Source organism: uncultured Odoribacter sp. (assembly GCF_937966165.1).
GTDB lineage: Bacteria > Bacteroidota > Bacteroidia > Bacteroidales > Marinifilaceae > Culturomica.
The window spans coordinates 1-57671 of record NZ_CALCLB010000022.1 but is presented as its reverse complement, the minus strand read 5'-3'; the positions used below and the strand labels follow the sequence as shown (position 1 = coordinate 57671).

At 39.5% G+C, this 57671-nt stretch carries 51 protein-coding genes and 1 tRNA gene (1 of these 52 running past the window's edge); 32 read left to right on the top strand and 20 right to left on the bottom strand.

All coding sequences use genetic code 11. The annotated features are described in order from the left end of the window. Nucleotides 1–454 carry the end of an aspartate carbamoyltransferase gene (pyrB, locus tag Q0465_RS09910; protein WP_298615703.1) on the top strand. Its footprint begins 455 nt before the window's first position, so the window shows 454 of its 909 coding nt (coding positions 456–909); its start codon lies off the left edge, out of view; the stop codon is at nucleotides 452–454. Between the two features lie 59 nt (nucleotides 455–513). Then, nucleotides 514–969 (top strand): aspartate carbamoyltransferase regulatory subunit, encoded by a 456-nt coding sequence (gene pyrI / locus Q0465_RS09905; protein ID WP_298615700.1) that lies wholly within the window; start codon nucleotides 514–516, stop codon nucleotides 967–969. A 67-nt stretch (nucleotides 970–1036) separates the two neighbouring features. Here pyrI and Q0465_RS09900 read toward each other — a convergent pair whose 3' ends face one another. Beyond that, on the bottom strand, nucleotides 1037–2011 hold the full coding sequence (locus Q0465_RS09900; protein WP_298615698.1) for a type I phosphomannose isomerase catalytic subunit: 975 nt from the start codon (nucleotides 2009–2011) through the stop codon (nucleotides 1037–1039). A gap of 121 nt (nucleotides 2012–2132) precedes the next feature. On the opposite strand from Q0465_RS09900, the gene Q0465_RS09895 reads away from it, so the two are divergent. After that, entirely contained in the window at nucleotides 2133–3203 is a 1071-nt protein-coding gene (locus Q0465_RS09895) for a hypothetical protein (protein ID WP_298615695.1), read from the top strand. Here the strand turns inward: Q0465_RS09895 and Q0465_RS09890 are convergent. The 7 genes from Q0465_RS09890 to Q0465_RS09860 form a co-directional block, all read right to left on the bottom strand. Then, nucleotides 3170–3967, bottom strand: a complete 798-nt coding sequence (locus Q0465_RS09890; RefSeq protein ID WP_298615692.1) for an alpha/beta fold hydrolase — start codon at nucleotides 3965–3967, stop codon at nucleotides 3170–3172. The two genes, Q0465_RS09895 and Q0465_RS09890, sit on opposite strands and share 34 nt — an antisense overlap. 45 nt (nucleotides 3968–4012) lie before the next feature. Continuing rightward, nucleotides 4013–4774, bottom strand: a complete 762-nt coding sequence (locus Q0465_RS09885; protein WP_298615691.1) for a succinate dehydrogenase/fumarate reductase iron-sulfur subunit — start codon at nucleotides 4772–4774, stop codon at nucleotides 4013–4015. A gap of 72 nt (nucleotides 4775–4846) precedes the next feature. Then, nucleotides 4847–6787, bottom strand: coding sequence for a fumarate reductase/succinate dehydrogenase flavoprotein subunit (locus tag Q0465_RS09880; RefSeq protein WP_298615689.1), 1941 nt, complete (start codon nucleotides 6785–6787; stop codon nucleotides 4847–4849). Nucleotides 6788–6862: 75 nt separating this feature from the next. Continuing rightward, the gene (locus Q0465_RS09875; protein ID WP_298615687.1) at nucleotides 6863–7546 is read right to left on the bottom strand and encodes a succinate dehydrogenase cytochrome b subunit; all 684 of its coding nucleotides are present in this window, start codon (nucleotides 7544–7546) and stop codon (nucleotides 6863–6865) included. 177 nt (nucleotides 7547–7723) lie between these two features. Beyond that, nucleotides 7724–10735 (bottom strand): glycoside hydrolase family 3 N-terminal domain-containing protein, encoded by a 3012-nt coding sequence (locus Q0465_RS09870; protein ID WP_298615685.1) that lies wholly within the window; start codon nucleotides 10733–10735, stop codon nucleotides 7724–7726. Between the two features lie 245 nt (nucleotides 10736–10980). Continuing rightward, nucleotides 10981–12240: a hypothetical protein gene (locus Q0465_RS09865; protein ID WP_298615683.1), complete on the bottom strand. Its 1260-nt coding sequence runs from the start codon at nucleotides 12238–12240 to the stop codon at nucleotides 10981–10983. A gap of 13 nt (nucleotides 12241–12253) precedes the next feature. Continuing rightward, on the bottom strand, nucleotides 12254–13558 hold the full coding sequence (locus Q0465_RS09860) for a DUF4270 family protein (RefSeq protein WP_298615681.1): 1305 nt from the start codon (nucleotides 13556–13558) through the stop codon (nucleotides 12254–12256). Nucleotides 13559–13771: 213 nt separating this feature from the next. Here Q0465_RS09860 and Q0465_RS09855 point away from each other — a divergent pair, with 213 nt between their 5' ends. Then, nucleotides 13772–14911: a hypothetical protein gene (locus Q0465_RS09855; RefSeq protein WP_298615679.1), complete on the top strand. Its 1140-nt coding sequence runs from the start codon at nucleotides 13772–13774 to the stop codon at nucleotides 14909–14911. A 528-nt stretch (nucleotides 14912–15439) separates the two neighbouring features. Here Q0465_RS09855 and Q0465_RS09850 read toward each other — a convergent pair. Continuing rightward, on the bottom strand, nucleotides 15440–17122 hold the full coding sequence (locus Q0465_RS09850) for a hypothetical protein (RefSeq protein WP_298615677.1): 1683 nt from the start codon (nucleotides 17120–17122) through the stop codon (nucleotides 15440–15442). A gap of 256 nt (nucleotides 17123–17378) precedes the next feature. Between Q0465_RS09850 and Q0465_RS09845 the strand changes: the two genes are divergently transcribed. Then, on the top strand, nucleotides 17379–19352 hold the full coding sequence (locus tag Q0465_RS09845; protein ID WP_298615676.1) for a tetratricopeptide repeat protein: 1974 nt from the start codon (nucleotides 17379–17381) through the stop codon (nucleotides 19350–19352). Nucleotides 19353–19359: 7 nt separating this feature from the next. Here Q0465_RS09845 and Q0465_RS09840 read toward each other — a convergent pair whose 3' ends face one another. Next, a complete protein-coding gene (locus Q0465_RS09840) occupies nucleotides 19360–19782 on the bottom strand; it encodes a hypothetical protein (protein ID WP_298615674.1) in 423 nt (140 codons plus the stop codon). Nucleotides 19783–20018: 236 nt separating this feature from the next. On the opposite strand from Q0465_RS09840, the gene Q0465_RS09835 reads away from it, so the two are divergent. The 3 genes from Q0465_RS09835 to Q0465_RS09825 all read left to right on the top strand — a co-directional run bounded on the left by Q0465_RS09835 (nucleotide 20019) and on the right by Q0465_RS09825 (nucleotide 21730). After that, the gene (locus tag Q0465_RS09835) at nucleotides 20019–20834 is read left to right on the top strand and encodes a metallophosphoesterase (protein ID WP_298615672.1); all 816 of its coding nucleotides are present in this window, start codon (nucleotides 20019–20021) and stop codon (nucleotides 20832–20834) included. After that, nucleotides 20815–21471, top strand: a complete 657-nt coding sequence (locus tag Q0465_RS09830; protein ID WP_298615670.1) for a hypothetical protein — start codon at nucleotides 20815–20817, stop codon at nucleotides 21469–21471. The genes Q0465_RS09835 and Q0465_RS09830 overlap by 20 nt, the downstream gene beginning before the upstream one ends. Before the next feature lie 61 nt (nucleotides 21472–21532). Continuing rightward, nucleotides 21533–21730, top strand: coding sequence for a hypothetical protein (locus Q0465_RS09825; RefSeq protein ID WP_298615668.1), 198 nt, complete (start codon nucleotides 21533–21535; stop codon nucleotides 21728–21730). A gap of 270 nt (nucleotides 21731–22000) precedes the next feature. On the opposite strand, the gene Q0465_RS09820 is transcribed toward Q0465_RS09825, so the two are convergent. Then, a complete protein-coding gene (locus Q0465_RS09820) occupies nucleotides 22001–23188 on the bottom strand; it encodes a 6-phosphofructokinase (protein WP_298615666.1) in 1188 nt (395 codons plus the stop codon). Between the two features lie 164 nt (nucleotides 23189–23352). Between Q0465_RS09820 and Q0465_RS09815 the strand changes: the two genes are divergently transcribed. The 7 genes from Q0465_RS09815 to Q0465_RS09785 all read left to right on the top strand — a co-directional run bounded on the left by Q0465_RS09815 (nucleotide 23353) and on the right by Q0465_RS09785 (nucleotide 29593). Continuing rightward, complete coding sequence (locus Q0465_RS09815) at nucleotides 23353–24483, top strand: glycosyltransferase (protein ID WP_298615664.1); 1131 nt, start codon at nucleotides 23353–23355, stop codon at nucleotides 24481–24483. Continuing rightward, nucleotides 24474–25094, top strand: coding sequence for a sigma-70 family RNA polymerase sigma factor (locus Q0465_RS09810; protein ID WP_298615661.1), 621 nt, complete (start codon nucleotides 24474–24476; stop codon nucleotides 25092–25094). The genes Q0465_RS09815 and Q0465_RS09810 overlap by 10 nt, the downstream gene beginning before the upstream one ends. Then, nucleotides 25081–25746 (top strand): carboxypeptidase-like regulatory domain-containing protein, encoded by a 666-nt coding sequence (locus Q0465_RS09805; protein ID WP_298615659.1) that lies wholly within the window; start codon nucleotides 25081–25083, stop codon nucleotides 25744–25746. Before Q0465_RS09810 ends, Q0465_RS09805 begins: the two co-directional genes overlap by 14 nt. Before the next feature lie 297 nt (nucleotides 25747–26043). Then, nucleotides 26044–26652 carry an OmpH family outer membrane protein gene (locus Q0465_RS09800; RefSeq protein WP_298615656.1) on the top strand — a complete coding sequence of 203 codons (609 nt, stop codon included), beginning with the start codon at nucleotides 26044–26046 and terminating at the stop codon, nucleotides 26650–26652. Between the two features lie 26 nt (nucleotides 26653–26678). After that, a complete protein-coding gene (locus Q0465_RS09795) occupies nucleotides 26679–27908 on the top strand; it encodes a hypothetical protein (protein ID WP_298615654.1) in 1230 nt (409 codons plus the stop codon). A 54-nt stretch (nucleotides 27909–27962) separates the two neighbouring features. Continuing rightward, nucleotides 27963–28346 carry an SRPBCC domain-containing protein gene (locus Q0465_RS09790; protein WP_298615652.1) on the top strand — a complete coding sequence of 128 codons (384 nt, stop codon included), beginning with the start codon at nucleotides 27963–27965 and terminating at the stop codon, nucleotides 28344–28346. Between the two features lie 20 nt (nucleotides 28347–28366). Further along, a complete protein-coding gene (locus tag Q0465_RS09785; protein WP_298615649.1) occupies nucleotides 28367–29593 on the top strand; it encodes a Gfo/Idh/MocA family oxidoreductase in 1227 nt (408 codons plus the stop codon). A 3-nt stretch (nucleotides 29594–29596) separates the two neighbouring features. On the opposite strand, the gene Q0465_RS09780 is transcribed toward Q0465_RS09785, so the two are convergent. Then, a complete protein-coding gene (locus Q0465_RS09780) occupies nucleotides 29597–29809 on the bottom strand; it encodes an RNA-binding S4 domain-containing protein (protein WP_298615646.1) in 213 nt (70 codons plus the stop codon). Nucleotides 29810–30148: 339 nt separating this feature from the next. Between Q0465_RS09780 and Q0465_RS09775 the strand changes: the two genes are divergently transcribed. Next, nucleotides 30149–31528 (top strand): OmpP1/FadL family transporter, encoded by a 1380-nt coding sequence (locus Q0465_RS09775; protein ID WP_298615643.1) that lies wholly within the window; start codon nucleotides 30149–30151, stop codon nucleotides 31526–31528. A 497-nt stretch (nucleotides 31529–32025) separates the two neighbouring features. Then, on the top strand, nucleotides 32026–32796 hold the full coding sequence (locus Q0465_RS09770) for a glycerophosphodiester phosphodiesterase family protein (protein WP_298615641.1): 771 nt from the start codon (nucleotides 32026–32028) through the stop codon (nucleotides 32794–32796). A gap of 112 nt (nucleotides 32797–32908) precedes the next feature. Here Q0465_RS09770 and Q0465_RS09765 read toward each other — a convergent pair whose 3' ends face one another. Then, nucleotides 32909–33316, bottom strand: a complete 408-nt coding sequence (locus tag Q0465_RS09765; RefSeq protein WP_367274307.1) for a DUF6249 domain-containing protein — start codon at nucleotides 33314–33316, stop codon at nucleotides 32909–32911. A gap of 141 nt (nucleotides 33317–33457) precedes the next feature. Between Q0465_RS09765 and Q0465_RS09760 the strand changes: the two genes are divergently transcribed. The 3 genes from Q0465_RS09760 (at nucleotide 33458) to dinB (ending at nucleotide 35630) form a co-directional block, all read left to right on the top strand. Continuing rightward, entirely contained in the window at nucleotides 33458–34009 is a 552-nt protein-coding gene (locus tag Q0465_RS09760) for an RNA polymerase sigma factor (protein WP_298615639.1), read from the top strand. Further along, complete coding sequence (locus Q0465_RS09755) at nucleotides 34006–34386, top strand: hypothetical protein (RefSeq protein WP_298615637.1); 381 nt, start codon at nucleotides 34006–34008, stop codon at nucleotides 34384–34386. Before Q0465_RS09760 ends, Q0465_RS09755 begins: the two co-directional genes overlap by 4 nt. Nucleotides 34387–34550: 164 nt before the next feature. Then, a complete protein-coding gene (gene dinB / locus Q0465_RS09750; protein WP_298615635.1) occupies nucleotides 34551–35630 on the top strand; it encodes a DNA polymerase IV in 1080 nt (359 codons plus the stop codon). Nucleotides 35631–35680: 50 nt separating this feature from the next. Here dinB and bla read toward each other — a convergent pair whose 3' ends face one another. Together bla and Q0465_RS09740 are read right to left on the bottom strand one after the other, a co-directional pair. Beyond that, nucleotides 35681–36577 (bottom strand): class A beta-lactamase, subclass A2, encoded by an 897-nt coding sequence (bla, locus tag Q0465_RS09745; protein ID WP_298615633.1) that lies wholly within the window; start codon nucleotides 36575–36577, stop codon nucleotides 35681–35683. An 86-nt stretch (nucleotides 36578–36663) separates the two neighbouring features. After that, nucleotides 36664–36736 (bottom strand) — tRNA-Phe (locus Q0465_RS09740). 228 nt (nucleotides 36737–36964) lie between these two features. Here Q0465_RS09740 and Q0465_RS09735 point away from each other — a divergent pair. Further along, on the top strand, nucleotides 36965–37279 hold the full coding sequence (locus tag Q0465_RS09735) for an RNA-binding protein (RefSeq protein ID WP_298615631.1): 315 nt from the start codon (nucleotides 36965–36967) through the stop codon (nucleotides 37277–37279). A gap of 32 nt (nucleotides 37280–37311) precedes the next feature. On the opposite strand, the gene Q0465_RS09730 is transcribed toward Q0465_RS09735, so the two are convergent. Both Q0465_RS09730 and thiL read right to left on the bottom strand, forming a co-directional pair. Further along, on the bottom strand, nucleotides 37312–37923 hold the full coding sequence (locus Q0465_RS09730) for a hypothetical protein (RefSeq protein WP_298615630.1): 612 nt from the start codon (nucleotides 37921–37923) through the stop codon (nucleotides 37312–37314). A 36-nt stretch (nucleotides 37924–37959) separates the two neighbouring features. Further along, nucleotides 37960–39015: a thiamine-phosphate kinase gene (thiL, locus tag Q0465_RS09725; protein WP_298615628.1), complete on the bottom strand. Its 1056-nt coding sequence runs from the start codon at nucleotides 39013–39015 to the stop codon at nucleotides 37960–37962. A gap of 304 nt (nucleotides 39016–39319) precedes the next feature. Here thiL and sufB point away from each other — a divergent pair, with 304 nt between their 5' ends. The 9 genes from sufB to feoB all read left to right on the top strand — a co-directional run bounded on the left by sufB (nucleotide 39320) and on the right by feoB (nucleotide 50284). Beyond that, entirely contained in the window at nucleotides 39320–40765 is a 1446-nt protein-coding gene (gene sufB, locus Q0465_RS09720) for a Fe-S cluster assembly protein SufB (RefSeq protein ID WP_298615626.1), read from the top strand. 69 nt (nucleotides 40766–40834) lie between these two features. After that, a complete protein-coding gene (gene sufC / locus Q0465_RS09715; RefSeq protein ID WP_298615624.1) occupies nucleotides 40835–41590 on the top strand; it encodes a Fe-S cluster assembly ATPase SufC in 756 nt (251 codons plus the stop codon). Between the two features lie 54 nt (nucleotides 41591–41644). Further along, nucleotides 41645–43006, top strand: coding sequence for a Fe-S cluster assembly protein SufD (gene sufD / locus Q0465_RS09710; RefSeq protein WP_298615622.1), 1362 nt, complete (start codon nucleotides 41645–41647; stop codon nucleotides 43004–43006). Between the two features lie 76 nt (nucleotides 43007–43082). Then, nucleotides 43083–44303, top strand: coding sequence for an aminotransferase class V-fold PLP-dependent enzyme (locus Q0465_RS09705; RefSeq protein WP_298615620.1), 1221 nt, complete (start codon nucleotides 43083–43085; stop codon nucleotides 44301–44303). A gap of 52 nt (nucleotides 44304–44355) precedes the next feature. Continuing rightward, nucleotides 44356–44778: a SufE family protein gene (locus Q0465_RS09700; protein WP_298615619.1), complete on the top strand. Its 423-nt coding sequence runs from the start codon at nucleotides 44356–44358 to the stop codon at nucleotides 44776–44778. Nucleotides 44779–44807: 29 nt separating this feature from the next. Beyond that, the gene (locus Q0465_RS09695; protein WP_298615617.1) at nucleotides 44808–45122 is read left to right on the top strand and encodes an iron-sulfur cluster assembly protein; all 315 of its coding nucleotides are present in this window, start codon (nucleotides 44808–44810) and stop codon (nucleotides 45120–45122) included. Next, nucleotides 45088–46020, top strand: coding sequence for a tRNA epoxyqueuosine(34) reductase QueG (gene queG, locus Q0465_RS09690; protein ID WP_298615615.1), 933 nt, complete (start codon nucleotides 45088–45090; stop codon nucleotides 46018–46020). Before Q0465_RS09695 ends, queG begins: the two co-directional genes overlap by 35 nt. Before the next feature lie 262 nt (nucleotides 46021–46282). Next, entirely contained in the window at nucleotides 46283–47782 is a 1500-nt protein-coding gene (gene hydG, locus Q0465_RS09685; RefSeq protein ID WP_298615613.1) for a [FeFe] hydrogenase H-cluster radical SAM maturase HydG, read from the top strand. 117 nt (nucleotides 47783–47899) lie between these two features. Then, the gene (feoB, locus tag Q0465_RS09680) at nucleotides 47900–50284 is read left to right on the top strand and encodes a ferrous iron transport protein B (RefSeq protein ID WP_298615611.1); all 2385 of its coding nucleotides are present in this window, start codon (nucleotides 47900–47902) and stop codon (nucleotides 50282–50284) included. Nucleotides 50285–50593: 309 nt separating this feature from the next. On the opposite strand, the gene Q0465_RS09675 is transcribed toward feoB, so the two are convergent. The 3 genes from Q0465_RS09675 to Q0465_RS09665 all read right to left on the bottom strand — a co-directional run bounded on the left by Q0465_RS09675 (nucleotide 50594) and on the right by Q0465_RS09665 (nucleotide 54883). Then, a complete protein-coding gene (locus Q0465_RS09675) occupies nucleotides 50594–51346 on the bottom strand; it encodes a hypothetical protein (RefSeq protein ID WP_298615610.1) in 753 nt (250 codons plus the stop codon). A gap of 101 nt (nucleotides 51347–51447) precedes the next feature. Further along, entirely contained in the window at nucleotides 51448–52830 is a 1383-nt protein-coding gene (locus tag Q0465_RS09670; protein WP_298615608.1) for a transporter substrate-binding domain-containing protein, read from the bottom strand. 100 nt (nucleotides 52831–52930) lie between these two features. Continuing rightward, nucleotides 52931–54883: a putative porin gene (locus tag Q0465_RS09665; protein ID WP_298615606.1), complete on the bottom strand. Its 1953-nt coding sequence runs from the start codon at nucleotides 54881–54883 to the stop codon at nucleotides 52931–52933. A gap of 77 nt (nucleotides 54884–54960) precedes the next feature. Here Q0465_RS09665 and Q0465_RS09660 point away from each other — a divergent pair, with 77 nt between their 5' ends. Continuing rightward, nucleotides 54961–56667, top strand: coding sequence for a glutamine--tRNA ligase/YqeY domain fusion protein (locus Q0465_RS09660; RefSeq protein WP_298615604.1), 1707 nt, complete (start codon nucleotides 54961–54963; stop codon nucleotides 56665–56667). 1 nt (nucleotide 56668) lies between these two features. After that, nucleotides 56669–57547 (top strand): YitT family protein, encoded by an 879-nt coding sequence (locus Q0465_RS09655; protein WP_298615602.1) that lies wholly within the window; start codon nucleotides 56669–56671, stop codon nucleotides 57545–57547. The last annotated feature ends 124 nt before the right edge of the window (nucleotides 57548–57671 follow it).

Below are 57671 nucleotides of genomic sequence, written 5' to 3'. Positions count from 1 at the left end.
TTGTATGGTCGGAGATTTGAAATACGGACGTACGGTACATTCATTGTTACAGGCCATGAGCCATTTTCATCCGACATTTCATTTTGTGGCTCCGGAGTCCTTACAGATGCCGGCGGCTTATAAGTTGAAACTGGAAGAGTTGAACATTCCTTATTACGAACATACTGAATTGGATGAGGTTATTAATCAGGCTGATATTTTATATATGACCCGTGTTCAACGCGAAAGATTTGCTGATCCTTTGGAGTATGAGAAAGTTAAAAATGTATATATACTGAAAAACGCGATGTTGGCCAATGCTAAGGAAAATATGCGTATCCTGCATCCCCTGCCACGGGTCAATGAAATTGACGTAGACGTAGATGAGAATCCGAAGGCTTATTATTTTGAACAGGCCCGTAACGGGGTATTTGCCCGTCAGGCTATTATTACTAAAGCATTAGGATTGAAATAAGTTCTGGAGAAAATTTTGGATCCGGAAAATTAAAGATTTAAATTTTAAATTGATTTACTATGGCTAAAAAGGAATTACAGGTAAGTGCTATTGAAAATGGTACAGTCATCGATCATATCCCCGCAGACAAATTATTTGATGTCATCAATGTACTCGGAATTGCAGACATGGAAAATGCAATGACTTTCGGAACAAATTTACGTAGTGTGAAATTGGGTAAAAAAGCGATTATTAAAATCTGGGATAAATTTCTGGAAGATGCTGAGGTGAATAAACTGGCTTTAGTAGCTCCCTCTGCGAAGATTAATATTATCCGGGATTACGATGTGGTCGAGAAAAAAACGGTAAATGTACCGGAAAAAGTTGAAGGCATTGTTAAGTGTATGAATCCGAAATGTATTACGAATCATGAATATGTACGGACTAAATTTACAGTTGTCAACGATTCTCCCATTATCCTGAAATGTCATTATTGTGAAAAACTGACCGATCAGGAACATATGGAAGTAATTTAAATAAAAGACCGCTATCGGATCAAGTATTCAGATTCTTCCGATAGCGGTTTTTGAAAATAATGTAAATTTAGCCGATATATATTTCTAATATTTCGCTTTCCCGTTCAGGAAGTAAAAAAATATTTTTTAAAGTGGCGGGTATCAATACGGTTTCTCCTTTTTTCATTTTGACGGTTTGGTCGACATTGTATACGACAGAGAATTCTCCTTCCAGGCACATGTAGATCACAAATGAATCGATATCGTAATAATCTTTCTCGATTTCCCGTTCAAATTTTAGGTAATTGGTCGTAAAGTAATTACAGGATACCAATTCTTCAGTATGATTTTCATGTTGGTGGTAATGTACGGCATGTTCTTTTTGTTGTTTGAAACGAATAACATCTGTAGCCAATTCGGTATGCAATTCCCGGAGATTCCCGTTTTTATCCCTTCGGTCGTAGTCGTAAATCCGGTAAGTAATATCCGACGTCTGCTGAATTTCGGCTATAAAACAACCTTTTCCGATAGCGTGTACAGTGCCTGCGGGTATAAAAAAGCAATCTCCTTTTTTGACTTTTTCAATATTCAGCAAATCGGGTAAAGTATTGTCCCGGAGTTTCGTCAGGTATTCGGTTTTATCCGTATCTTTATTAAATCCCAACAATAAGCAGGCTTCGGGACTCGCGTCTACAACATACCACATTTCCGTTTTACCGTAAGCATTATGCCGTTCGCGGGCAACAACATCGTCAGGATGCACCTGGATTGATAAGTTATCACAGGCATCTATATATTTGATTAATAAAGGAAATTCGATTCCAAATTGTTCGTAAATATGGTCTCCCACTAAGTCTCCCATATACACTTCAGTTAATTCTTCCAGGTTGTTTCCGGCAAGGGGACCTTCGCTTACGACAGATATATTTTCCTGGACACCTGATATTTCCCAGCTTTCTCCGATAGAAGACCGGATGTTTTTATCTTGGTTTTTATAAGCTAACTTTTCTCCGCCCCAAAGGGTCTGTTTGAGAATAGGGGTAAATTTTAATGGGTATAACATGTTTTTATATTTATTGTCGTGTATCTATTTTTTCTTTTCTGGCATAAAAATTGTACCTTGCACAAAGATATAGAAATTTAAAAGCTAAAAACGAATAATTAAAAGCTAAAAATTGATGGTTATGAAAATCTTGAAATGGATGTTGGGAATGCTGTGTTTGTGTGGAATGATTTCTTGCAGTGATGATGAGGGACGGGACGATACGATACTAGAGATGCACAGGCTGACGGGGAAATACTGGTATTGTACAAATTGGGCCAACAATAAGGATGGTTATACTACGGATGATTTGCTGGAAATATTGAAGTTCGGAGAAGATGGGAAGCTGTGGAAAATGGATTTTAGTGGAAAAACCGATGCGGTGGCCGGTAGCTGGACAAGTGATAAAAATGAAATTACGTTGACCTATGCAGAAGGGGGAGAAGAAAAATGGAATGTTTTGCATAGTGGGGATGGTTATCTCAATGTAAAGGTGAACAGGGGAGAACGTAATTATACCCTTGAACCCCGTTATTTACAGAACTTGGCTGCTGATGCTTTTTTAATTCAGGAAGTCAGTAAGACAGAAGAGGTCCCCCTGCGGTTGGGAGTGGAAATAACGGGCAGCAATACGGTGAATATTAGAGATGCTGAAGTTATTTTAGCAAAAGACCAGGTCGTGCCCATGGTATATAAAAGCCGCACAAAATCCTGGAATGCCAGGGATGTAATTGAAGCTAGTCGTTTCGGATTGCCGGATACAGAACGTATGGTCGTGTTTTATATAAATGCAGGAGGCAATCCTGTCAAGTTCAGCGACAAAATATATGCCGGAGGAGTGCCGAAAAAGAGTTTTGATGCATTTAAATTGAATGCCATCAATAAAGGACAGACATTAGAGGTGAGTTGGGATGCTTTTTCGGAAACAGGAATTTATTACCGGGTAGAGGTTTTAAACGCGGATATGGATACGTCTAATCCGTATTTTGTGAGTGTTTTATACGCTAATATCAATAGTTTATCGATCACCAAAGATACAAAGACAAATGAGGATCTTCCCAACCGTATGGGAGAATTGAAAAACGGGATGAATTATGTCGTTCGTTTGTCGGCTATTGTTTTAGAACCGGGGATCGACTATAATCATAAATTCAGTTATACTAATCTTCAGTCCGTTACTTACGTAAAAAGGGCATTTGTCTGGGAAGACTGAGAGAGGAAAGCGGAAAAGATTTCTGCGAGCGTTTCGGGTTGCTCAGAATGTATCCAATGGGAAGCACCCTGCACGGTTGTTATCCGGGCTGAGGGGAAATGTTTCTGAATAGAAGCAAAATCTTTTATATAAGGAGAATTTTCGCCTTTTACAAACAGGATCGGATGGGGATAGATCGCTTTTTCCCATGCGGCAGGATGACTGCAGAGGTTTTCCATATTTTGTTCCAGGATAAAGGGATTTGTTTTCCATTCGAAATACTGATTCGTTTTTCTAATGTTTTTCAGGACTAACTGTACTAATTTTTCTTCCGGAAAATGTTGCTGGAGAGAGGAAATGAGTTCTTCCCTTTTGTTGAATTCATTCAGCTTGGCTGACTTCATATAATGCAGTATCTGCTTGTGTTCTTCTGAGAGCTGATAAGTGACCGGAGCGATATCTACGACAATGGCTTTTTGTACAGAAGAAGGGTGGGTAAATAAGAGCTCCATAACAATTTTTCCTCCCATGGAGTGACCGATAATATGAGGGGGGACAGAAAGTTGCAGGCGGGCGATAAATGCTCTGATATCTTCGCTCATGGAGGGGTAAGAATGTTCCGGATGATGTGGAGAACGCCCGTGATTCCGTAAATCCGGAAGAATGACCCGAAAGTGTTCGGCTAATAAAGAAGCTACTGGTAGCCAGTTTTCAGAAGCGCCCCACAAACCGTGTAAAATAAGTAAAGGATACCCTTTCCCTTTTTCCCTGTAAAATAATTGCATTTGCCGAAAAGTAAAGGAAAAAGCCGCCCGGAGGCGGCTTCTTGTTTAGTCTTTTAATTTTGCTTTTAAGAATTCCCGGTTGAGTCGGGCGATGTGTTCGATAGAGATACTCTTCGGACATTCTGCTTCGCAGGCGCCGGTATTGGTACAATTCCCGAAACCGAGCTCATCCATTTTAGCAACCATTGCTTTTGCTCTTCTGGCGGCTTCTATTTTCCCTTGGGGCAATAAAGCCAGTTGGGAAACTTTAGCGGCAACGAAAAGCATAGCGGAGGAGTTTTTACAGGTAGCGGCACAAGCTCCGCAGCCAATACAAGCAGCAGCGTCCATAGCTTCTTCTGCATTGTCGTTGGAGATGGGAATTGCATTTGCATCCGGTACACCTCCTGTATTTACGGAAACATAACCTCCTGCCTGAAGAATTTTATCGTAAGCTTTCCGGTCGACAATAAGGTCTTTTATTACCGGGAAAGCTCCGCAACGCCAGGGTTCGATGGTAATTGTTGCTCCTTCTTTGAAGCGGCGCATATGTAATTGACATGTGGTTACATCATCATCAGGACCGTGTGCACGACCGTCAATAAATAAACTGCAGGTTCCGCAAATACCTTCGCGGCAATCGTGGTCGAAGGCTACCGGTTCTTTATTTTCGCTTACCAGCTGTTCATTCAGAATATCCAGCATTTCCAGAAATGAAGTACCGGTAGAGATATTATGGACTTTATAGGTTTCAAATCCGCCTTTGGATTTGGCATCTTTTTGACGCCATACCTTAAGTGTTAGTTCTTTTAATATTGTATCTGCCATAACGGTTTTCTATTTATGATTTGTGACTGGGACAGCTGCCCGGGGCAGTTCTGTCTTCGTCTGAATCCTCAATTATTTATATGAGCGTTGAGTCAGTTCAACATTCTCGAATACCAGCTCTTCCTTGTGCAATTCCGGAGCTTTATTTTCACCTTTATATTCCCATATGGAAACATATTTATAGTGCTCATCGTCGCGTTTTGCTTCTCCATCGGGTGTGACAGATTCCAGACGGCAATGTCCTCCGCAGGATTCATTCCGGTCGAGAGCATCGTGAGCCATCAGGTCTGCTAATTCGATAAAGTCTGCTACACGGGCTGCTTTTTCCAGTTCATTGTTCATAGCAGAGAATTCACCTACTATACGCAAATCTTTATAGAATTCCGCTTTTAGTTCAGCGATCAACTGGATCGCTTTTTCCAATCCTTTTGCTTCCCGGGCCATACCAATGTAATCCCACATAATATGTCCCAATTGTTTGTGGAAGTGATCCGGTGATTTGGTTCCTTTGATATCGTATAATTTCCGCAGGCGTTCTGTAACATGTTTTTCTGCAGCTTCGAATTCCGGAGTGTTTGTCTGGATCTTCGGAGTCTGAATTTCTTTTGACAGATAATCTCCGATAGTATAAGGAAGGATAAAATACCCGTCTGCTAATCCCTGCATCAAGGCGGAGGCTCCCAAACGGTTGGCTCCGTGGTCCGAGAAGTTGCATTCACCTATGGAGTATAAACCCGGGATGGTTGTCATCAGGTTGTAATCTACCCAAAGTCCGCCCATAGAATAGTGAATAGCCGGATAAATCATCATCGGATTGTGATAAGGATCAACGGCAGTGATCTTTTCATACATCTGGAACAAATTCCCATATCGTTTTTCTATGGTTTCGCGTCCCAATTGTTCAATTGCATATTTGAAGTCCAAGAATACGGCTTTACCCGTGTTATTTACGCCATAACCAGCATCACATCTTTCTTTCGCAGCCCGGGAAGCGACGTCGCGGGGAACGAGGTTACCGAAAGCCGGATAACGGCGTTCCAGGTAAAAGTCGCGGTCTTCGTCTGGTATATCATTGGGGTTTAAAGTTCCGGCTTGCAATTTCTTTGCATCCTCTATTTTTTTAGGAACCCATACCCGTCCGTCATTACGCAGGGATTCTGACATCAGGGTCAGCTTGCTTTGCTGTTCTCCGTGTACCGGAATACAAGTCGGGTGGATTTGTACAAAACAGGGATTTCCAAAGTAAGCTCCTCTTTTATAGGCTTGCCAGGCAGCGCTTCCGTTACATCCCATTGCATTGGTAGAAAGGAAGAATACATTTCCATATCCTCCGGTGGCTAGAACAACGGCGTGTGCTCCGAAACGTTCGATTTTTCCGGTCACCAGGTCACGGGCAATTATTCCTCTGGCTTTCCCTTCAACGACAACGATATCCAGTACTTCGTGACGATTATATACTTTAATTTTCCCTTTTTCGATCTGACGGTTCATGGCAGCATAACATCCTAATAGCAATTGCTGTCCCGTTTGACCGCGGGCATAAAAAGTACGGCTAACCAAGGCTCCTCCGAAAGAACGGTTTGCCAGAAGGCCACCATAATCGCGGGCAAAAGGAACTCCCTGTGCTACACATTGGTCTATGATCGCATTGCTCACTTCAGCCAAACGGTATACATTGGCTTCCCGTGCCCGATAGTCTCCCCCTTTTATCGTTTCATAAAATAATCTGAATACGGAGTCGTTATCATTGGGGTAGTTTTTGGCTGCATTGATACCTCCCTGGGCAGCGATAGAGTGTGCCCGGCGGGGAGAATCCTGATAACAAAAAGCAGTTACATTATATCCGAGTTCAGCAAGACTGGCTGCTGCCGATCCTCCCGCTAATCCGGTACCTACCACGATGATATCCAATTTCTTTTTATTAGCCGGACTGACAACACCGATATGGGCTTTATGGTTTGACCATTTGTCTTTTAACGGTCCGGCAGGTATTTTAGCATCTATTATTGACATAGCGATTAATTTAGAATTTTTGATTTGATTTTTGTCCTCTCACTTGTATAAGCAAGGGGGCTGATTCCAATATGTTTAGTTCCCGAATCCTGCCATAAAATACAGCGGAATAATACTGAAACCTACCGCGATGATGACGGCGAAGATGTAACCCAAACCGCTCAAACGTTTTCTCCAGATATCGTTGGAAAAACCGATAGATTGGAAAGCTGACCAGAATCCGTGTGTCAGGTGAAGGCCTAACAGAATAGCTCCGGCAATGTACAAACCACAATAAACAAGGCTAGATTTAAATAAACTGGAAACCAGTAAATAGGTGTTTTCCATCTCTACTCCGTCGACAACAACAGCTTCGAGATTACCTGTTACTTTGATGTTCCACCAGAAATTGTAAAGGTGAATCACCAGGAACACCAGCACTAACCCCCCTAAAATGTACATGTTGCGGGATGCCCATGTCGCATTCTGGCTTTGATTTCTCTGGGCATACTTAACCGGACGCGCTTTTCGGTTTTGCAAAGTAAGTATACTCGCCCAGATAATGTGAATCAAAAACCCGATTGCCAGGATTGGTTCAACAATTTTAATAACAGGGTTGGTAGCCATAAAATTTGCACCATGATTGAATAATTCTCCGCTGTTATCGAAAATCAGGAATAAATTTAGCGTCAGATGGACGCATAAAAATGCAATCAGGAAAAGTCCAGATAAACTCATAATGACTTTTTTCCCGATGGAGGATGATAAGAAATTACTCATAATTAAGATTATTTATTAATAACTGGTTAAATTCTTTCTTCACATGCAAAAGTATCTTTTTTTCCTGATATTACCAGTAATCAATAAAGAAAAGTTTCCATAATAATAGATGAAATTCTTATTTCTGTATTGTATTATAAATCAGCTATATATATTCCGATTTCAGCCAATTCTGTATTATTGGAGTGGAACAGGTGCCGGCTTACGGATCGCTTTGTAAATAATTTCCTGAATTTTTGTCCGGATACTTTCTTCCGTTAGTTTGGTATTGAATTCATTGGGGTAAGTCCGGTTTGACAAAAATACATAAATAAGCTCATTGGACGGATCGGCCCAGACCATTGTACCTGTAAAACCGGTGTGTCCGAAGCTGCATGCCGGGGCACTTTTACAGGCCGGACTGTTTTTGGTCGTATCGGTTTCCGGTTTATCGAATCCCAGTCCTCTTCGGTTGGTAGGGGGAAAATCGGTTTTTTGCGTAAAAAGCCGTACGGTAGAAGGAGAGAAAAAGCGTTCTCCGCCATAACAACCTTGATTGAGATATATGGCCATGATTTTTGCCAGGTCTTCTGCTGTGGAGAAAAGACCGGCATGCCCGGCTACTCCTCCTAATAGAGCGGCTGTCGGGTCGTGTACATAACCCTTAATCTCTGTTTTACGGTATAATTTGTCCACACTGGAGGGGATAATACGGGATGCGTTAAAGCGTTTGGCGGCCTCAAAGACTGTATTGTAAGCCCCTATTTTCTGGAAAAAATTTTCCCAGCAATAATGGTCCAACGTCTTTCCTGTGAGATTTTCTATGGCTTTTTGAAGGAGTATAAATCCTAAATCACTGTAAATATATTCTTTTTTAGGATTGAGTTCTGAATTCAGGATACAGCAAATGGTTGTGTCCCGGTAAGTTTTGCAAATATATAAGCCGGGTGAAAGAGGTTCGTAATCCGGCAGAGGCTTACGTGAAAGTGTGCTGTCCCGGAAATGATAATTGGGATTGGCATAGAGCCGGTTTTTTAATTTCAGACTGTTTTGCGGAGTCGGCCTCACTGTAAAGAGTTGGCCTGAAAGAGCTTTTTTATCAATGGCGTGAGTAAAAGAGGGGACTATCGGTTTGAGACCGGCAGTATGTGTGAGAACTTCTTTTACTGTAATATTTTTTTTATCGGTTTCCTGTAAGGCGGGATAATAGCGGGCAAGAGGGGCATCTAACTGCAGTATACCTTCGTCGTATAGTTTCATAACAGCCGGTAATGTAGCTGCGATTTTGGTGACAGAGGCCACGTCATAAATATTCGTTGTTTTGTTTGGGGTCTGACGGACATAGGTATGATAGCCGAAGGCTTTATTATAAACGATGTATCCGTTTTTGGCAACCAGTACCTGGCAACCCGGTGTCGCTTTCACCTGAATAGCCCGTTTGCAAAGGGAATCTATCGCTTCTAATTGTCCTGAAGAAAGTCCGCACATTTCCGGAATACTGTAGCCTAAGCGGGTCTTGGGGGTAGAGATGCCGCTGCCGGCAGGATAAGCCGGCGAAATTTCCACTGGTAAACGGCCGTTTACCGGTATGCCCCCGAAGATAGCCTGAGCGGCGTACTGACGCGAATATAAATGATCTTCATAATTGATTAACAGGGCATCTATGGGAAGATCCACATAAGATTTCAATCCGTAAGGAATTCCGGGATGACAGAGAATAATCCTTTTCCCTTTGAGTTGCCCGATAAGCTGGGCAAGACGGGGGGTATATCCAAAATTCCGGGAAGTCAGGTTGGAAGCTTTACTATTGTATAGGATAACACAATTATAAGAAGTCAATTTTTTGACCAATTCATTTATTTCTTCTACAGAAGGTTTTTCACCCGTTTGAAAATGTTCGATTTTTTCATAGTAATCCAGAGTCGTCTGAAAATGATTGAGTTTTTTCCCTCCGAAATTTACACAGGCTAAGCGGAGAGTGTCCAGTCTTTTCAACGGGAGCAGATCCGCTTCGTTTTTTATTAACGTGATGGCCTGTTTGTAAAGTTCTTGTTTTAAAGCGAAATCTTCCGTTGTATTTAAGCGGGACCATAAACTTTCGGTTCGGACTTCCCGGGGACGGGGAGAAACGTATTGGTATTTGGCCAGCAAAATTTTCCGGCATTTTTGGTCGATATCTTCCTGCCGGATCAAACTATCTTTGAGGGCTTGTTTAATGTGGGAGACCGCTTCTTCCAGGTTTTGAGGAAAAAGTAAAACATCATTTCCGGCCATTAAAGCCTCCACTTCTGCTTCTCCTGTTTCCCGCCCCTGCAATACTCCTTTCATATTCAGGGCATCGGTAAAACACAATCCCTGGTAGCTTAGGGAATCCTTCAGGAAGTGCCCGATGATCTGAGGGGAGAGAGAGGCCGGAAGTCCGTTGGTGTCTAAAGCATTTACGTTCAGGTGGGCAATCATCAGTGCCGGAATATGCTGGGAAATCAACTTTTTAAAAGGATAAAGTTCAATCGAATCCAAACGGGCCCGGTTGTGATTTATTGCAGGAAGAGCTTTATGTGAATCCGTGTCTGTATCTCCATGCCCGGGGAAATGCTTCACAACGGGCAATATATGACGGGATAAGGAGCCTTCTACGTACATTTTTGATTTCCGGTATACATTCTCCCGTTCTTCGCCGAAAGAACGCATCCCAATTACCGGATTATTGGGATTGTTATTGATGTCGGCAACCGGAGCAAAATTAATATGTACCCCCATAATCTCACAATGCCGGGCAATACGGGCTCCCAGCAGAAAAATCAACGAATCATCAGCTACAGCTCCGGCAATCAGCATTCGCGGAAATACCATGGCCGTTTGTAACCTCCATCCGATGCCGTGTTCCGCGTCCATTCCGATCCACAAAGGATAGGTTGATTCTTTCTGGAAACGGTTTGTCATTTCTGCCTGCCGTACCGGTTCGCCTTGGAAAAAGATGACCCCTCCGACATGGAACTTTTGAATGAGTTTGCTGAGCTGGTCTTCGTAATCTTTGTCTTTATTGCTATAAGCAGCAATCATAAATAATTGTCCGATTTTTTCCTCTAAAGACATAGATGTAAGCGCCTTGTCCGTCCAGGTTTCGGCTTCGGAAGATTGGGCAAAGGCTGTAGAAAAAGAAAAAAGAAAAGCTAAAACGATTATAAATATTTTGTTTAAACTCATCATGACACTCAATCGACCTCCCTATTGAAAAGCTATGTTTTAATTTTTCTTTTTGATATAAATGTTTTGTCTAAAGAATTCTGATTATCCGGTTTTGATACTTTATGTTTTATGAAAGTTTTCCGCTGGCTGACCGACATGTCTCCGGACCCGATGAAGAGGCCATCTTAAATTTTAGTCTTGTTCCTGAGGAAAACACGAACCGGCGCTTGACGGGAAAAGACTTTGTACCTCTTTCCATGAGTGGACTAATCAATTTTACGTTTCATAAACCATCCTTCTTTGAAAGCGATGTTTATCCGGATTTTTCCGAAATTTTCCCGGATTAATCCGTTTGCTTCCGTACCTCTTACTCCGAAATCAAAGGCAATCCCGAGCAGCAGTTCCCGGTTGGGAATATAAACGGGAATTTGTGTTCCTAAAGTGAAAGCGTAAGTATTGACATTCGTGTGATTTAAACGGATTTGAGAACGTACGGCATAAGTCCCTAAAATATATTTATTCCGTTGCCACCAATATCTGCCGTAACGGGAGGGGAGTAAAGAAACTCCTAAAGAACCTTTGTGGTAATCCTGAAACTCTTGATTTTCTCCAAACTCTTCATAGGCAGACATCCGCTGATAAGTATAATCTCCGGCCAGATTCCACTTGTCTTTGTAATCGTATGAAAATCCTCCGACAATACGGAAAGGATAAGTGATATATCCTCTGTTCAGGAGTTCATTGTCCAGGGTTTGCTGGCCGGAAGTACTGGAGTTGATTTTATAAGCGATAAAAGTACGTTTTCCCCCCAGTTTAGAACCAAAATTCATAGAGGCTCCCAAGGTCAGGTTAGATTTGGCGGATAGAGTAAACATATATTGCAATCCCAGGTTAAAGATAACATCGTGTACTGAGATTTTATTCTGTGTATTGATATAATAACTATCTGTTATTGCAGGAACCAATGTCAATCGCTTTTCCAGATTTCCGAATACAAGAGAAGTATTCAAGCCTACGGATAATTTTCCGAATCTGTAGGCAAAACCTAAATAAAAATCATTTAATCCTCCGCTTCCGGAGACTTGTTGATTATAATATTCGTTTTCACTTCCATTTATCAATTTATAATAGTGGAGATCGTATCCAATGTCCGACCTTTGATTGAAACCGAAAGAAGTGTAGAGATTTTTATAGATACGCAGAGCCATATTCAGGGAAGCGTTTTGGGCTACCCGGTAATTGGTACTTTCCTGATGGGTAGAAATGTTTACAAATTCTCCCGTAATCCCGAATTGGATATAAAAACGATTGCTGTCCAAAGCTGTATAAGAAGCCGGGTTTAAAAAGTTGATATTTGTGGCATCCCGCATGGCTGCAGAAACTCCTCCCATTGCTGTATAAGGCCCGTAATTATCCTGAAGAAGTCCGATTCCATACATGGAATAGGGAGTACCTGTATTATTTTGAGCCAATAGACTGCCTGAAAATAATGCAAAAACAAAAGAGAAAAGGAGCGTTTTTTTCATATTAAAAAAAGCATTATTCATATTTAGCATAGTAAACTTTTAACACCGGTATGCGATCCACCGTTAAACGATTGTAACTTGTCCCCATTCCGTTTACAGGAACACTGACAATGACTTTGTTGTTCTCCAGTGCATTGGGAGTTAAACATAAATTATTGTAATAATCTGTAATGTTAATAACATATTTATTTTTTTCAGGGGTGTTTATATTATAGTATAAAACACCGCTGACGGCATTGCCGGCTGCATCCAGAATAGGGGTGATGACTTTATTTTCCGAATCGGATTGATAAAGATTTATAATAGAAGGTAAACTAAATTCCAGATTAGCATATTGTTCGGGTTGCAATTCGATTTCGGCTTTTACAATTGTTCTGTATTTTTCTCCTGCCGGAGCGATCGGTAATTCCATTTTTATCATAAATCCGGTTAACCCTTGGGTAAGTGTCTGACCGGAAGCTGCATTCCCCCAGGCTGCATCCTGAAAAGATAAATTCTGCATTTGATTGGTAAGCACGCTGTATGGCGTGCCGGCCGCATCATTTGTAATGTGCATAAAGGTATACCGGTTAAATTCCGTACTCTTTGCAAACATATAAGTATAGTTTTTATCGGAATCGTGAAAGTGTAACCGAACGTTTAAACTGTCCGGAAGAGCACTCATTGTAAATACACAACTGTTATTTTTATCGGGAATTAAAGTTAGTCCTTTAAAATAGTTAATGAAAAGAGCATCATTCCGTATTTCTTCCGTATTGTATTTTACCATGTCAAATAACGTACGGCCCAGGTTATCATCCAAGCGGAAATAGAGTTTTTGAAGATTTCGTTTACTGGGTAATAAATCAAAAGTTCCCAGAACCTCCGGGTGATAGGGTACGGTAGAAATATTGTACAACAAATCCGTTTCAGCATCCGGAAGAGGATTTTCTTTTAACTGATGAACATAATAAGTTTGAATTGCTGTCGTATCCCCCCAGATACTTCCCGAATAACTGAAATTAAAAGTGATAGAATCGTAACCGTATGTATTTTTAATTTCGGTACCTCCGTAAGGAACAATTTCAAAATAAGGGGTAACTGTGGTCCTGCCCGTAAAAGGGTCTTTTGCAGATCCCACCATCAAATTCTTCAGCAATGTATAAGATCCTGAAGAGGTGGCAAAGGAGTCTAATTTGACTGTAGACGTTTGTGTAATCGGAAATCGTTCAACTGCAACAAAATCTTCGTCATAAATCAGATCATGTCCGATTGAAGTGACATCATTTGTACACGAACAATAAATTATTACAAAACAAATAAGAATGATATTTTTCATGTTTACGATATTGCATATAATCAAAGGGCGAAGGTAAAATTATTTTCTAAAAATATGATACAGTAAAGGTATTTTAATTTGTTATTACAGGATTTATAAAATTTAGAAACGTAATTTAATAGATTTTTTATTGGATTTGTATATAAATTGTGTAGTTTTGCCCATGTTTTACATGGGAAATAACAAAAAATAAAATTGAAATAGCAAATATTTATGAAAACGGTAAGAAATCTATGTTTTTTGGTTGTTCTAGTGCTATTGGTGGGTGCTTGTCATTCCAATGATGAGAAACGAGGCAACTGGAGAAAAGAACAGTCTTTTGGCGGAGCAGGCCGGATCGGTGCAGTTTGTTTTACAATTGACAATACAGTATATATAGGTACTGGAGTAAATACGAATCAGGTAGAATTGAAGGATTTTTGGGCTTTTAATGAAAATCTCAATTGGAGGGAAGTAGATACGCTGCCGGCAGCAGCTAAAGCCCGTTATGGAGCTGTTGCTTTTTCAGATGGTACTTATGGCTATGTAGGTTTAGGATATGCTGCCAATAACAATCGTTATGGAACTGAACAGCCGGAATATTTTTCTGACTTTTATAGATTTGACCCGAAGGCTTCTCCGGGATCTCAATGGACCAAATTAGGAGATTTTCCTGGAGATCAGCGTCGGTATGCCACCGGTTTTTATGTTCCGAATCCGAATAGTTCCCAGAAAGGAAAAGGATATGTTTGTTTCGGCAGTAACAATGAAGGACGTAATCCGAAAGGATCTTTCAAAGATTGGTGGGAATATGATACAGAAACCGATACCTGGACTCAGATCGGTGTATACGGAGACAAGAGAGAAGGTGCATGCGTAGCTGTAGTTGGCAGTACTGCCTATATCCTTACAGGTGTTGATGATGCCGGAACTTATCCTACGGATGTTATTAAATTTACTCCGTTTTCGGGTGCCGGTTCATGGTGGAGCCTTTTAGATCCTCTAAAAGATTTGGATGGCCGCAGTTATGACAATGATTACGGAATGATACCTAGGGCTTATGCTGTATCTTTTGTTACGGGAGCAGATTCTGAAGCCACTACACGTATACATATTGCTACAGGTTCCCGTCTGAGCTTATTAAGTGACTGCTGGGAATTTAATCCTTATGACCATGAAGAAGGGAGATGGAATGAAGTTTCTAATTTTCCGGCCGGGCAGCTTCGGCAAGCCGGTGTAGGCTTTACGCAGAACGGATTTGGCTGGGTCGCTGTCGGCGGTGCTAATAGTAGCCCGAGTATGAATTTGGCCATGAGAACGACGACTTATTCATTTGAACCTGGAATTGAAAACTGGGATCAGGACGATGACTAATAATTAAAGAAAAAATACCGGATAAATGGAGTTTAATTTTATTAGACTCCATTTTTTATTTCTCCATAGTATAAGTTTCTTTTTTGATTATGAGTTTCCGGGGGACAGATGGTAAGGGGAGGACGAGGAGTAATCAAAGGACGTAGGTGTGAAAGACGAAAGGGGTTATAAACCCTGATGCGGGTAGGGTAAGAAAACAATTATTATTTTCCCGCTTTATTTTATCTGCCGTTTGTTTTGATATATATTCCAGGACGTGGTCAGACTTTCCGGCGATTTTTTTATATCCTACGACTTGTTTAGGTTTTATTTGATTTTTCATTTAATCCTATTTCCGTTTCTTTTTTCCGGTTTATAATTATCGGAGTAGGTGTATACATTTTCGCTTCCCGCTTGAAAATGGCGGACTGCTCTGAAAAGAAAAATGCCTGACTTTTAAGAAAGAAGGACGGTTCCTTTCTGAAAAGTTATCTAAAAGGAAACCCGGGAGAGAAGGCCCGGGTTTTCCTGTTATTATTCCATAAATTTTTACTTTTTACCAAGTTTGTTTTTTAATTTGTCTTTTAGAGAAGACGGATGGGCCTGACCGTATTTTTGTACATTTAAACCCGTTTGCGTTTCGCGGCTAAAACGGTGAGGTACATGGGAAAGAGTTGCTGCTGATTTATTTAATATGGCAGGAGATTGTCCCGCTATAAATGACAAAGGTCCATTATAAGTACATTTGAAATTAATATTTTCAGTAGTGATAAGTTGTATATTAATTTGATAATCGGTTCCATTTTGTGTTACTGTAATGCTACCGGAAGAAAAGTTAATATTGGTTAAATTTCCATCTGCATCCCAGGAGTTAGCCCAGGTATATTCTTCACTGCAGGTACCGAATGCATAAGTATTATTCGGGTCGAAAGTATAAGTACCTGACGGGAAAACGGGATTTTCAGGATCGGTACTTTCGTCACCATAACAATCAATAATTACCCAATTTCCTGCTCCTCCGTCTGTCGGATAATAATTTCCGGTTGCGTCAAGTGTCATCTCGCAATCACCGAATTCTACATAATAATTTCCTCCTGTATAATAGAGCACCTTCAATGCCCGGTCTGCAATGATGTTATATCCACTCGGATTCTCTTTTTTTGCGGTATGAAATCCTTTATTAACTTCCTTTTGATCTCCGTTTGCATCTATTCCAATGAGATACATTACGTAATCTGTATCCGGAGAAAGTTTTTTCCATATAAAATCGTCTGTACCTTCATCACAGCGGTCACCACTGTTCAGAATGTAAGCCCGGAATCCTTCTGCTCCATTTTCTGCTATATACTGTTCGGCAGCTTCTTTTGTGAATAGTGCCTGATAGAAATAGGTGATACCTTGATCGGGAGTGCATATAATGTGAGCGGTTTCAGGTGTAATATCGTTCACTTCAATTGTAATACCGTAAGGAGATGTTGCCGGAGCTTCTGTAATAAATTCGACCATAGAAGTTTGACCGGTGACGTTGCCTTCAGCATCGGTTTCTACGGCTAAAATTACATAAGGTATACCGGCCAGAACTTCCAGCACAGCATTGTCATCCGGATCTATTTCTCCGTCTTTCAGCGTATAAGTTTTTTCGCCGGTCCCATGGTATCCGAAAGCAACCAGGAGTTCCTGTTTTGTCTTTTCAATTTCTGCTTCATCCGTTAAATCTTCCAGGAAGAAGTCGAGTAAATTTTTTTCAACTCCCAAATGAAGGACCGGTGTATTTTCTGCTGTCGTTTTAAGATGATAAGAAAAGTAATTTTTACCTTTTTCCAGTAGGGTGACCAGGTTGGTATAATCTCCTGTCTGTGTTTCTAGCGAAACCACCTCACTCTTCAGTTCTCCGTTCCGGGCTGCTGCATATACTTTGTATTTTGCATTTACTTCCAGGTTTTCGATTATTACCGGCTGATTTTCTGTAGCTGCCTTTATCGTTCCTTCCGAGAAAATTTGGTCGAAAGTGGGAGCTGCAGCATCTGTTTTTGTGAGAAGATAAGCCATGTCTTCAGCATTTTCCGCTATCATGGTAAATGATATCGTTGTGATTGTGGATTCTCCGGCCTGTAAAGCAAGAGTGGGGGGAACAATTTCATTTTTATTGTCGTCATCGCTACAACCCGTAAAGTTAAAGGCTAAAATAGAGATGACCAACAAGTTTACCCAATAATGTAGACCTGATTTCATAATGCTTGATTTTAAAGGTTTATAGTTAATAGCAAATATAAACATAATTTGTTAATACGCAAGTTTTGAGAGTTAAACTTTAAATAAAAGAAAAACAAATACAGGGAAGATTTCATTAACATTTAATAAATTGGGTAAAGAGGTCAATCTTAAATTTGAATTTAATGGGGTAAAAAAAGTGAAAAAAGAAAACTCATCTTTCAGAATTTTCTCTTTTTGTCTATATTTACTGCTTTAAAATAGGTTTGAACACTACATGAAAAATATATTGTGTAAAGGTATCTGGGGAGGTCTTTTGTTGTTACTGACACTAAGTGCGTCTGCGCAGTGGAATACCTATAATATGTTGCAGATGGGAAAAAATGCCATCTATTTTGACGATTATGTAAGTGCAATTGATAATTTTAACAATATTATCCGGGTAAAACCCTATCTTTCGGAACCTTATTTTTTCCGGGGACTGGCTAAGATGAACCTGGATGATTATGAAGGAGCGATTGCAGATTATACTCATGCGATTGATTTAAATCCCAATTATTTTTATGCCTATATGTATAGGGGAATTGCTTATCATAACCTGAGAAAGTTCAAAGAAGCCATGCAGGATTATAATGAAGCGATCTCATTGGATCCCAGCGATGCTTATGTATATGCTAACCGGGGAATTACTAAGGCTGAGACAGGGGATTATAAAGGAGCGGAAAAGGATTACTCTAAATCCTTAATGATTGATAATAAACTATTGGCCGCTTATTTAAACCGGGCGATTATGCGTGAAAAACTGGATGACCCGGAAGGCGCAATGGCGGATTGTAATGCAGCTATTAAGCTGAATATGTTTTCGGATGATGCCTTTGGACTGAGGGGATATCTCTGGTACAAACAAAAAGATTACCATAATGCAATAGAAGATTATAACCGGGCCCTGAAGGCGAATCCGAAAAATAAAAAAATATTGATGAGCCGGGCCATTGTCTGGTATGAAATGAAAAAGTTCCCGGAAGCTTTGAAAGATTACGGAGAGATAATAAAAATAGATAGTACTTATATATATGCTTATTATAACCGGGCTATGCTGAGAGCTGAAGTCGGCGATTATAATAATGCTATTGCCGATTTGGATAAAGTCGTCGATACAAATCCGGATAATATTCTGATTTATTTTAACCGGGGACTGCTGAAAATGGAAATCAAGGATTACGCAGGAGCTTTTGAGGATTTTTCAGAAAGTATCCGTTTGTATCCGGATTTTGTCAAAGCGTATATGGCCCGTGCCGCTGTCAATAACGCCCTTCAGAATTATGCTGCCGCTGATGAAGATCATGGGAAAGCGCTGCTAATAATGGACCGTTACCGTAAAATGAAAGAAGGGGACCGGAATGCGCTGGTGGATACGACTGAAAATTTCCGGCGCTTAATTGATTTTAATGCCCGGGAAGATAAAATGCGGGATGTAATTAACGGAAGAATACAGGATAAAAATGTGATTGTTTCCCTTCAGGATATCTTCTGCGTACAATACCTGAGTCTTGATTCTTTGAGGAGTGGTAAAGTCCAGTATTATAATGTGCATGTTATGAACTATAACCAACAACATAATTATCAGCCTTCTTTGTCTTTGACGAACAGAAAATACAAATATCCGGAATCCTTTATAGCGGAAAATATTGCAAATCTAACTACTCAGATAACACATCGGGCAACAGCGGATGAGTATCTGCTCCGGGGAATTTTCTATATGAACAGTCAGGAATATCCGAAAGCAATAGAGGATTTTGAATATGTTATAAAACAGGACTCCAGTCATTTATTAGCCTTGTTTAATGTAGCCAACGCCCGAATGCTGATGTTGGATTATATAGAATCGGTAGGGGATAATTCCGTCGAAATTATAGGAGATGATAAACAGGTAAAACGTGTGACAGATTATTCCCAGGTATTGGAAGAATACCAGAAATGCCTGGAGATAGATCCGGCTTTTGTGTTTGCTTTATACAATATTGGAAATGTCTATGTAAAAAGTGAAAAAATCGAACAAGCCATAGAGGCTTATTCCAAAGTTATTCAACAAGATAAAGAATTTGCTGAGGCCTATTTCAACAGAGGTTTATTGTATATCTATACCGGAAGAAAAGCGGAAGCAAATGCAGATTTAAGCAAGGCAGGAGAGTTAGGGATTATTGATGCCTATAATATTATTAAGAGGTACTGTAAAGAAGAAAACGATTAGCTGTGCACTAATCGTTTTGCCTTTTTTCTTTTTTTTCGTATTGGTAAAGCCTTTCTTCCAATTTTCCGGATTCTTTGTATTGTGCTTTTAATTCCTGTTCTTTTTTCTCTAACAGGTTTTTGAGCATGGTTATTTCTTTGTCTTTGTCGATACAATCTTCACAAAATCCGTATTCATTCCGGTTTATTTGCCTCAATTGTTTTTGGTCTATCAGCATGCTTCCTACATCCCGTAGTAACCAGTTCGCGTTTAATTCAGGGAATTGCCGGATAATGGATAGTAAATGTTTATCCGGGATATGATCATGACAGTTTATCCAGTTGCTGACTTGCTGTCGCGTTTTTAAACCGAGCTTAATTCTTAATTTTTCCTGAGAAATATTTTTTTCGAATAAAAATTTCTCTAATCTTTTATTAATAGACATGTCCATACATCCCGTTTTTATTTACATGTAAACTTTAAAAGCAATAAATCGCTGAAAAATATTTACTTTATGCAATTTCATATCATAATAAGATAGAATAAATATATAAACAATGCAAATTTTATAGTGTCTTTACGGATACCTTCCTTGTTAATTTATTTCTTTTTCCCTTTGAAAATCTACAAAAATAACGAAAGAGGCATACATTTTGTTAGCAAGAAGCAAGATAAAATAATGACAAAATGATGTGGAAACTTTGTATTTACATTGTGGGTTGCTCTTTATGTTTGTGTAGTTGTGAACAAGTATTTGAATATCATCCTTATGAATTGAGGTTGGATAATAAGTATAAAAATATCAACGAAAAGAATATTGAGCGTTTACGGGCTTTGGATAAAAACAGAGATACTGTCCGTTTTATTGCTATGGGGGATACGCAACGTTGGTATGATGAGACGGAAGATTTCGTAAAGGCTGCAAATCAGCGGGATGATATTGATTTTGTGGTGCATGGGGGCGATATTACCGATTTCGGATTAAAGAAAGAATATTGCTGGATTCACGATATCATGAGTAAGTTGAAAGTTCCCTACGTGGCCGTCATTGGAAATCACGATAATTTGGGTTCAGGGCGGGAAGTTTATGAAGTGATGTATGGCGCTCTGAACTTTGCTTTTGTATATGGAGGGATAAAATTCGTTTGTTTAAATACGAATGCTTTGGATTATGATTATTCCATTCCGGTACCGGATTTTGAATTTATTCAACAACAAATTGCCGATACGCTGGAACAGCCCCTTCATTCTTCAATTGCTATTATGCATACAGAGCCTGGGAATGTTATCTTTAATAATAATGTCAAGGTCCCTTTTCAGGAATATTTAAAAAGGCTGAAGAATCTTCGTTTCTGTGTGCATGCCCATGAACATCATTTAATGGTCAATGATTTTTTTGGAGATGGAATTATTTATTATGGCTCGGATGCGATGAAAAATCGGAATTATCTGTTATTTACAGTGACCAAAGAGAATTATTCTTATGAAGTGGTATATTTTTAAATATCTGTTGATTTTGCTTTGTTTGAATGGAGGGGAAAATACAGTTTTTGCCCAGACTCGTGCTGAAAAGAGGCAGAATAAGCATGAAAGATTGCAGGAACAATATCAGTCGAGGTGGAATAAGCTGGTCCCCCGTTATAATAAATTTCAGTTTGCCGGAGGAATGGGACTTTTTTCTCTGGGTATGGGTTGGGATTATGGTAAGAAAAAACAATGGGAAACAGATATTCTTTTAGGATATTTACCCAAATTTGATGGCAAAGAACACCACATTACAATTACATTAAAAGAAAATTATATTCCCTGGAAAATCCGGATTAAAAATAGTCGTTGGGTGGGGGAACCTTTTACTGCCAGTATTTATATCAATAAAATTTTTGGAGAGGAATTCTGGACGAAAGATCCGGATAAGTATCCGGATAAATATTATAACGTAGCGACCAACCTGCGTTTTAATATTGCTTTCGGACAACGCATAAAATTTAATTTGAAACCGAAGTTGCTGACAGACCACATCACTTTCTTTTATGAAGTCGGGACAAACGATTTATATGTGATCAGTTATTTTACGAATAAGTATTTACATTTGACCGATATATTCAGTTTATCCTTGGGATTAAAATTCCAGTTTTTATAAACTTTTATTCTCCCGGTTTCGTATAAAACTGCGAATATATATAGATTATAAATACGGGAAAATGAAAACAAACTGGAAAACAAAATTCGGATATATTGTATTAATTCTATTGCTTATTTCCATAGCTTCTTGCCGGAATTCTGCAAAAAGGAATGCAGCACAGATGAATCAACCTCAGGATTCTGCTGTCATTATAGAACAGGAAACTGTTATTATTGCGGTGGATAGTATTTCCCCCGATTCGGTACCTCAAAAGTAGAAAGAACCGTTTTATCGGTCGAAAGGATTTTATGCCGGATTAATTTTGGAAATCACTCTTTTTAAAGGACTGAACTTTATATCCGGATGGATAGAAGGGAACCGGGAGTTTTAGTCGTACTATTCAGCAAAGCGACGGATAGTGGAAAATAAAAAGAAAATTGTTACCGGATAATTAATCTTTCAGAAAACAGAAAATCGGGGTAAAAATTGTTTTTATCCCGATTTTCTCAATTAATAATTACCGGAAAGTCCGTGTTACCCTGCAGTTTTAAAGTATCATTTGGGGCATAAATTCGAAACTATTGTATTTCGGACGAAGCCGGTCTGTGTTGTAAAATTTTTCTACATCTACTAATTTTTTGGTACTGGTTACGATTTCTATGGGAGCATTGTCGTAACGTCCGTTACGAAGGATGACAAGGCGCCCGTGCATTCCTTTGGAAATCAGATCCAATGCCAGGTTGCCGTAAGCCATGGGTACAATCGAATCCATGGCATCCGGATTACCGCATCTTACCAGATATCCCAGTTTCTGATTAATCACATTAATGCTTTCTCCGTGATTGAATTTAGGCGAAAGCTCCTTCAGCTGATTGGCTATATGATCTCCTATGCCTCCCAGTTTTTTGTGTCCGAACATATCTGTTTCTTCACTTTGAAACATCATATCTCCTCCGTTATAGGTAGCGCCTTCCGAGATGAGGACAACGGAATATTTACTGGGATTCGTATATCTGTCCTGGCAAAGAAGTTCACAAAGCCGGTCGATATTAAATTGATATTCGGGTATAACGCAACGATTAGCTGCTCCTGCCAGAGTGGGGAGCATGGCGGAAAATCCGGCGTAACGGCCGAACACTTCCAGCACCAGTAAGCGTTCATGGGAACCGGCGCAGGTCCTCAAACTATGGGTCAACTCAATGGTCCGGGTAATACAGGTACTGAATCCGATACAATAGTCCGTTCCCGGTACATCATTATCCATTGTTTTGGGGATAGCAATGACTTTTACTCCTTCTTTGCTTAACCTCACCCCATAGCTCAGTGTGTCATCCCCTCCGATCGGAACAAGGTAGTCAATACCCATAAAATCTAAATTCTGGAGGACTTCTGAAGTCAGGTCGTTGACTTTTTCTGTGTATTTGTCTTTTAAATGCTGGGGTACAGATTCTAGCGGGACATGTGAGGCCCGAGTGCGGGAGGTATGTAAAAAAGTTCCTCCGGTACGGCCTGCCCTGTTGACAATTTCTTCAGTGAGTTCAAAAAAATTCCCGGAATTGTCCGCTTTTTTGTCCCGCACAATATCGATCAGGCCCCGCCATCCACGACGGATGCCAATAACTTTATATCCTTCTCTGAGAGCTCTGATGGTTACTGCACGAATGGCCGGGTTAAGTCCCGGAACATCTCCTCCTCCAGTTAAAATACCGATAATTCCTTTTGATTTTTGGCTCATAATACAATAAAATTTATGTGTTAGTTACAGCTTTAAATTTCACAAAATATATCCGGAATTGCAAAAAAAATCCTAGATAAGTACGTATATTTGTCTGATTTTTTCAAAAAAAATGGAAAATAGTGGAATAAAGAAAGTTAACTGTATAACGGTAAGAATGTATAATGAATAATTTTATAGAATTTTGGGAAGGCCTGGGCGAAAATAGATACTTTTTTTTATTCGCTTCTGTATTTTTCCTCTATCATTTGATTGGTGTTCTGAGTAAAAGTTTACTTATCTGTTCAAAGGAAAAAAAAATTCCGCAGGAAGAAAAAGAGGGGGTATCCGTCATTATTACCTCCAACAACAGAGCTGAAGAATTGAGGGCAAACTTACCTTATTTTTTAAATCAGGAAGATTCGAATTTTGAAGTGATCGTCGTCGACGAGTGCTCTGAAGATGATACTCAGGATGTTTTAGCAGAAATGCAAAAAGAATATCCGCATTTGAGGACCACCCGTATTTTCCCGGAAACAAAATTTAGAAACACGAAGAAATTAGCTATCAATATCGGAGTTTTAGCTGCACATAACGATATTTTACTTTTTTCGGAAATAGATTCTTGCCCGCTTTCTGTACACTGGGTAAGTGCTATGCGGACTTATTTTGATCCGGATACAGCAGTCGTATTAGGATATGCCAATTATACAGACAGTAAATGGAATGTTAAAATCCGGCGCATGTTTCGGTTTTTGCGCTATTTAAAGATGTTGCTACTGGTGAAAAGAGGATGCTTCGTATTCGGTGACGGACATAATATGGGATATAGAAAGAAATTTTATTTGGAAAAAAGAGGCTTTTCAAAAAATTCACAAAGCTATATCGGTTATGATAATGAAATGGTTGCTTGTTTATCTCAATTAGGTAAAGTGAAAGTTGTCCGACAGGAAGATACTTTTGTAGGATTAAATAATAACGAAAAGAAAACCTGGAAAGAAGATTATACGTATTATTATCAAAATAAACTAAAATGGCCGATTAAAGCTTTAATTAGATCCGATTTTGATACATTTATTGAGTTTTTATTTTATATATTTTGTTTTATTTTGATATTTAAACATATATTATATATTTACATTATTGCGTGTATTTTATTAACATTTTTATTAGATTTTATAACAATAAATATCTATTTGAGGCATTTAAAGCAAAGGAAATTATTCTTAATTTCGTTCATTGTTAGTTCTATAGGTTTTTTATACAGATGGTACTATAATGTACATTCAATTTTTACGAAGAAGAAATGGAGATAACGAATAATTTATCGGAGAAGGCGCTTTATGATTATAAGATAGTTAGGAATGCCATCGCCGGGGATGAAAAAGCATATGCGGAACTTTTTAAAAGGTATAAAGATTCTGTATACTTTATGATTCTGAAGATGGTTAATAACCGGACTGATGCAGAGGACTTAATGTTTGAGGCATTTGAAAAAGCGTTTTCCAGTTTAAATTATTATTCTCCTCAGTTTGCTTTCAGTACATGGCTCTTTAAGATCGCTTCAAATAATACGATTGATTTTATCCGGAAACGGAAAACCTTAACGGTTTCTTTGGATAAAGACGATATTAATCCGGACGACCGGGGGTATATCAATAGTATTCCGGCAGATATCCGGACGCCGGATGAAGAAGCGATTCGTTCCCAACGGGCGGATTTTATGCGGGAAAAAGTTTCTATGTTAAAAGGGCGTTACCGTCGTCTGATCGAATTACGTTATTTCGATGAATTTTCATACGAGGAGATTGCTGATGAGCTGGCTATCCCATTGGGTACGGTGAAAGCTCAGTTGTTCCGTGCCAGGGAATTATTGCTGAATATCCTGCAACATACTGAGATTGCGAAGGAAAATGAAAAAAATTAATTTACTGTTGTTTTTAGGGTGTTGGATGTATACGTTTGGGCTGGCGCAAGGTTTAGCCGAAGAGGAAGTACGTTTTTCGGGAGTGGTAATCAACAGTGCTACTACGCAGCCGGTTCCTGATGTAAGCTGCCGGGATGGGGAAAGAGTGACTACAACAGATCTGATGGGACGCTTTGTCATAAACACTTTAAAAGGAGATACAATTTATTTCACTCACATCGGTTATAAATCTTATGAAATTGTAGTTCCTGATACGCTGGCAGGAGGGGAATATATGTTAGCTGTTTTTTTGTCTTCGGATACGATTAATCTGCCTGAAGTGGTGGTAAGGAGGCGTTATGGGGAACAAGCCCGGCAGTACCGGATGAATGCTAAAAATAATATGGCCGGAATTGAAAGGGACGCTTTTTCAAATACACTGGAGATGACTCCGGAACAGAATCAAAAAAGGATATTGGATGATTTTGCTGCCAGTACAAATAAAGGACATGTAAATGTCAAATTGGGGGTTGGCCTGGAAAGCTGGAGGGCGTATGAACAATTGAAGAAAGCCCGTAAATTCCAGGAAGCACCTGAACCTTTGATGGTGGAAGAGATTGACTTGCTTAAAATGATTTTTACCATAAATCGCCGGGAAAAAACTGTAAAATAAATCTTAATTATTTTAATATTTGTTGCATCGCTATTTTAAAAAATAAAATAGCATGTTAAAGAAGATTTTTTATGTAGAAAAAAAAGAAAAAGGTGGAAATTGAAAGAAGATAAGATTATCTTTGTCCAACGAATCTGTATGGTGAAGTTAAAGGAATGAATTGAAATCAGAAAAAGGGAATAGTACTTCGGAATTGATTTTTAATTTCCGGTTACCTGACCGTTTTTCAGGATTTTTGTTTTTTACTGAAAAATACAGTTTCATAAGTGTGATTATTATTAACAAAGTTATAATGTTATGAAGAATTATTCTATTGTATTGAATGTAATATTATTGATTGCCGTAGCAGTGCTTTATATCTTGCATTTTACAGGAAACCGGGAAAATGCGCCGGTAAGAACCAGTATGGAGGGAAACGGGACTGTTAATGGAACGAAAATAGTATATGTAAACACAGATACATTATTGAATAACTATTTGCTTTCAATCGAATTGAATGAAGCCTTTTTGAAAAAACAGGAAGAAAGACGGACTGAATTGAATCTGAAAGCAAAACAGCTGGATCAACAAGCCAATGAATTCCAACGTAAATTAGAAAATAATGGTTTTATCAGCCGGGAAAGGGCAGAAGCTGCCAGACAGGAAATTCTGGATAAAAATCAGCGCTTGCAAATGCTGCAGCAGGATATGACAGAAAAAATGCTGAAGGAGCAGAGCGATTTGAATAAACGTCTGTTTGAATCCATTACTTCTTTCCTGACAGAATACAATAAAGAAAAAGGATATGATATTGTATTGAGCACAGTTTTAGCTGGAAATGTGCTTTATGCAGAATCGGGTTTTGACATTACCGGTGACGTTGTAAAAAGGCTCAACGAGAAATATAATCAGAAAAAGGCTGAGTAATCAGCCTTTTTTCTTAACGGCATTTTATGAAAATTTTTGACCGTTATTTTGAAAAAAATCCATTGAAATTTTTTCCGGATTTTCCGGATACGCTTTCCTTAATTATAGTCATTCCTGTTTTTGACGATCCCGATATTTTCCATACTTTGAAGTCTTTGCAAAATTGCCGTTTGGATAGGGATGTCGGGGTTATTCTGGTGGTGAATCATGCTGAGCATTGTGATGAAGATCTGAAGCAGAGAAATCATCAACTTTATATAGCGCTGAACGATTTCCTGAAAAATTCTCCTGTTGCCGGTTTGTATTGTAATGTTTTTGCAGCTTTTGATTTACCTCGTAAACAGGCCGGTGTCGGTTTGGCTAGAAAAATTGGTATGGATGCTGCAGCCTGGTATTTTTATCAGAGCGGAAAAGAAAAGGGGGGAATTGCATCTCTGGATGCAGATACATTAGTAGATGAAAATTATTGCCGGGAACTGGCGGATTGTTTTGCAAAAACGAATTGTGCCGGGATGACAATTGCTTATGAACATGTTTTACCTGAATCCGGAGAAGAACGGCTCGGCATTATGAAATACGAGTTGTATCTTCGTTATTACCGGATGGCTTTGGCTTATGTGGGACATCCTTATGCTTATTCTTGCCTGGGGTCTGCTTTTGCTGTAAGGGCAGCGGATTATATTGCTCAGGGGGGGATGAACAAGAAACAGGCGGGAGAAGATTTTTATTTTATTCAGAAGCTGATAGCTACGGGACGTTTTTTTCATTTAAATAAGGTGAAAGTATATCCTGCCGGACGGATTTCGGAACGTACTCCTTTTGGGACAGGACAGGTGGTGCGGCAGATCGTAAATGAACGGGGCAATTATGTGACATATCATTTCGGAGCTTTTGAAGTTTTAAAGTCTTTTTTCCGGGATATTCCGCAATTGTTTAAAGTAAACGGAATACAGATAAAGGCCTGTCAGGAGCAGCAGAATAAGTGCCTTTTCCGATTTTTGGAAGCAAATAATTTTGTAGAAATGGTAGAGGAATTGAATGCCAATTGTGCTTCTCCGAAATTATTCTTAAAACGTTTTTTTGATCAGTTTAATGCTTTCCGGGTATTGAAATATTTAAATTACGTACATCCCCTTTATTTTCAAAAGCAGGCAGTAGAAATTGCTGCAGTCGGTTTGCTGGAAAAGATTATGCACAGACCTGTCTCCCGGAATTTGCCGGATTTACTTACTGCTTATCGGGAACGGGATATTTGAAATTTGCAAATTGGATGTATCTTTGTAAGGGTTATTTAAAAGATTATAAAAAGCATGGATTTTAAATACGAAATAAAAATCATGGCGGATCCGGAAGAAGTTTTTTCTGCTTTGACAAATCCTTTCCAGATCGGGCTATGGAGCGGGTATCCTGCTGATATGAAGGCAGAAGTAGGGTATGTCTTTTCTTTATGGGAAGGTGATATTACGGGGGTGAATCTGGAGATAGTGCCGGATCGGCTTTTAGTGCAGGAATGGTTTTTCGGAGAAAATGAAGAACCTTCTATCGTGCGTCTGGAATTGAAAAAAGAAAGGAATCCGGGAACGATTGTACAGCTTTTACATACCCATATCCCGGAAGAAGTATTTGAAGAAATTACGGAAGGTTGGAAAGTATATTATTTGGGTTCTGTGAAAAATATGTTGGAGATGTATTAATATTTTAAAGAGGCAACCGGATGGAGATACGAAAAATAAAGGTAGCAGCTATTGGTGCGGGAAACCGCTTGAATGCTTATGCTGAATATGCCTGTTTACATCCGGAGGAAATGGAGATTGTGGCAGTTGTAGAGCCGAATGAAGTGAGGAGGAAGCATTGTGCGGAGCGTTTTCATATCCCTTCTGAATACTGTTTTGCTTCCTGGACACAATTTTTTGAATATCCCCGTCTGGCAGATGCTGTATTTTTGTGTACTCCTGATCATTTGCATTATCAGCCGGCTTTAGCGGCTTTGGAAAAAGGGTATCATATCTTATTAGAAAAACCGATTGCTCAAACCTGGCAGGAGTGTCAGGATATTGCCCGGAAAGCACAGGTATACGGACGTATTGTCGGAATTTGCCATGTTTTGAGATACCATCCCTATTTCCGGAAATTCCGTCAGATTGTAGAAAACGGGGAATTGGGGGAAATTATTAGTATTAATCACGTGGAAGGGGTGGGGATCGAACGGATGACACATGCTTTTGTAAGGGGATTATGGAGAAGGGCGGAGGAAACGAATCCGATGATTCTTTCCAAAGCTTGCCATGATTTGGATCTTATGGTATGGCTTACCGGGCGAAAGTGCTTGGACGTGAGTTCTTATGGGTCTTTAAAATGGTTTAAAGAAAAAAATGCGCCTGTCGGCAGTACCCTGCGTTGTACGGACGGTTGTCTGATAGAGCGGGAATGTCCTTTTTCTGCTTTGCGTTTGTATTATCGTCAAAAGCGCTGGTTGCGCCATTTTGATATACCGGAAGGAATTGATCCGGATCCGGTTATTATGCAGGAATTAAAAACGGGACCTTATGGGAGGTGTGTGTATCGTTGTGATAACGATGTGGTCGATCATCAGGTCGTTTCCATGTTGATGGAAGATGAAGTGACCGTGAACTTTTCAATGGATGCTTTTACGAAAGAAGGAGGACGGAAAACACATATTATGTTTACGAAAGGAGAAGCTTACGGAGATGAGAAGCAGTTGACTATCCGCTATTTCCTGCCCGGTAAAGCAGATGAGGTTTTCAATTTTGCAGATAGTTTTGGAGAGTGTAATTATCACGGAGGGGCTGATTTGTACATTGTTGGGGATTTCCTTCAGGCTATCCGTAAACAGAAAGCTTCAGCCTTACTCACTTCAATTGAGACTTCTTTGGAAAGTCATAGAATTGCTTTTGAGATAGAAAAAAGACGTTTGAAATAGACGTTATTCTCCTGTTACCTGTATGATTTCTCCCCGGACTTCAATTATTTCCCCTTTTCTGATTTTAGCACGCTTCCGTTGTTCGGTTACTCCATTGCGTTTTACTTCTCCGTTTTCTACTAATATTTTGGCTATTCCCCCGCTTTCTGCTATTCGCGTAATTTTCAGTAAACGGATTAATTCAATATAATCTTCTGTAAGTGTAAATTTTATCATTCGAATATCTTGTTTATGGAGAGAGGTGTACAAAAATAATAAAAGTAACGGAACAAAATTAATTATACATTTCGGAAACAGAGTGATCTTAATTAAAAAAGATGACGGAAATAGGAAATACATCAGTGGATTTAACTTTTTTAAATCCTATTTTAAATGAAATTAAAAATTCAGTCGGGACGGGAGGAAGGGGCAACATACCGTAAAGTAGAAACAAGCCGCTTATAAAATGTTAATTTTGCAACCTTTAATAAAAAGGAGAAACGGGAAAAAGAAAACCAAATAAAAAACTTTTTTCTCGCTTTTTCGTTTTGGAAAAGATAACGAAAAAACAGTTGAATGAAAAAATTAGTAATTTGGGCAATGGCCTGTATTTTAGGAATTCCTGTATTCGCGGAAGGATATCAGGTAAATGTATTGAGTGCAAAACAGACTGGAATGGGGCATGTCGGAACGGCAATGAAATTAGGTGCAGAAAGTATGCATTTTAATCCGGCAGGGCTGGTTTGGCTGGACAATCATATGGATATTTCTATCGGTATTTCTGCTGTTTCTGCCAAGGCGAAATACAGCCACGAAGGTTATTCTGCAAAAACAGATAATCCTTTAAGTACTCCTTTATATGCTTATGTGGGCTATAAAATATACGATAATTTTGCAGCCGGGATTAGTTTGACAACGCCTTATGGAAATTCTTTAAAATGGCCTAAAAATTGGGCCGGCGTGAATCTGATTCAGGATATTACTTTGAGATCCTATGTATTACAGCCTACTCTTTCCTATAAAATCAGTGATAAACTGAGTATCGGTGTCGGATTAATGCTCGCGATCGGGAACGTTAATCTTTCCCGGGCTTTAATGAGTACTGCCGATTTCCAGATGATCGGTAATATTATAGAAGGTTTACCTTTACCCGAAGAGCAAAAAAAATATTTTGTAGAAACCATACGGGATAATAAATTCCCTCCGGCTTCTGCCACTTTGGACGGACACGCTAAAGTACGGGCCGGATTCAATATCGGGATTTTGTACGATATTTCTGAAAAAGTCAGTGTAGGATTATCGTATCGTTCTAAGATTAAAATGCGTGTTAAAGAAGGGGATGCGACTTTGGATTATGCAAACCGTAGTGTAGAAGATTTGATGGCTGTATTGGGAAAATTAGCCCCTGCTTTTGCCGTACCCAAATATGATCAGGGATCTTTCCGGGCAGAACTCCCTTTACCTTCTAATACGACTTTGGGAGTGAGTTATCGTCCGGATGACCGTTGGGAGATGTCTTTGGATTTGCAATATGTCGGTTGGAATGCTTATGATTCTCTGAATGTGTATTTCAACGAAGAAGAGTTGGGTATTAGCCCTATTAAGGCAAATAAAGATTATAAAAATACGATTATTGCCCGTATCGGGGCTCAGTATAAAGCTACGGAACGTTTGGACGTACGGGCCGGTTTATATTTTGACCAAAGTCCTATCCGGAAAAACAATTACAATCCGGAAACGCCGGGAATGAATAAAATCGGGATGTCTGCCGGTTTATCGTTTGAACCTTACCGGAATCTGCAATTTGATTTTGCTTTCCTTTATATTCAGGGGATCGGACGGGATGGATCGTATACCTATAATAATATTGTAATCCCTACTCAGGTAGATACCTTTAGCGGGCATTATAAATCAAATGCATTTACTGCATCTCTTGGGGTTTCTTATAAGTTTTAATTCTTTTTGTTTTCAGGGAGATATTTTAAAATTATAAGCGAATTTTTCAGTTAAGTTCTTGCTGAAAAATCTATACTTGTAAAAATAAAAGGGGGGATGTCCTTGGTATCATTCTTCAGACCTGTATCGGGCTAAATTTCCTGTAAGCAGTGTTGTTTACGGGAATATGGCGGCGAACAGAGAATGATGCTTCTACGCTAAGGCCCCCCTAATATTATACTCTGTGGCAATTCACAGAATTTGGTTATCCTCTCAGAAGATTATACTGTTTCTGCTCGCCTGAGGTTACCCTATTCAGTAACTTTAATATTTACTCTCCTATCTTATAAAAGATTTGTTGGAAAAAATAAATAGGAAAGAAAAGAACTGTTTTGGATAATATTCATTAATTTTCATCGGTCAAATGAAGGAATTTCCGTTAGGGAAATAGAAAAAAAGAAACCCAAAGTCATTGACTGCGGTACAGGGGAAAATACTTAATTTAAAAAGAGAAAAATATGACTATGAAAATTTTATTATCAGCATGTATGATGATAGCATTTCAATCGGTATGGGCTGTAAAACCTCAAACGAAAGTAATTGCACACCGGGGATTCTGGGAAACGGAGAATGCTGCTCAAAATTCCATTGCTTCTTTGAAGAAAGCGGCTGCAATAAAGTGTTACGGAAGTGAGTTCGATGTACAGATGACTTCCGACGGAGAACTGCTCGTCTTTCACGATGCTAAAGTACAGGGTAAAGTAATAGAAAATACGCCTTACGATAGTTTGAAAATGATTCGTCTTTCCAATGGGGAAGGAATCCCGACATTGGATGAATATTTGCAGGCGGCCCAAAAATTGAGGAAAACCCGTTTGATATTGGAAATCAAACCTCATTCAACCCCTGAAAAAGAATCAGAAGTGGTTAAAAAAGTGTTGGAGAAAGTGAAAGCTGCCGGTTTAATGTCTAAAACAGACTATATATCCTTTAGTTTATATATTGTGAAAGAGATTGTGCGTTTGTTACCGGAGGCACAGGTAGCTTATCTGGAAGGTGACCTTGCTCCGGAAGAAGCAAAGGCAGCAGGCTGCACAGGACTGGACTATCATTACCGGGTTTTTCAGAAGAATCCGGACTGGATTAAAAGAGCTCATGATCTGGGGTTGACAGTAAACGTTTGGACCGTGGATAAAGAAGAGATTATGAGGGAAATGACGGACAGGGGAGTGGATTTTATTACAACGAACCAACCTGTACTGTTGCAAAATGTAATAAAAAAGCAATAGTAGTTTGTTCTGGGTAAGAGAGAAAATTTATATAAGTAAAATCCTTTTTAGGAAAACAAGGGACTATTCCTTTTGAAGGGAATAGCCCATTTGCTTAAAAATCAGTTGTAATTTAGTGCTCTTTCTGCTTCTTGTATTTTAATTCCAGGAAAAAAGCAACCAGTAAGCCGATACCTCCGAAAATAAGTATGCTGGCGCCATTGACCATAGATACCAAACTGCCTGATACCCAATGGTCTTCTGTTCCGAAGCCGTCGATACACCCCCTGCAGATAAAGAATCCTACCAGCATACCGATACCGATACCCAGAAGCAGGCAGCCGGCTTTTAAAGCCCCGAATGAAATTTTGCTTCCTGATAAGAACGGAAAATACCTTCCTTTTGCTATCAGGGAAGAATCGATGTTATCTCCTAATTTTTCGATTATCGCCATTCTTTCTCTTCTCCGGACAAAAAGTTCGAATAGTCCGTAAATAGTGGCAAATACTATGAATACTACAATTGTTGCGGTAACGTCCATGATTTTGTGTTTTAAGATTATTTGTTTTGCCTCTTTGACGCTATTGTCTTAGGGAGGTTACACTCTTGACAGACAATTTTTTTTTTTAATTTTACTGTCTGGAATGTAACCTGATCCGTTAAAGTGCGTCCAAAAGACGACATGAAAGAATTGGACGATATATACTATATACAGAAAATATTGGATGGGAAAACGGAATATTTTTCCCGTTTGGTAAATCGGTATAGTCAGCATGTTTATTGGCTCATTTTGAAAATTGTCAGAAAAAGAGAAGATGCAGAGGAATTGACTCAGGATGTTTTCGTTAAAATTTTCCGGGTGCTGCATACTTTTAAGGGAGATTGCCGGTTTTCGACCTGGTTGTACCGGATTGCATTCAATACTGCTGTTTCTGCAACCCGTAAAAAGAAATGCGAATTTCTTTATATGGAGGAACAGACGATAAATAATGTATTGGATGAAAAGGTAGAACAGGCTTTGGAAGATTCAGACAACGAAGAATTATTGGGGAAATTGGAAAGGGCCCGGGAACAATTAACCCCTGAAGAGAGAGGACTGATTGGTTTATTTTATAATGAAGAACATACAATTGAAGAAATAAGTGAGATTTCGGGCTTGAGTATTGCCAATGTAAAAGTAAAATTACACCGGATCCGTAAAAAATTGTATGTAATTATGGAGGGAATGTTATGAAAACAGAAGAGATGAAAGACAAGGCTTTACATGAAATTTTCCGGCGGATGGAAACGTCTGTTCTTCCAGAAAATTTTAACGACCGCATTATGAAAAGGGTGTACCGGGAAAAAAGCCGGCAAGAATGGCGGAATTTTATACTGGTCACTTTTACTTCTGTCGTCATGCTGGCTTTGGCGGTATATGTATTTGTTCACTATTTTTCTTTTCCACTCCCGGCCATGTTCGGAACTCTTTTAGAAAAAGCAGGAAACGATATTTTTTCCGGTTTGCGTTTTTATGGATTTATCTTGTTACCTGTTGGATTTTTACTCTGGCTGGATTATTGGCTAAGGCGCCGTTCTGATTTGAAAAATTTCCGTTCCGAAAAAAGTTGAACCTTATTGGAAAGTCTGTGTCCGTTTTGAATAAACAGAAAAAATAGATGTTTAAAAGTTTTTCACCTCTACATTCTAAATTTGTAGAATAAAATACAACGAAATATAAGGTTGAAGAAGTGGAATATTTATTTGCTATCTTTGCTTTCGTGGAGAGGTAGAAAATGGAAAAACGCAAGATTATTCATATCGATATGGATGCTTTTTATGCTTCAGTGGAGCAGCGGGATCATCCGGAATATCGAGGAAAGCCTGTGGTAGTAGGGCGGGCTTCACAAAGGGGAATCGTTGCTGCTGCCAGTTACGAGGCCCGGAAATTCGGAATTCATTCGGCAATGTCTTCTCAAAAAGCATTGCAGCTCTGCCCTGAGCTTATTTTTGTTCCTTCCCGGATGGATGTTTATAAAGCCGTTTCTGCTGAAATTCACAAAATTTTTTATGAGTATACGGATCTGGTAGAACCTTTGGCATTGGATGAAGCTTTTCTGGATGTAACTGAAAATAAATCAAATTTACAATTAGCTACGGATATCGCCCGTATGATCAAGAAGGAAATTCGGGAGAAACTGGGATTAATAGCTTCTGCAGGTGTATCTTATAATAAGTTTTTGGCAAAAATTGCTTCGGATTACCGGAAACCGGACGGGCTTTATACGATTCATCCGGATAAAGCCCAAAAATTTATAGATGCCCTCCCTATCGAGCTGTTTTGGGGAATAGGAAAAGTAACCGCCCGGAAAATGCACTCTCTCGGAATTCATAACGGAGCAGAGCTGCGGCATTGTTCTCCGGAAATGTTAAAACGGAATTTTGGAAAAAACGGTATCCTTTATTATAATTTTGCACAGGGAGTGGATCTGCGGCCTGTAGAAGCTGTCCGGGTACGCAAGTCCGTCAGTTGTGAATGCACTTTTGAAATTGATATTGGAGAACGTACTGCCATTATTATTGAACTCTATCATGTTACCCTCGAATTAATAGAACGGATTCGGAAGTCGGATTTTAAAGGACGTACATTGACACTGAAAATAAAGTTCAATGATTTTTCCCTGAAGACTAAAAGTATCACTGTAGAGGAACCACTTTTTACGAAAGAAACAATATTGCCTTTGGCTAAAAAGTTATTGCAGGAAACCGATTTGGAAGAAAAGAGGATTCGGTTGTTGGGATTAAGTGTTTCTCATGCAGAAGAACCTCCTTTTACTGACTCACCTGCTCCGGTACAACTTTCTTTTGATTTTTAGAATTGAGGAAATATTGCTTTTATTCCCTCATTCTAGGACCTTTTGAAGGTCTATTGCACCATACTGTCGTATACCAATTTTGAAATGTGGGCAATAATGGCTGCATTCGTCTGGTCCGTCTCTGAGGAGTTCATCACAAAAACTGCTATGTAATATTGTCTCCCGTTCGGCAAAATAATCAAACCTGCATCATTGTCGGCTATTTTTATCCCTTCTTTTGTCCTGTCGGAAGAGCCTGTTTTATGGCCTATCCACACATTTGCAGGTAACTTTCCTTTTAGTTTATCCGTACCGGTAGACGTTTCGGACATGGTTTGCCAGAGGAAGTCTTTATAGGAAGAGTCAAATAATGTTTTGGTATATGCTATTTTCATCAGCTTTACAACTGCTAAAGGAGTACTCCGGTTTAGCAGCTGGTTTTGATTGTCCTGGTGCATAAAATCTTCGGTTGCCGATAAGCAACACTCTTTTATACCCAATTTTTGAATGTATTCCTGGACAGAGGTTATACCTCCGGCATAATCAATTAAAATGTCACAGGCATTGTTGTCACTTAGAGAGATGCTGTATTGCAATAATTCTTTAAAGGAAAGGGTGATATCCTGCCCGGGGTACTTATCCCGTAACGGACTGTATGTATGGGGACGCAGCTGAACGGATTTTATCCTCAGGGTATTGTCCAGACTGATTTTTTCTTTATTTAATTTGTCCAGTACAGCCAATGCAACGTGAAATTTAAAAACACTCAAAAGAGGGAAATGAAGGGAGTTATTGTAGAGAATAATTTTATCGTCATCAGTCAATACCGACACTCCGACAGTTGCTTTTTTATCTTTTAAGAAAAGGGCAATTTGCTCCCCGGTATTTTTTAAAGGTGTCTGGGCTATTGCTTTGCCATTTCTCAATAAGATGGCAATGAGGATACCGTAAAAAAACTTCATTTTCATAACAGACACTAAAACGGGTAATACAAACTTTTCTCTCTGACGAAATAAAGAAAAATCCGGAATACATATTCCGGATTTTGAAGAGGTGGTATCACCTGGAATCGAACCAGGGACACAAGGATTTTCAGTCCTTTGCTCTACCGACTGAGCTATGACACCGTCTTTTTGCGTGTGCAAATGTAGTGGGATTTTCTGAATTTGCAAATAAAATGGTTAGGAAAATGAAAAATATTTTTCATTGTAAAATTATAAGACTTTTTTATTTCTGTGTATTAATTATTTAGTTTATATTTGTCCCCGATAGAAGAATTCCGGACTTATTTTTTGTAACCAAAAAAATCACTCTGCGTATCCTTCTACATGTTTTACTAATTTAATTTTTTTATTGTGAATATTTTTGTTGCAAAAATGAGTTCTGCTACTACTGGCGAGGACTTGGCTGCTCTTTTCGGAGAGCACGGTACTGTTACATCTGCTAAAGTGATTACTGACAGAGAAACCGGAAATTCAAAATGTTTTGGTTTTGTTGAAATGGAAGATGAAACCGAAGGAATGAATGCAATTAATGCCCTTAATGAGACGGAATTTCAAGGAAGAAAGATTGTTGTAAAGAAAGCTAGACCCAGAGAAGAGGGAGAAAGAAATACACATAGATCTTTCCAGAGGGGTGGAGGAGAAAGAAGATTTAACTCCAATCATTAATTTGGAAAACTTTAACTGAGAGCTTTAGGCTCTCAGTTTTTGTATTTGGCCTTTAAGTAAGCATACAACACTTTGTGTAATAAAGCTGCTTCTGCTTTCCCTTCTTCTGTCCAGTCCGGATCCATTTCTATTGCATTGCAGGCTTCACTCAACTGTATATTATCATCAATGGATTGCGGACAGTTTTCTTCCAGCCAGAACAAATCCGATAACTGCATTTTTTCCAGGCATTCCAGTGCTAATTTCCGGGCTTCCAGCATATTGTCCTTCCGGTATTTTTTTAGGAAAATTTCGATGATCGCATCGGTAAAGTAATCACTGAAATAATGCAGGAGTAACAGACGCCTTTGGTAATGTTCGGCGGTAGATGCCGTAGTGTCGAGGACTGAGCTCAGTCCGGTATACGACATTTCTGCAATTTCAATGCTCTCTTCTTCTTCTTCATCCAGTTCCAAGAGCAATATTTTGAATAAAGCGTCACTAAAGGCATCCTCTACATGCTGAGCAATACTTTCCTGATAATAGTTTTGTCGTTTTCTCATCAGCTGCCTTAAAGAAGAAGTCAGTTCTTTCCGGTTTCCGTCAGCGCATTGCTGCTGTATTTTTAGCAACAATGCCTCTAATTCTGTTTTATTTATTTCCATTGTTTTTTCCCGAATAGACGTGGGGTAACTAGTTTTTCAACTGTTTTTTTCCGGTTTACTGAAATTCACCCAGCCCTGTGCTTTGAGTTCGAAAGAATTACCGTCCCGGGTGATCAGGGTATATCCTGCGGATGCTTTACAAGTGTGACCGATAACACTGATGGACTCCATGGCGGTGAGTTTGTCGTATAAGTCCAGGGGTGCCGTAAATAGCAGTTCGTAATCTTCTCCTCCGGAAAGGGCACATACCGTTGCATTTAAATTTAATTCTTCAGCCATTTTATAAGTTTGGTAATCTATCGGAATTTTTTCTTCATAAATAGTGCATCCCACCTGGGAAGCCTTGCATATGTGCATAATTTCTGAGGCCAGGCCATCCGAAATGTCGATCATAGCGGTCGGGCGGATATTTTTTTCTTTCAGCCCTCTTAGGATATCCACTCTTGCTTCCGGTTTCAGTTGCCTTTCTAATATATATTCATATCCGCTAAAGTCCGGCTGTACATTTTCCGGATGATCCGCAAAGACGGCTTTTTCCCTTTCTAATAGTTGAAGTCCCATATAGGCCGCCCCCAGATCTCCGCTTACGCATATCAGTTGGTTTTCTTTTGCTGTATGGCGGTATACGATATCTTCTGTCCGGGCTTCTCCCAAAATAGTAATGCTGATACACATGCCGGTTTGAGAAGAAGTAGTGTCCCCTCCTACTAAATCCACTTCGTAACGTTCACAGGCCAGATAAATTCCGGCATATAATTCTTCCAGACTCTCTACGGAAAAATGATTGGAGACCGCCAGAGATACTGTGATTTGCCGGGGAATACCGTTCATAGCACATATATCACTTACATTGGATGCAACTGCTTTGTAGCCTAAATGCCTGAGGGGAGTATACGTTAAATCAAAATGAATACCCTGAATGAGCATGTCCGTACTCATCAATATTTTTTTGTCGCCGTAATCCAACACAGCAGCGTCGTCTCCTACTCCTTTTAAAGTGGACTTATTTTTCAATTCGATAGGCCGGGTAAGGCGATCGATTAAGCCAAATTCTCCCAAAGAAGAAAGTTCTGTATAATTTTTATTCTCCATATCTGTTTACAAACTGGTTTGTATGTATAAACGTGAAAATGTTTAGACATTCAGGCGATAAAGATAATGTAAAAAATAAAGGTTCGGAATTTCCGGAATAAAAACTGTATAAATGTTTCTCTCTTTTTCTTTGGAATAGAACCGGAGTATCAATGGATAAAGAATATCTATTGATGGAAAGTATAGCAGTAGATATTTTTTTGTATTTTTGCAGAATTCAGAAAATGAGGCTGAAGAAAAGTGGACAGGGAAAAAGATAACGTTTTATCTATTGGAATCGTAAATCTGGAAGCAAAGAATTTTTATGGCTAAAGAACAGGATAATATATTGCAGGAAGTTACAGCTAGTGAATACAAGTACGGTTTTGTAACAAATGTAGAGACGGATACAATCGGGAAAGGATTGAATGAGGAGGTGATCCGAACCATATCGGCTAAGAAAGAAGAACCGGAATGGTTACTTGAATTTCGTTTAAAGGCTTATCGGAAATGGTTGACGATGAAGATGCCCCGTTGGGCACAGTTGAATCTTCCGGAAATTGATTACCAGGACATTATTTATTATGCAGCTCCCAGGCAGGAGGTGAAAAAAGAGTGGGAGGATGTCGATCCGGAGTTGAAGGCTACCTTTGATAAATTGGGAATTCCTTTGAATGAGCAAAAGACACTGTCGGGAGTAGCTGTGGATGCAGTTATGGACAGTATTTCAGTAAAGACTACTTTTAAGGAAGCTTTGGCGGAGAGAGGAGTTATTTTTTGTTCGTTTTCAGAGGCCGTAAAGAATCATCCGGATTTAGTAAAAAAGTATTTAGGTACAGTTGTTCCCTATGGGGATAATTTCTTTGCTGCATTGAATTCTGCAGTATTCAGTGATGGTTCTTTTGTCTATATCCCCAAGGGGGTACGTTGTCCGATGGAATTATCCACCTATTTCCGGATCAATGCCGCGAAAACCGGACAGTTTGAACGGACATTGATTGTTGCAGAAGAAGAGTCTTATGTGAGTTATCTGGAAGGTTGTACAGCTCCTATGAGGGATGAAAACCAATTGCATGCTGCTATTGTGGAAATTATTGTAGAGAAGAATGCTGAAGTCAAGTACAGTACTGTACAGAACTGGTATCCGGGGGATAAAGAGGGAAAGGGAGGAATTTATAACTTTGTTACGAAGCGGGGGATTTGCCGGGGAGAAAATGCCCGTTTGATCTGGGCACAGGTAGAAACGGGTTCAGCGATTACCTGGAAATATCCCAGTACAATTTTGAAAGGGGATGGTTCGGTAAGTGAATTTTATTCGGTTGCGGTAACCAATAATTACCAGCAAGCCGATACGGGAACAAAAATGATTCATATCGGGAATAATACCCGAAGCCGGATTGTGTCGAAAGGGATATCGGCAGGATACAGCAGTAATGCTTACCGGGGCAAAGTGAAAGTGGTGAAGTCTTGTAAGAATGCCAGAAATTATTCCCAATGCGATTCGCTTTTATTGGGGGATAAATGTGGAGCACATACTTTCCCATACCTGGAAATTGAGAATTCTACTGCCCAAGTGGAACATGAAGCTACTACTTCTAAAATCGGGGAGGACCAGATTTTTTATTGTAACCAGCGCGGTATCTCAACTGAGGATGCCGTGGGATTGATTATCAAAGGCTATGCAGGAGATGTGATCAACAAAATGCCCATGGAATTTGCCGTGGAAGCACAGAAATTGCTGCAGATCAGTTTAGAAGGAAGCGTAGGATAAACAAAAATAAAAGAAGAATATACAGGATAATAGAATTCAGATTCCAATTATCATTTCAATTCAAATGTTATGTTAAAGATTAAGAATTTACATGCCGTCGTAGACGGAAAAGAAATACTAAAAGGAATAGATCTGGAAGTAAAAGCCGGAGAAGTTCATGCAATAATGGGGCCAAACGGAGCTGGAAAAAGTACCTTGTCGGCCGTATTGACAGGGCGGGAACGTTTTGAAGTAACAGAGGGGGAAGTAGAGTTTAACGGGAAAAATTTGTTGGAACTGCCGGCAGAAGACCGTGCCCGGGAAGGTATCTTTTTGAGTTTTCAATATCCCGTGGAAATACCGGGAGTCAGTACTGTAAATTTTTTAAAAACTGCAGTCAACGAACACCGGAAATATCAAGGATTACCTCCTTATCCCGCTGGTGAATTTTTAAAAATGATCCGGGAAAAAATGGAATTGGTGGGGATTGACAGTAAGCTTTTAAATCGTTCATTGAATGAAGGTTTTTCCGGTGGAGAGAAGAAAAAGAACGAAATATTCCAAATGGCCGTTCTGGAACCGAAGTTGGCCATATTGGATGAGACGGATTCCGGTTTGGATATAGACGCCTTGCGGACTGTTGCACAGGGTGTAAATAAATTGAAGAAACCGGATAATGCTACGATTGTAATTACGCATTATCAGCGTTTATTGGATTATATTGTTCCGGATGTGGTTCATGTTTTATATGACGGGCGGATTGTGAAAACGGCCGGGAAGGAGTTGGTCGCTGAACTGGAAAAACATGGTTACGACTGGATTAAAGAGGAGATGAAAAAATCCTGATGTTAAATCCGTTGGGAGGCAGAAGCGTATAGAAGAACTGGTAATGTAAAATATATGACTGGAATTGACAAAATAAATAATGATTTCGTATCGCTTTTTAAAGAAGGATACTCCTTGATAGAAGCCGGGTGTGGAAAAGAAGTAAATGCCTTTCGGAAAGAGGCTTTTGACAACTTTTTAGCATTGGGAGGTATTCCTTTTAAAACAGAGGATTATTTATATACAGATTTGTTACCGGTATTCGGAAGAGATTACAAGGTTGTATTAAAATACATTCCTCAGGATGTAGATGTAAATGAAGTATTCCGCTGTGCGGTACCCGAACTCGCTACAGATTTGATATTTACCGTCAATGGCTGGTATTTTAAAGAAAATAAGAAGGCTGAAATTCCGGAAGGCGTAATTGTATGCAGTTTTCAGGAAGCCAGTTTAAAATATCCGGAATTATTTGCTGTCCATTACAATAAATATGCGCCTACAGCGGCTAAAGACGGGTTGGTTGCTTTAAATACAGCTTTTGCCCAGGACGGTGTATTTGTATATATTCCGAAAGGCGTAAAGTTGAAACGTCCTCTTCAAATCGTAAATCTGTTACGGGCTAAAGCTGATTTAATGGCCTATCAGCGGAATATGATTCTTCTGGAAGAAGGAGCGGAGGCTACATTACTCGTATGTGATCATACTTTGTCGGAGGATTATTTTCTGATGAATAATGTGACTGAGGTGTTTACGGGGGAAGGGGCCCATCTGGATTATTATCAGGTACAAAATCAGCATCTGGGGGCTTCTCAGATCAATTCCCTGTTTGTATCAGAAAAGAGAAATGCCGTTTTCGAAAGTAATATGGTTACATTATACGGAGGCATGATCCGGAATAATCAGTACATTGCCTTAACTGAAAAAGGGGGAGAATGTCATTTATATGGAATTTATATTTTGGATAAAAGTCAGAAGGTAGATAATTTTTCCTATATCGACCATATTGCTCCTCATTGTAACAGTAATGAACATTTCAAAGGGGTGCTGGACGATTCGTCTTTGGCTAATTTTTCCGGATGTATACGGGTAGAACCGGATGCTCAGAAAACAGAAGCGTATCAGGCGAATAATAATTTATTATTGACGGATTCTGCCCGGGTAAATGCCAAGCCTCAATTAATTATTGATGCGGATGACGTAAAATGCAGCCATGGGGCTACTGTAGGGCAAATCGACGAAGAAGCTATGTTTTATTTGCGTTCCCGTGGCATTAGTCTGACAGAAGCCCGGATGATGATGATGTTCGGGTTTGCCCATGACATTGTTCAACGGGTAAAACTGGAGCCTTTACGCGTAAAAATAGATGATTTAATAGATAAACGGTTGAGGGGCGAATTTTCAAAATGTCACAATTGTATGATGCAGTGTAAAAAATAAGCAGGAGGGGCAGATTTTGAAGAGCAGTGGATAGAGAAACGGACGATATACGGTAAGGAATTAAATTTAACCGATCATGTTTGATGTAAATAAAATCCGGCAGGATTTTCCGATACTGGGAGAAAAAGTATATGGAAAGCCTTTGGTGTATCTCGATAATGGAGCTACCAGTCAGCGTCCGTACCAGGTTATTGAAAAAATGACCGAATATTACCTGAAATATAATTCCAATGTGCATAGGGGCGTACATTATCTCAGTAATGTGTGTACCGATGCGAATGAGGAGACCCGACGTATTGTACAGCGTTTTATGCGTGCAGCTTCGGAAAAAGAGATTATTTTTACAAGGGGAACAACGGAGAGTATTAATTTGATTGCCTATAGTTTTGGCGAAGCTTTTATTGCGGAGGGGGATGAGATTGTAGTGACAGAAATGGAGCATCATGCCAATATTGTACCCTGGCAGATGCTATGCGAACGGAAAGGGGCTGTCTTGAAAGTTGTTCCCTTTACGGATAAGGGAGAACTGGATCCGGAGGCTTTTCGTCGTCTTATGACGGAACGGGTAAAGTTGGTCGGAGTTGCCTACGTTTCGAATGTATTGGGAACAGTGAATCCTGTACGGGAAATTATTTCCCTGGCGCATCGGTTCGGATCAAAGGTTTTGGTGGACGGAGCTCAGGCCGTACAGCACATTCCGGTAGATGTACAGGAATTGGACTGTGATTTTTTTGTTTTTTCCGGACATAAAATCTATGGACCGACAGGAGTAGGAGTCTTGTATGGAAAAGAAACATTACTGGATCAAATGCCGCCTTGGCAGGGGGGAGGAGAGATGATAAAAGAAGTGCGTTTTGAAAAAACGACTTATAATGAGCTCCCGTTTAAATTTGAGGCAGGGACTCCTGATTTTATCGGTATTATCGGTTTAGGCGAGGCTTTAAAATATGTGGAGGCAATCGGGATAGAGAATTTCGCAGCACATGAACATCAGTTGCTACAGTATGCCATAGAACAGATGAAGAAAATTCCGGGAATGCGGATTTTTGGAGAAGCAGATTGTAAGTCTTCTGTCCTTTCTTTTGCAGTAGGAAATATTCATCATTCCGATATGGGGCTTTTGCTGGACAAAATGGGGATTGCTGTACGGACCGGACAGTTATGTGCAGAACCGGTTATGCAGCATTTTGGGGTTACGGGAATGGTACGCGCTTCTTTAGCGATGTATAATACAGAAGAAGAAATAGATACTTTTTGCCGGGGAGTGGAAAAAGTAGGAAAAATGTTTAAGGTATAAGTATTCCGGAGAATTATAAAGCAGGCAGGCCTACTCTGGAGAATAGATAATTATGAAGACAATAGAGACATTAGAAAAAGAGATTACAGATGAGTTTTCGGTCTATGACGATTGGATGGATAAATATGCTTATCTGATAGAAATTGGCACGGCTATGCCTGGCATGGACGAGCGGCATAAAACGGATGATAATTTGATAAAAGGTTGCCAGTCGCGGGTATGGTTTCATGCTGAATTGCGGGACGGGCTGCTTTATTTTACGGCGGATAGTGATGCCATTATTACAAAAGGGATCGCTGGATTATTGGTCAGGGTATTTTCGGGCCAAAAACCGGCAGATATTGCGAAGGCTGATTTAAAATTTATTGACGAAATCGGTCTGACGCAACATTTGTCTCCCACCCGTTCCAATGGATTATTATCTATGGTAAAACAGATAAAAATGTATGCTATTGCTTTTTCTGCTAAACATTGATTTTCCGTTAATTTAATATCATTAAAAATATGGCTGCAAGTTTGATGAGGGATTTGATTATAGAGAAACTTTCCACGGTCTACGATCCGGAGATACCTGTAAATATCTGGGATTTAGGATTGATTTATGATATTCATTTTGTAAAGCCGGCGGAAGTAATTATCGACATGACTTTGACAGCTCCGGGCTGTCCTATTGCTGATGAAATCGTACAGCAAGTTCACGATGTAGCCATGGAGGTAGAAGGGATAGAGAGCGTCACGGTGAATTTGGTTTTCGAGCCGGCTTGGGGCCCTGAGCGGATGAGTGATGTCGCCAAGTTGGAATTGGGATATGATATCTGATCCGGAAGGAATAGTAAAACTGGAAGATTTTTGCCAGAGGGCCAGAGGGCTTGGGTTTGATGCCGTAGGGGTAGCCCGTTCTGAAAAATTAGTGCGGGAAGTGCAGTATTTACGATTGTGGCTGGAGAGAGGGTGTCAGGCCGGTATGTCTTATATGGAACGGAATGTCGAGAAAAGGGAAGATCCCTGTTTACTTGTAGAGCATGCGCAATCTGTAATTGTTACGCTTACCAATTATTTCCATCCGTTCCGGCAAACGGAAAAAATTCCGCTCATTGCCCGGTATGCCTATGGAAAAGATTATCATATCGTTGTCAAAGAAAAATTGAAGCAATTACAAGGACAGATAAAGGGAAGATGTTTTGTGGATTCTGCACCTGTATTGGAACATGAGTGGGCCAGACGGGCCGGATTAGGCTGGACGGGAAAAAATACATTACTGATTAACCGGGAAAAAGGTTCTTTTTGTTTTATCGGAATTATTATTACACCGGAAAAATTTGACCGCTATAGTGATCCTTTTGAAAAAAATTATTGTGGAAATTGTAACCGGTGTATAGAAGCTTGTCCGACAGGCGCTTTGACTCCTTATCAACTGGATGCCCGTAAATGTATTTCTTACCACACGATTGAAAATAAGGGAGACTATCCCGAAGCACTCAAACAGAAAGCGGGGCGGAGAATATTTGGTTGTGATACTTGTCAGGAAGTATGTCCTTGGAACAGCCGGGCAAAAATTCATCGGTTGCCGGAATTTTTACCTTCCTTGGAACGGCTGAATTTAAGCAAAGAAGATTGGGAACAAATGGATGAATTTACTTTTTTGCGTCTTTTTAAAAATACTCCTTTGGAAAGAACCGGACTGAGTAAAATTCTCCGGAATCTTCCTGTTGTTTGATGCTTGTTTACGGGATAGAAAGAATATATCAGCTGATAGAAAAAAACAACGTTAAATCGTTTCAGCTTTCGGAAATTATTGATAATCTTTGTAAAATGTATAAAGGTGTGTCTGGAAGATTTTTTCGGAAAAATAAGCGATGTCGCAAATTTTGAAACAAAGATGCTGGGAAGACGGAAAAGTATGAAGGTATACTAATACTATTTCAATAAAATAATCAGAGAACCAGAAAATGGTTGTCAGACTTAAATACTAATTGGTTATGGAAGTACAAGCTTGGGTAAAGCAAGTTATACGGCAAAATGAAATCGATAAGTACCTGGTGAAAGGGAAAGATTTTATAGATGAGGAAAAGATCCGGATTCATTTAGAGCAGCAAGCACATCCGGACCCTCAAAAAGTCCGGGATATTTTACAGAAATCTTTGTCGATAAAGTTGCTTACTCCCGAAGAGACCGCCGTATTATTAAATGTAACGGATCCTGCCTTATTGGAAGAAATGCGGGAAGCTGCCCTGGAAGTAAAAAAACGGGTATACGACAACCGTATCGTCTTTTTTGCTCCTTTGTATTGTTCCAATTTGTGTGTAAACCGTTGTGTTTATTGCGGTTTCCGCAGCGATAATCCGGAGGAGAAAAGGCATGTATTATCTTCTGAAGAGATATATCGGGAAACGGAGGCTATTATTGATGAAGGGCATAAACGTTTGATTGCTGTGTATGGGGAACATCCCAAAAGTGATGCGGATTATATAGCCGATTCCATTTCGACTATATATGCGGTGAAGCGGCCCACTCCTACGGGGAACGGTTATAATAATATCCGTAGGGTGAATATAAATGCAGCCCCGATGTCTGTTGAGGATTTGCGGAAATTGTGGCGTGCAGGAATCGGAACTTTTCAGGTTTTTCAGGAGACTTATCACCCCGGACGTTATGCGGAGCTGCATCCGGGGAATACTATAAAGGGAAATTTCCGTTGGAGATTGTATGCCATGCACCGGGCTATGGACGCAGGAATAGATGACGTAGCTATCGGGGCTCTCTTTGGTCTGTACGACTGGAAGTTTGAAGTGATGGGCCTGGTGGAGCACGCCCATGATCTGGAACGGCAGTTCGGAATAGGGCCTCATACAATATCTTTCCCCCGCATGCAGCCGGCGCCGGGAAGTTTCCTTAGTGAAAATTCACCCTATCTGGTGAATGATACTGCATTTAAACGTTTAGTAATGGTATTACGATTGGCTGTACCGTATACAGGTTTGATTGTAACAGCCCGGGAGAGAGCTGAATTGAGGAGAGAGATTATCAACTACGGTTGTACCCAAACGGATGCTTCTTCTAAAATCGGAATCGGAGCTTACGCAGGTAAAAAATTGCAGGAAGAAAATGCGGATAAGGTACAATTTATGTTGGGAGATCAGAGAAGCCTGGATGAAGTGATACGGGAATTGGCTGAAGATGGCTATATTACTTCTTTTTGTACTGCAGGTTATCGTTGCGGACGGACGGGAGATAAGATTATGAATTTGTTGGAGAAAGGGGTGGAAGGAAAGTTTTGTAAATTGAATGCTGTGCTTACCTTCCGGGAGTATCTCAACGACTATGCTTCTGCGGCAACCAGAGAGGCCGGAGAGCGTTTGATTCAGCGGGAATTGCAGGAAATAGAACATGCCCGTTTTTTTACCGATAAAAAATTATTACCGACTTTCCTGAATTATTATAAACGGATCACGGCCGGAGAACGGGATTTGTATATGTAATGCTTAAAGACCGGGGGCGAGAGTTTGCTCCCGGTTTTTTATTCAATCTTATCCCTATAAATAGGGATTTCAAATGTTACTTGAAAATACTATTTTTGCGGCGTAATATTATTAGGAATGGAGAATCGTTTTTTACGGCTGGCTGACATTCCAACGGGGAATGAATGTGTGATCGTCAAAGTGCATGGGCACGGTAGTTTTCGGAATCGGATTGTCGAGATGGGATTTGTAAAAGGGGAGAAAGTGACCGTAATTAAAAATGCGCCTTTACGGGATCCTATCGAATATAAATTAATGGATGGTCACATTTCTTTGCGTCGGAGTGAGGCAGAACTAATCGAAGTAATGGATATCACCGATTATTCCTCTGCTTATTCGGATGATGCTTCCTATAACGGAACTTTTCTGGACGAAGGAGTGGAGAATGTTATCCGGGAAAAAACCAATACCATAGAAATCGCATTGGTGGGTAATCCGAATTGTGGAAAAACTTCTTTTTTTAACCGGGCCACTGGTTTAAGGGAGCATGTAGGGAATTATAGCGGTGTGACAGTGGATGCGAAAGAGGCTGTATTTAAACACCGGGATTATACCATTAATTTGATTGATTTGCCCGGTACCTATTCCATTACTGAATATACACCTGAAGAACTATTTGTACGGACTTATATTACCGACCGCCACCCGGATATTGTGCTGAATATAGTGGACGCTTCAAATCTGGAACGAAATCTTTTCCTGACAACACAGTTAATTGATATGAATATTAAAGTCGTGATGGCTTTGAATATGTATGATGAACTGGGGAAAGAAGGCGCGACTTTGGATTATCAGTATTTAGGGAAATTGTTGGGTTTTCCTATTATTCCCACTACAGCCTGTTCGGGAAAAGGTATTGATAATGTTTTAGATAAGATTATCGAAGTATTTGAAGATAAGAACGAGGACTGCCGTCATATTCATATCAATTATGGCGCAGATATCGAGGCGGCAATTGACAAGGTAAAAGAAGCTATTGTACCGAATAAAACCATTACAGATAAATTTGCTCCGCGGTATCTGGCTATCAAAATGATTGAAAACGATTCTCTTGTAAAAAAAATATTGAGTCATCTTCCGAATTATGATCAAATCAGAGAAGTCGCCCGGAAATGTATTACATTTTTAGAGAAAGAGTATAAAGAGGATACGTGTACGGTTATAACCAATGCGAAATATGGATTTATCCGTGGTGCTTTAAAGGAAACATATATTGTCGGGGATAAAGATAAAAGACAATTGACGAATGCTATTGATACTGTATTGACTCACCAATGGTTAGGTTTTCCGGTATTGATTCTTTTTATGTGGGTAATGTTTCAGGCAACTTTTTCATTAGGGAGTTATCCAATGGATTGGATACAGGAAGGGGTCGACTGGTTAGGAAGTTGGGTATCGGAAAATATGCCTGCAGGACCTTTGAACGATTTGATTGTGGATGGAATTATAGCCGGTGTCGGAGGGGTCATTGTTTTTTTGCCGAATATCCTTATTCTATTTTTCTTTATTTCGTTGATGGAAGATACAGGCTATATGGCCCGTGCGGCTTTTTTAATGGATAGGTTAATGCATAAAATCGGCTTACACGGAAAGTCGTTTATCCCTTTGCTTATCGGTTTCGGTTGTAATGTACCGGCTATCATGGCAACACGAACCCTGGAAAGCCGTCGGGAGCGTTTGATAACCATGTTGATTATCCCTTTTATGTCTTGTAGTGCCCGTTTACCGGTTTATATTTTATTGGTTTCGGCTTTTTTCCCTTCTAATCAGGGCATGGTGTTGCTGTCATTGTATTTGATCGGAATAACTGTAGCGGTATTGACCGCTATTGTATTGAAAAAGTTACTGTTTCATAAAGCCAGCGATCCTTTTGTGATGGAGCTTCCCCCTTATCGTATGCCGACAATGCGGAATACTGTATTCCACATGTGGGAAAAAGCAGGTCAATATTTAAAAAAGATGGGCACTATAATTCTCTTTGCTTCTATTTTGATCTGGGCCTTGGGGTATTTCCCGCATCGTCCCGGATACGAAAAACAAAGTGCTGAACAAATGGAGCATTCCTATATCGGACGCATCGGGAAAACTGTAGAACCGGTGATTGCTCCTTTGGGATTTGATTGGAAAATGGGGGTTAGTATTATTACAGGATTGGCTGCTAAAGAGATTGTCGTCAGTTCTATGGGAATACTTTATCATGCAGAAACGACCGGAGAAGTGGATACTCAGAACCTGGCAGAGAAATTACAAAAGCAAACCAATGCAGGGGGCGAACCTCTTTTTACCCCTTTGATTGCTTATGGTTTTATGCTTTTTATCTTGATTTATTTTCCTTGTATGGCGGTCATTGCAGCTATCCGGAAAGAAGCGGGCTGGAAATGGGCATTTTTTACAATGTTTTATACTACTGCCCTGGCCTGGATTGTTTCGTTTTGCGTATACCAGATCGGACGCTTATGGTAATGGCTGCGGAGGAATAAAGACGGTTTTCCCCCTTAAAGTACCTGGCCGCACAGGCGTTTGGATAAACTTACCGTATAAAATTGAGGGACAGTCGGGAAAGAGAATTCGCTTTCTTGTATTTTAAAAAAGAATAACAAAATTTATGCAATTGATTGGGGTTTATATTATACTTATTGTGACGGTTGCCTGGGTTGTATGGAAGAACATTCGTTTGTGGAGGAAGAAAAACAACTCTTCCTGCTGCGACGGATGTACAGGATGTCCTCTAAAAGATAAATGTAATAAACCGGAAAAGAAAAATTGTTGCTCTTAAAAGGGAAGTTTTAGTGTAATATCTTCCGCTGCTTTTTTCCGTTTTAATCTTTCCCGTTCTCCCTTGCGGAATACATATACGAGTCCGTATTCTTCACAATATTGTCTTTTTTTCTCTTCGTCTTTTTCGAAAGTGAAATAATTCTCCACTTCATTCCATATATTCAGGATCAGAGCGTCGGCTTCATCCCGGAATTGGGCGACTTCCGAACTGAAACGGGAAGAGTTCACCTGAAGTTGTTTTTGGAAATTATAGCTTTGTTTGAAATTTTCATAACTTACCCGGACAAGTGCAATGGCCGGACTATAAATGGGATTTCCATAACGGTTATTCAGGCGTTCCTGTTCTCCGTTGATGACTTTTTCTCCCCATTGGATAAGTTCTTGTTCGGTCAGTAGACTGGGAACTTTAGAGTCATTTTCATCTAAACCATAAAAAGTACGGGCCTGAGGTTTCAATTCCCCTCTGGCTATGGTAAAATTCAATACCTGAATGAAATGTGAAATATAAAGGCGGGCTTTTTTCGTTAATTCTGTAAATTTCTGGCTGTTTTCTATTTGTTTTTCCCGGGCTGCTTTCGAAGTGGTGATAGCTATTTCAAATTTGGGTAAAAAAATATCAATTTTTTGTTTCAAGGGAAATGAATAAGCGATCTGGTTTATGTCATCAAGGCTGTCTCCTTTGTTCAAGGCTGCTTTTAATGCCCTTATTCTCGCTGCATCTGTATTTGGTAATCTTCTGTAAGGCATGAGCTTATGAAATTAAAAAACCTAAATGTTTCATTATGCGAAGGTATGTAAAAAAAAATGGTAAATCAATATTCGTACAAACAATTTTCCCTTAATTTATATTAAGACTTCGTATATTTGTAATTATTATAGGTTTCCAGTATACGGTGTACATAGTCATGAGCCTGTTGCCCGTTGCAATAACCGTTTCGGGAGAGGGAATCCCGGTAATATTTCGGCTCAGATTTGTGTTTTAAATAATAAGCAACATTATGGTCCCATTTATAGGGATCTTTTTCGTATTTACGGGCTAAACGCATGGCATCCATGACGTGACCTGCTCCAACATTATAAGAAGCCAGTACAAATTTCAATTTTTCTTCTGGGGGCAATGGGTATTTAGAAAAAATTTGGTTGAGGTATTCCAAATAGCGTACTCCTACGTAGATATTGCTGTCTGGCCTGAAATAATCGTCTACGCGGAACATTGTAGCTGTTTCCGGAGTAATCTGCATCAGGCCGTAAGCTCCGATTTGGGAGATTGCCTCCGGATCGAATTTGGATTCATTGTAAACTAAAGCGGCCAAAAGACGCCAGTCCCATTCCAGTACTTTGCTCTCCTTTTTCAATTCTTCATCGAAAGGAGAGAGATCGCTTTTTTTCAATAGTATATATTTAGAAGCAGAGTGAGGTACTGAATTCCGGTTGTTAAAGTAACGTTTGTATAGAAAATTCAATTTTCCGTTTTTCTTGACTTCTTTCAGCCATTCATTTATTTCTTCGGTTAAAATATTATTTTCCGGATTTGTAGCCCAGGAAATCGAAATTCCTTTCGACAGCTGCAGGGAATAGTCCAGATTTTTCATAGAAATACTCAGGGCGGCCGCTATATTTTCATCGGTAATTGTATAATCTATTTCTCCGATTTCTACCAGATGGAGCAGGTCTTCGGTAGAATACTCTGTAACTTCTGAAATTTTGATCCGGATGTGTAAAGAATCTTCGACTTGGGAAAGTAATTTTTTACAGGGGGCATCTTTTTTAATGAAAATGGTTTTTCCATTCAGTTCTTCTAGCCTTTGTATTGCTTTCTTTTTATTTTGTACCAATACTTCCCCTGTTTTGAAAAAAGGCTGGGCAAATTTAATTTTTTCTTTCCGCTCCGGAGTTTCTGTTATACTTACGGCAATGAGATCGTATTTGCCCTGGTGAAGCCTGGAAATGGCAGTGTCAATATCATTATTTACTTCCAATACCCGGAGCCTGACCCCCAGAAAATTGGCAAAGTCCTGTGCCAGTTCGTAATGGAACCCCCGGGTAATCCCTTTGTATACATAATAATCAGTAGTAGAATAAAAGGTAGATATGTCGAGAAAACCTTTTGTCAGAATTTTTTCGACAGATAAAGGAGCCGGAATTATAAATTCAGGATTTTTTTCCTTTGTATCTTTACAGGAAAAGCAAAGAAAAAGGATAGTGTATATGACTATTTTCTTCAATTGCATAGGGTAAAGATAAGAAAATATTGGCAAATCTAAAAAAGTGCTTTGCAGAAGAGACAGGAAAATCCCTTGCTTTATACAAAATTTATATAGAAACCAAAAGTCAGTCAAAAAAATTCCATTTCAATCCGAATTTAAACATAGCCGGATTAATCGGATAGTCTAAGGCACTGAAATATTCTCCGTTTGTAAAGTAATAATTGAGGTGTTCATATTTCAGGAAAAGGTGAGCCCGTTTAATGGCGAAATCTATAAATACATCTATTTTAGGATATCCACCTGTTTTTTCATCTCTTTGGTTATAAAATTGCATGGTGGATGGTTTGTATTTATCTGCGTAGAATTTCGTATTGTAAAATAAATCGATACCCGCACAGAATTTAAGTGCCTTTTTAAAGAAGGCATTTTCGTAATAATTATGAGAATATAAAGCTACTAACGGCAGTGATAAAATATCTTCCTGAGTACTTTTCTGAACATACACGGTTTGGTCAAAATGAAAGTTACCGGCTTTGAAATTCTGTTTTGCCCAGGCTGTGAGGACCATTAATGCTTTGGAACTTTGGACAGGCATAGAAGTCGTATCGAAATAAACATAATCAATAATATTCGACCAGGCTATCCCCACTTCTGTACGGAGTTTTTTATTGACATACTTTCCTTCGATATTCATCGTCTTTATATTGTCAAAATTATTTTCCCAATAATCGTGATTCCCGATATAGCTGGTAAAAAAATGATTGACGGCTTTTGATTCGATCAAAGCATTTACTTTTACAAAAGAATTTCTGTTTTTATTGAAATATTGTTGAATAAAACCTTCAATAGTAAAATTTCCCACGTAATCTCCGACTAAACACAGACGGGCGCTGGCATCGAAATTAAAGATAGCAGTGCTATCTATGTTAAACAATCCTCCGGTTAACCAAATGCCGCTATATTTACTTTTCCCATAATTATTCACGGTGTCCAAAGAGGTTCTTCCGCTGTAATCCAGGTATTTATAATTGAGACCTGCATATACCCCCGGCAAATATTTGTGTTTCGGATGTTCATTGACGACAAATTTGGTGGTAATTTCGTATATTTTGTCGCTTTGAATATCCAAACTGCTCAAGGTGTCCAAATAAGTGACAGGGAAAAATTCCCGGTTGACATTTGCTTCTTTAAAACGGTGTATATTGTCTTCTATTTTAGCAGAGAATAAAGCTTTTGCCGGATAAGTAATTGTCGTATCGCTAGGAGTAATGACTTCTTTGGGATTTCCAATATTATATTGTACTTGTGTATAAAAATTGAAATTCCGGTAACTATTGGAAGTATTAGATAAATTGACGGGAATATTTTCAGCATTTACAGTGGTGTCCCGAATGTATTTTTTATCTGTAATTCCACCGTTTTCATTGAATTTCCCATTATTCTGATTGAGAAAGAAAGAAATGGCTAGACGTTCGTATTCGTATGAAGAAAAAAGAGAGAAATTATAAGCTTTCGATTTTTGATTCATGTAACGTCCGTCGCTGGAAATTAAGTTATAACGAAAACCGATATTCCAAAAAGGACGGATATTCTGCGTATGCCATACGTCCAGCATCGTTTCGTTTTTCCCTTTTCCTCCTCCCGTAAAATAAGTCAACTGGGTAAAAGGTGTGGTGGTATTGAAATAAAGTGCGTCTACCGGACGGTAGAGATAAGCCCGTATATTGGTCAGGGCGAAAAAATCCTGATCAGGTGCCCGGTTAATGAAAATATCGGAAATATAAGGAGAGGGAAAATTAGCCAAATAAGTATTAGCGACACTTTTTCTGAAAATATAATTGTAGTTATGAATATTATCTAAAGTGGTATCCAAAGGGATGTCCTGACGGTAAACACCGTCGTGTGCCCATCTCCAGGTTCTCCTGAAATGTTCGACATTTTGCTGGGGCACAGAGTCCCGGTCTGCAAAAGGAGAACGGTTGTCATTATTGTCTCCGAACTGGGAATCATCCATTACCTGGGCAAAGCCTGGCAGGCTCCAGATGCAACAGAATACTATGTATATTAATTTTTTCATTGCCGCAAATATACGTAAACTTTTAAAACTCTCATAAATTACTTACTTTTGTGACTCAAAATATAAATAAATATTATATGGATACAAATCATCACATCTCAGAGATTGAAGATGAAAGCAAATCTTTGAATTTTATTGAACAAATCATTGAGGAAGAATTGGCTGAAGGTAAAAACGGCGGCCGGGTTCATACCCGTTTCCCTCCGGAGCCCAACGGTTATCTTCATATTGGGCACGCTACCTCGATTTGTCTGAATTTCGGATTGGCTGCTAAATATCATGGTAAATGTAATCTTCGTTTTGATGATACGAATCCTGTAAAAGAAGATGTTGAATATACGGATTCCATACAGGAAGATATACAATGGCTGGGATTTCAGTGGGAGGGAGAAGTACGGTATGCTTCCGATTATTTTGATCAGTTGTACGGTTGGGCCGAGCAAATGATTCTGGAAGGAAAAGCATATGTGGATGATCAGACGGCTGAAGAAATCAGTGCCGGGAGGAAAACGATAAATGAAGCGGGAGTGAATAGCCCTTACCGGGACAGAAGTGTAGAAGAGAATCTGGATTTGTTCCGCCGGATGCGGAAAGGTGAGTTTAAGGAAGGATCTAAAGTGTTGAGGGCGAAAATTGATATGGCTTCTCCGAATATGCTGATGAGAGATCCGATTATGTACCGTATTCTTTTCAGTAAACACCACCGTACAGGAGATAAATGGTGTATTTATCCGATGTACGATTTTACCCACGGGCAGAGCGATTATCTGGAAGGGATTACACATTCTATTTGTACATTGGAATTTGAAATCCACCGCCCGCTTTACAATTGGTTCCTGGATCAGTTAACCCATACCGAATACCGGCCCCGGCAGATTGAGTTTGCCCGGCGGAATTTAAATTACACGGTGATGAGTAAGCGGAAACTGTTAGAACTGGTCCAGAAGGGATATGTTTCGGGCTGGGATGATCCCCGTATGCCTACGATATCGGGTTTGAGGCGTCGGGGCTATACCCCGGAATCGATCAGGGCTTTTGCTGAAAAGGTGGGGGTGGCCCGGCGGGAAATTGTGGTAGATATTGCCCTGTTGGAATACTGTGTAAGGGAGCATTTGAATAAGACAGCTCTGCGCGTTATGGCTGTTCTGCATCCGGTAAAGGTCGTTCTGGATAATTATCCGGATCAAACAGAAATGGTCGAAATCGAAAATAACCCGGAAGATGTAAATGCCGGAATGAGAAAAGTGCCATTTTCCCGGGAATTGTATATAGAACGCGACGATTTTATGGAAGATGCCCCGAAAAAATTTTTCCGCTTGACGCCTGGCGGAGAAGTTCGCTTAAAAGGAGCTTATATTATAAAGTGCAGAAGTGTGGAAAAAGATGCAGACGGAAATATAGTCTTGATTCACTGTATGTGCGATATGGAAAGCAGAAGCGGGAGTGGAACGGAAGCCAGCAATCGGAAGGTAAAAGGTACTTTACACTGGGTTTCCGCTACTGAAGCCATAGATGCAGAAGTGCGTCTGTACGATCGTCTGTTTAAAGATGAAGATCCGGCCGGACATAAAGATGTGGATTTTAAAGAATTTATAAATGAGAATTCTTTGGAAGTATTAAAAGGCTGTAAGGTAGAACCTGGTTTAAGAGAAGCGAAACCGGGAGATCGCTTTCAGTTTCAGCGTTTGGGATATTTCTGCGTGGATAAGGATTCCCAGGCAGGTGCAATTGTGTTTAACCGTACTGTGGGTTTAAAAGATACTTGGGCTAAATTGAAAAAATAAAATGGATATTAGTAAGAAAAAACTGATTGGAGAGATAAAGTCTTATTTGATTATATCTCTGGGAATCGCATTGTATTGTTTTTCAGCTTCAGCTTTTCAGATTCCGCATAAAATTGTCGGAGGGGGTGCTACAGGTATAGGTACTATTGTGTATTACCTGACGGGTCAGCATGTACCGGTTGCAGTTACTTATCTGTTGGTCAACGTCTTGCTGTTAGCCATTGCGATAAAGGTATTGGGCCCGAAATTTGGGGTAAAAACAGTATATGCCATCATTATGAGTTCTATCCTTTTGGGGATTTTACAACCTCTTTTCCCGGTGGGAGTAGTGAAGGATGTTTTTATGAGTGCAATTATTGCCGGTATTTTAACCGGAGTGGGAATTGCATTGGCTATATCTAACGGAGGCAGTACAGGCGGGACTGATATTGTAGCCATGATTATCACAAAGTACAAAAATGTAAGTCCGGGTAAGATGATCATGTATTGTGATTGCGGAATTATTGCGTGTAGTTTGTTCATTAATTTCAATCTTGAAGGTTTGATGTATGGGTATGTGTTAATGGGAGTTACTTCATTTACCATTGATTTTGTGCTTACAGGTAAAAAACAATCCGCTCAGTTATTTATTTTTACGGAAAAGTATGAAGAGGTAGCTATCAGGATTACGGAAAGTTTTGTACACGGGGTTACAGTAGTAGATTGTAAAGGATGGTATTCCGGGCAGGCCAAAAAAATGTTGATTATTGTCGTACGGAAAAATGAGGCTATTGAAGTATTGAGAATTGCCAAACAGGTCGATCCGAATGTATTTATGACAATGAATACGGTCATGGGAGTATTCGGAAAAGGTTTTGATGAAGTCAAAGGAATAAAGTAAAAATATTTTTGTATTCTTAAAATAATCCCGGAAACGAAACCTTCCGGGATTATTGTTTTTTTATCGGGCTTATTATCAATCTCTTAAAATAATCAGTATTTTATTTATCAAAAAAAATCGGAAA

Excerpts from the sequence above, each read along its gene's own strand:
- Q0465_RS09865 (WP_298615683.1), bottom strand. The coding sequence starts at position 12,240 with ATGAAAAAAACGCTCCTTTTCTCTTTTGTTTTTGCATTATTTTCAGGC.
- Q0465_RS09890 (WP_298615692.1), bottom strand. The coding sequence starts at position 3,967 with ATGCAATTATTTTACAGGGAAAAAGGGAAAGGGTATCCTTTACTTATT.
- sufB (WP_298615626.1), top strand. The coding sequence starts at position 39,320 with ATGGCTAAAGAACAGGATAATATATTGCAGGAAGTTACAGCTAGTGAA.
- Q0465_RS09805 (WP_298615659.1), top strand. The coding sequence starts at position 25,081 with ATGAAAAAAATTAATTTACTGTTGTTTTTAGGGTGTTGGATGTATACG.
- queG (WP_298615615.1), top strand. The coding sequence starts at position 45,088 with ATGTCGCCAAGTTGGAATTGGGATATGATATCTGATCCGGAAGGAATA.
- Q0465_RS09780 (WP_298615646.1), bottom strand. The coding sequence starts at position 29,809 with ATGATAAAATTTACACTTACAGAAGATTATATTGAATTAATCCGTTTA.
- feoB (WP_298615611.1), top strand. The coding sequence starts at position 47,900 with ATGGAGAATCGTTTTTTACGGCTGGCTGACATTCCAACGGGGAATGAA.
- Q0465_RS09675 (WP_298615610.1), bottom strand. The coding sequence starts at position 51,346 with ATGCCTTACAGAAGATTACCAAATACAGATGCAGCGAGAATAAGGGCA.
- Q0465_RS09895 (WP_298615695.1), top strand. The coding sequence starts at position 2,133 with ATGAAAATCTTGAAATGGATGTTGGGAATGCTGTGTTTGTGTGGAATG.
- pyrI (WP_298615700.1), top strand. The coding sequence starts at position 514 with ATGGCTAAAAAGGAATTACAGGTAAGTGCTATTGAAAATGGTACAGTC.
- Q0465_RS09655 (WP_298615602.1), top strand. The coding sequence starts at position 56,669 with ATGGATATTAGTAAGAAAAAACTGATTGGAGAGATAAAGTCTTATTTG.
- Q0465_RS09880 (WP_298615689.1), bottom strand. The coding sequence starts at position 6,787 with ATGTCAATAATAGATGCTAAAATACCTGCCGGACCGTTAAAAGACAAA.
- Q0465_RS09705 (WP_298615620.1), top strand. The coding sequence starts at position 43,083 with ATGTTTGATGTAAATAAAATCCGGCAGGATTTTCCGATACTGGGAGAA.
- sufC (WP_298615624.1), top strand. The coding sequence starts at position 40,835 with ATGTTAAAGATTAAGAATTTACATGCCGTCGTAGACGGAAAAGAAATA.
- Q0465_RS09785 (WP_298615649.1), top strand. The coding sequence starts at position 28,367 with ATGGAGATACGAAAAATAAAGGTAGCAGCTATTGGTGCGGGAAACCGC.
- Q0465_RS09830 (WP_298615670.1), top strand. The coding sequence starts at position 20,815 with ATGAAGTGGTATATTTTTAAATATCTGTTGATTTTGCTTTGTTTGAAT.
- Q0465_RS09820 (WP_298615666.1), bottom strand. The coding sequence starts at position 23,188 with ATGAGCCAAAAATCAAAAGGAATTATCGGTATTTTAACTGGAGGAGGA.
- Q0465_RS09885 (WP_298615691.1), bottom strand. The coding sequence starts at position 4,774 with ATGGCAGATACAATATTAAAAGAACTAACACTTAAGGTATGGCGTCAA.
- thiL (WP_298615628.1), bottom strand. The coding sequence starts at position 39,015 with ATGGAGAATAAAAATTATACAGAACTTTCTTCTTTGGGAGAATTTGGC.
- Q0465_RS09875 (WP_298615687.1), bottom strand. The coding sequence starts at position 7,546 with ATGAGTAATTTCTTATCATCCTCCATCGGGAAAAAAGTCATTATGAGT.
- Q0465_RS09795 (WP_298615654.1), top strand. The coding sequence starts at position 26,679 with ATGAAAATTTTTGACCGTTATTTTGAAAAAAATCCATTGAAATTTTTT.
- Q0465_RS09815 (WP_298615664.1), top strand. The coding sequence starts at position 23,353 with ATGAATAATTTTATAGAATTTTGGGAAGGCCTGGGCGAAAATAGATAC.
- Q0465_RS09775 (WP_298615643.1), top strand. The coding sequence starts at position 30,149 with ATGAAAAAATTAGTAATTTGGGCAATGGCCTGTATTTTAGGAATTCCT.
- Q0465_RS09825 (WP_298615668.1), top strand. The coding sequence starts at position 21,533 with ATGAAAACAAACTGGAAAACAAAATTCGGATATATTGTATTAATTCTA.
- Q0465_RS09730 (WP_298615630.1), bottom strand. The coding sequence starts at position 37,923 with ATGGAAATAAATAAAACAGAATTAGAGGCATTGTTGCTAAAAATACAG.
- Q0465_RS09800 (WP_298615656.1), top strand. The coding sequence starts at position 26,044 with ATGAAGAATTATTCTATTGTATTGAATGTAATATTATTGATTGCCGTA.
- Q0465_RS09770 (WP_298615641.1), top strand. The coding sequence starts at position 32,026 with ATGACTATGAAAATTTTATTATCAGCATGTATGATGATAGCATTTCAA.
- Q0465_RS09695 (WP_298615617.1), top strand. The coding sequence starts at position 44,808 with ATGGCTGCAAGTTTGATGAGGGATTTGATTATAGAGAAACTTTCCACG.
- Q0465_RS09810 (WP_298615661.1), top strand. The coding sequence starts at position 24,474 with ATGGAGATAACGAATAATTTATCGGAGAAGGCGCTTTATGATTATAAG.
- Q0465_RS09665 (WP_298615606.1), bottom strand. The coding sequence starts at position 54,883 with ATGAAAAAATTAATATACATAGTATTCTGTTGCATCTGGAGCCTGCCA.
- bla (WP_298615633.1), bottom strand. The coding sequence starts at position 36,577 with ATGAAAATGAAGTTTTTTTACGGTATCCTCATTGCCATCTTATTGAGA.
- sufD (WP_298615622.1), top strand. The coding sequence starts at position 41,645 with ATGACTGGAATTGACAAAATAAATAATGATTTCGTATCGCTTTTTAAA.
- Q0465_RS09700 (WP_298615619.1), top strand. The coding sequence starts at position 44,356 with ATGAAGACAATAGAGACATTAGAAAAAGAGATTACAGATGAGTTTTCG.
- Q0465_RS09840 (WP_298615674.1), bottom strand. The coding sequence starts at position 19,782 with ATGGACATGTCTATTAATAAAAGATTAGAGAAATTTTTATTCGAAAAA.
- hydG (WP_298615613.1), top strand. The coding sequence starts at position 46,283 with ATGGAAGTACAAGCTTGGGTAAAGCAAGTTATACGGCAAAATGAAATC.
- Q0465_RS09860 (WP_298615681.1), bottom strand. The coding sequence starts at position 13,558 with ATGAAAAATATCATTCTTATTTGTTTTGTAATAATTTATTGTTCGTGT.
- dinB (WP_298615635.1), top strand. The coding sequence starts at position 34,551 with ATGGAAAAACGCAAGATTATTCATATCGATATGGATGCTTTTTATGCT.
- Q0465_RS09835 (WP_298615672.1), top strand. The coding sequence starts at position 20,019 with ATGATGTGGAAACTTTGTATTTACATTGTGGGTTGCTCTTTATGTTTG.
- Q0465_RS09870 (WP_298615685.1), bottom strand. The coding sequence starts at position 10,735 with ATGATGAGTTTAAACAAAATATTTATAATCGTTTTAGCTTTTCTTTTT.
- Q0465_RS09855 (WP_298615679.1), top strand. The coding sequence starts at position 13,772 with ATGAAAACGGTAAGAAATCTATGTTTTTTGGTTGTTCTAGTGCTATTG.
- Q0465_RS09765 (WP_367274307.1), bottom strand. The coding sequence starts at position 33,316 with ATGGACGTTACCGCAACAATTGTAGTATTCATAGTATTTGCCACTATT.
- Q0465_RS09900 (WP_298615698.1), bottom strand. The coding sequence starts at position 2,011 with ATGTTATACCCATTAAAATTTACCCCTATTCTCAAACAGACCCTTTGG.
- Q0465_RS09660 (WP_298615604.1), top strand. The coding sequence starts at position 54,961 with ATGGATACAAATCATCACATCTCAGAGATTGAAGATGAAAGCAAATCT.
- Q0465_RS09850 (WP_298615677.1), bottom strand. The coding sequence starts at position 17,122 with ATGAAATCAGGTCTACATTATTGGGTAAACTTGTTGGTCATCTCTATT.
- Q0465_RS09845 (WP_298615676.1), top strand. The coding sequence starts at position 17,379 with ATGAAAAATATATTGTGTAAAGGTATCTGGGGAGGTCTTTTGTTGTTA.
- Q0465_RS09790 (WP_298615652.1), top strand. The coding sequence starts at position 27,963 with ATGGATTTTAAATACGAAATAAAAATCATGGCGGATCCGGAAGAAGTT.
- Q0465_RS09760 (WP_298615639.1), top strand. The coding sequence starts at position 33,458 with ATGAAAGAATTGGACGATATATACTATATACAGAAAATATTGGATGGG.
- Q0465_RS09670 (WP_298615608.1), bottom strand. The coding sequence starts at position 52,830 with ATGCAATTGAAGAAAATAGTCATATACACTATCCTTTTTCTTTGCTTT.
- Q0465_RS09755 (WP_298615637.1), top strand. The coding sequence starts at position 34,006 with ATGAAAACAGAAGAGATGAAAGACAAGGCTTTACATGAAATTTTCCGG.